General features: G+C 41.4%; 51 protein-coding genes, 1 tRNA gene and 1 pseudogene (1 of these 53 running past the window's edge). 27 read left to right on the top strand and 26 right to left on the bottom strand.

The window, feature by feature from the left end; genetic code table 11:
- A protein-coding gene (locus tag APA_RS08555) for a Tex family protein (protein WP_201321871.1) crosses the window boundary here: on the top strand, nucleotides 1-950 show its 3' portion. It extends 1207 nt beyond the left edge of the window; 950 of the gene's 2157 nt are visible here — the last part of the coding sequence; its start codon lies beyond the left edge, outside the window; it ends in the stop codon at nucleotides 948-950.
- Nucleotides 951-959: 9 nt separating this feature from the next.
- Here the strand turns inward: APA_RS08555 and APA_RS08550 are convergent, their stop codons facing one another.
- On the bottom strand, nucleotides 960-1307 hold the full coding sequence (locus tag APA_RS08550) for a XisI protein (RefSeq protein ID WP_201321870.1): 348 nt from the start codon (nucleotides 1305-1307) through the stop codon (nucleotides 960-962).
- Nucleotides 1283-1711 (bottom strand): XisH family protein, encoded by a 429-nt coding sequence (locus tag APA_RS08545; RefSeq protein ID WP_201321869.1) that lies wholly within the window; start codon nucleotides 1709-1711, stop codon nucleotides 1283-1285. The genes APA_RS08550 and APA_RS08545 overlap by 25 nt, the downstream gene beginning before the upstream one ends.
- A 111-nt stretch (nucleotides 1712-1822) precedes the next feature.
- Here APA_RS08545 and APA_RS25740 point away from each other — a divergent pair.
- Nucleotides 1823-1942, top strand: a pseudogene (locus APA_RS25740) (S1 RNA-binding domain-containing protein); the annotation flags it as partial.
- Between the two features lie 58 nt (nucleotides 1943-2000).
- Here the strand turns inward: APA_RS25740 and APA_RS08535 are convergent.
- The 4 genes from APA_RS08535 to APA_RS08520 form a co-directional block, all read right to left on the bottom strand.
- Nucleotides 2001-2255: a type II toxin-antitoxin system ParD family antitoxin gene (locus tag APA_RS08535; protein WP_201321868.1), complete on the bottom strand. Its 255-nt coding sequence runs from the start codon at nucleotides 2253-2255 to the stop codon at nucleotides 2001-2003.
- Nucleotides 2256-2545: 290 nt separating this feature from the next.
- Nucleotides 2546-3862, bottom strand: coding sequence for a hypothetical protein (locus APA_RS08530; protein ID WP_201321867.1), 1317 nt, complete (start codon nucleotides 3860-3862; stop codon nucleotides 2546-2548).
- A 91-nt stretch (nucleotides 3863-3953) separates the two neighbouring features.
- Nucleotides 3954-4706 (bottom strand): hypothetical protein, encoded by a 753-nt coding sequence (locus APA_RS08525; RefSeq protein ID WP_201321866.1) that lies wholly within the window; start codon nucleotides 4704-4706, stop codon nucleotides 3954-3956.
- Between the two features lie 65 nt (nucleotides 4707-4771).
- Nucleotides 4772-7024 carry an adenylate/guanylate cyclase domain-containing protein gene (locus APA_RS08520; protein ID WP_201321865.1) on the bottom strand — a complete coding sequence of 751 codons (2253 nt, stop codon included), beginning with the start codon at nucleotides 7022-7024 and terminating at the stop codon, nucleotides 4772-4774.
- A gap of 222 nt (nucleotides 7025-7246) precedes the next feature.
- Between APA_RS08520 and APA_RS08515 the strand changes: the two genes are divergently transcribed.
- The gene (locus APA_RS08515) at nucleotides 7247-7819 is read left to right on the top strand and encodes a Uma2 family endonuclease (RefSeq protein WP_201321864.1); all 573 of its coding nucleotides are present in this window, start codon (nucleotides 7247-7249) and stop codon (nucleotides 7817-7819) included.
- Between the two features lie 105 nt (nucleotides 7820-7924).
- On the opposite strand, the gene APA_RS08510 is transcribed toward APA_RS08515, so the two are convergent.
- Complete coding sequence (locus tag APA_RS08510) at nucleotides 7925-8863, bottom strand: MoxR family ATPase (protein WP_201321863.1); 939 nt, start codon at nucleotides 8861-8863, stop codon at nucleotides 7925-7927.
- Nucleotides 8864-9027: 164 nt separating this feature from the next.
- On the opposite strand from APA_RS08510, the gene APA_RS08505 reads away from it, so the two are divergent.
- Complete coding sequence (locus APA_RS08505) at nucleotides 9028-10392, top strand: DUF3084 domain-containing protein (RefSeq protein WP_201321862.1); 1365 nt, start codon at nucleotides 9028-9030, stop codon at nucleotides 10390-10392.
- Nucleotides 10393-10588: 196 nt separating this feature from the next.
- Nucleotides 10589-10879 (top strand): hypothetical protein, encoded by a 291-nt coding sequence (locus APA_RS08500; protein ID WP_201321861.1) that lies wholly within the window; start codon nucleotides 10589-10591, stop codon nucleotides 10877-10879.
- A 72-nt stretch (nucleotides 10880-10951) separates the two neighbouring features.
- On the opposite strand, the gene APA_RS08495 is transcribed toward APA_RS08500, so the two are convergent.
- On the bottom strand, nucleotides 10952-11593 hold the full coding sequence (locus APA_RS08495) for a hypothetical protein (protein WP_201321860.1): 642 nt from the start codon (nucleotides 11591-11593) through the stop codon (nucleotides 10952-10954).
- 135 nt (nucleotides 11594-11728) lie between these two features.
- A complete protein-coding gene (locus APA_RS08490) occupies nucleotides 11729-12793 on the bottom strand; it encodes a hypothetical protein (protein WP_201321859.1) in 1065 nt (354 codons plus the stop codon).
- A 546-nt stretch (nucleotides 12794-13339) separates the two neighbouring features.
- Between APA_RS08490 and APA_RS08485 the strand changes: the two genes are divergently transcribed.
- Nucleotides 13340-14491, top strand: coding sequence for a UDP-sulfoquinovose synthase (locus APA_RS08485; RefSeq protein ID WP_201321858.1), 1152 nt, complete (start codon nucleotides 13340-13342; stop codon nucleotides 14489-14491).
- 239 nt (nucleotides 14492-14730) lie between these two features.
- On the top strand, nucleotides 14731-15108 hold the full coding sequence (locus APA_RS08480) for a response regulator transcription factor (protein WP_201321857.1): 378 nt from the start codon (nucleotides 14731-14733) through the stop codon (nucleotides 15106-15108).
- A 40-nt stretch (nucleotides 15109-15148) separates the two neighbouring features.
- On the opposite strand, the gene APA_RS08475 is transcribed toward APA_RS08480, so the two are convergent.
- Both APA_RS08475 and APA_RS08470 read right to left on the bottom strand, forming a co-directional pair.
- Nucleotides 15149-15769 carry a rhomboid family intramembrane serine protease gene (locus APA_RS08475; protein ID WP_201321856.1) on the bottom strand — a complete coding sequence of 207 codons (621 nt, stop codon included), beginning with the start codon at nucleotides 15767-15769 and terminating at the stop codon, nucleotides 15149-15151.
- A 174-nt stretch (nucleotides 15770-15943) separates the two neighbouring features.
- Nucleotides 15944-16102: a hypothetical protein gene (locus tag APA_RS08470; RefSeq protein WP_201321855.1), complete on the bottom strand. Its 159-nt coding sequence runs from the start codon at nucleotides 16100-16102 to the stop codon at nucleotides 15944-15946.
- 492 nt (nucleotides 16103-16594) lie between these two features.
- On the opposite strand from APA_RS08470, the gene APA_RS08465 reads away from it, so the two are divergent.
- Nucleotides 16595-17113, top strand: a complete 519-nt coding sequence (locus APA_RS08465; protein ID WP_201321854.1) for an RNA-binding protein — start codon at nucleotides 16595-16597, stop codon at nucleotides 17111-17113.
- 91 nt (nucleotides 17114-17204) lie between these two features.
- Here the strand turns inward: APA_RS08465 and APA_RS08460 are convergent, their stop codons facing one another.
- Nucleotides 17205-18524, bottom strand: a complete 1320-nt coding sequence (locus APA_RS08460) for a hypothetical protein (protein WP_201321853.1) — start codon at nucleotides 18522-18524, stop codon at nucleotides 17205-17207.
- A 308-nt stretch (nucleotides 18525-18832) separates the two neighbouring features.
- Here APA_RS08460 and lipA point away from each other — a divergent pair, with 308 nt between their 5' ends.
- Nucleotides 18833-19693, top strand: a complete 861-nt coding sequence (gene lipA, locus APA_RS08455) for a lipoyl synthase (RefSeq protein WP_201321852.1) — start codon at nucleotides 18833-18835, stop codon at nucleotides 19691-19693.
- Between the two features lie 255 nt (nucleotides 19694-19948).
- Here the strand turns inward: lipA and APA_RS08450 are convergent, their stop codons facing one another.
- Both APA_RS08450 and APA_RS08445 read right to left on the bottom strand, forming a co-directional pair.
- Nucleotides 19949-21106 (bottom strand): 5-(carboxyamino)imidazole ribonucleotide synthase, encoded by a 1158-nt coding sequence (locus APA_RS08450; RefSeq protein ID WP_201321851.1) that lies wholly within the window; start codon nucleotides 21104-21106, stop codon nucleotides 19949-19951.
- 250 nt (nucleotides 21107-21356) lie between these two features.
- Nucleotides 21357-21429, bottom strand: a tRNA-Thr gene (locus tag APA_RS08445).
- A 504-nt stretch (nucleotides 21430-21933) separates the two neighbouring features.
- Here APA_RS08445 and APA_RS08440 point away from each other — a divergent pair.
- Entirely contained in the window at nucleotides 21934-22647 is a 714-nt protein-coding gene (locus tag APA_RS08440; RefSeq protein WP_201321850.1) for a J domain-containing protein, read from the top strand.
- Here APA_RS08440 and APA_RS08435 read toward each other — a convergent pair.
- The gene (locus APA_RS08435) at nucleotides 22633-23538 is read right to left on the bottom strand and encodes a TIGR04168 family protein (protein ID WP_201321849.1); all 906 of its coding nucleotides are present in this window, start codon (nucleotides 23536-23538) and stop codon (nucleotides 22633-22635) included. The genes APA_RS08440 and APA_RS08435 overlap by 15 nt on opposite strands.
- Before the next feature lie 180 nt (nucleotides 23539-23718).
- Between APA_RS08435 and APA_RS08430 the strand changes: the two genes are divergently transcribed.
- The 7 genes from APA_RS08430 to APA_RS08400 all read left to right on the top strand — a co-directional run bounded on the left by APA_RS08430 (nucleotide 23719) and on the right by APA_RS08400 (nucleotide 32091).
- Nucleotides 23719-24672 carry an ABC transporter permease subunit gene (locus tag APA_RS08430; RefSeq protein WP_201321848.1) on the top strand — a complete coding sequence of 318 codons (954 nt, stop codon included), beginning with the start codon at nucleotides 23719-23721 and terminating at the stop codon, nucleotides 24670-24672.
- A 76-nt stretch (nucleotides 24673-24748) separates the two neighbouring features.
- Nucleotides 24749-26233, top strand: a complete 1485-nt coding sequence (locus APA_RS08425; RefSeq protein ID WP_201321847.1) for a DASH family cryptochrome — start codon at nucleotides 24749-24751, stop codon at nucleotides 26231-26233.
- 245 nt (nucleotides 26234-26478) lie between these two features.
- Complete coding sequence (locus tag APA_RS08420) at nucleotides 26479-26955, top strand: response regulator transcription factor (protein WP_236579461.1); 477 nt, start codon at nucleotides 26479-26481, stop codon at nucleotides 26953-26955.
- 369 nt (nucleotides 26956-27324) lie between these two features.
- Nucleotides 27325-27834 carry a hypothetical protein gene (locus tag APA_RS08415; protein ID WP_201321845.1) on the top strand — a complete coding sequence of 170 codons (510 nt, stop codon included), beginning with the start codon at nucleotides 27325-27327 and terminating at the stop codon, nucleotides 27832-27834.
- Between the two features lie 168 nt (nucleotides 27835-28002).
- Nucleotides 28003-28479 (top strand): hypothetical protein, encoded by a 477-nt coding sequence (locus tag APA_RS08410; protein WP_236579460.1) that lies wholly within the window; start codon nucleotides 28003-28005, stop codon nucleotides 28477-28479.
- Nucleotides 28480-28539: 60 nt separating this feature from the next.
- Nucleotides 28540-29292, top strand: a complete 753-nt coding sequence (locus tag APA_RS08405; RefSeq protein ID WP_201321843.1) for a fimbria/pilus periplasmic chaperone — start codon at nucleotides 28540-28542, stop codon at nucleotides 29290-29292.
- A 234-nt stretch (nucleotides 29293-29526) separates the two neighbouring features.
- The gene (locus APA_RS08400; protein WP_201321842.1) at nucleotides 29527-32091 is read left to right on the top strand and encodes a fimbria/pilus outer membrane usher protein; all 2565 of its coding nucleotides are present in this window, start codon (nucleotides 29527-29529) and stop codon (nucleotides 32089-32091) included.
- Nucleotides 32092-32236: 145 nt separating this feature from the next.
- Here the strand turns inward: APA_RS08400 and APA_RS08395 are convergent, their stop codons facing one another.
- Nucleotides 32237-32818: a hypothetical protein gene (locus tag APA_RS08395; protein WP_201321841.1), complete on the bottom strand. Its 582-nt coding sequence runs from the start codon at nucleotides 32816-32818 to the stop codon at nucleotides 32237-32239.
- Nucleotides 32819-32883: 65 nt separating this feature from the next.
- Between APA_RS08395 and APA_RS08390 the strand changes: the two genes are divergently transcribed.
- The 10 genes from APA_RS08390 (at nucleotide 32884) to APA_RS08345 (ending at nucleotide 43554) form a co-directional block, all read left to right on the top strand.
- Entirely contained in the window at nucleotides 32884-33120 is a 237-nt protein-coding gene (locus tag APA_RS08390) for a hypothetical protein (RefSeq protein WP_201321840.1), read from the top strand.
- Between the two features lie 149 nt (nucleotides 33121-33269).
- Nucleotides 33270-33593, top strand: a complete 324-nt coding sequence (locus APA_RS08385; RefSeq protein WP_201321839.1) for a co-chaperone YbbN — start codon at nucleotides 33270-33272, stop codon at nucleotides 33591-33593.
- Nucleotides 33594-33813: 220 nt separating this feature from the next.
- On the top strand, nucleotides 33814-37200 hold the full coding sequence (locus APA_RS08380; protein ID WP_201321838.1) for a DEAD/DEAH box helicase: 3387 nt from the start codon (nucleotides 33814-33816) through the stop codon (nucleotides 37198-37200).
- A 74-nt stretch (nucleotides 37201-37274) separates the two neighbouring features.
- On the top strand, nucleotides 37275-37592 hold the full coding sequence (locus tag APA_RS08375) for a hypothetical protein (protein WP_201321837.1): 318 nt from the start codon (nucleotides 37275-37277) through the stop codon (nucleotides 37590-37592).
- Between the two features lie 5 nt (nucleotides 37593-37597).
- Nucleotides 37598-37984, top strand: a complete 387-nt coding sequence (locus tag APA_RS08370) for a DUF6516 family protein (RefSeq protein WP_201321836.1) — start codon at nucleotides 37598-37600, stop codon at nucleotides 37982-37984.
- Nucleotides 37985-38135: 151 nt separating this feature from the next.
- Nucleotides 38136-38534, top strand: a complete 399-nt coding sequence (locus APA_RS08365; RefSeq protein ID WP_201321835.1) for a hypothetical protein — start codon at nucleotides 38136-38138, stop codon at nucleotides 38532-38534.
- Nucleotides 38527-40467, top strand: a complete 1941-nt coding sequence (locus APA_RS08360; protein WP_201321834.1) for an SUMF1/EgtB/PvdO family nonheme iron enzyme — start codon at nucleotides 38527-38529, stop codon at nucleotides 40465-40467. Before APA_RS08365 ends, APA_RS08360 begins: the two co-directional genes overlap by 8 nt.
- 72 nt (nucleotides 40468-40539) lie before the next feature.
- Nucleotides 40540-42198 carry a cyclic nucleotide-binding domain-containing protein gene (locus tag APA_RS08355; RefSeq protein ID WP_201321833.1) on the top strand — a complete coding sequence of 553 codons (1659 nt, stop codon included), beginning with the start codon at nucleotides 40540-40542 and terminating at the stop codon, nucleotides 42196-42198.
- Between the two features lie 68 nt (nucleotides 42199-42266).
- Nucleotides 42267-42686, top strand: coding sequence for a XisI protein (locus tag APA_RS08350; protein ID WP_201321832.1), 420 nt, complete (start codon nucleotides 42267-42269; stop codon nucleotides 42684-42686).
- A 28-nt stretch (nucleotides 42687-42714) separates the two neighbouring features.
- Nucleotides 42715-43554: an SWIM zinc finger family protein gene (locus tag APA_RS08345; protein ID WP_201321831.1), complete on the top strand. Its 840-nt coding sequence runs from the start codon at nucleotides 42715-42717 to the stop codon at nucleotides 43552-43554.
- Between the two features lie 28 nt (nucleotides 43555-43582).
- On the opposite strand, the gene APA_RS08340 is transcribed toward APA_RS08345, so the two are convergent.
- The 10 genes from APA_RS08340 to APA_RS08295 all read right to left on the bottom strand — a co-directional run.
- Nucleotides 43583-45781, bottom strand: a complete 2199-nt coding sequence (locus tag APA_RS08340) for a hypothetical protein (RefSeq protein WP_201321830.1) — start codon at nucleotides 45779-45781, stop codon at nucleotides 43583-43585.
- Between the two features lie 67 nt (nucleotides 45782-45848).
- On the bottom strand, nucleotides 45849-47222 hold the full coding sequence (locus tag APA_RS08335; protein ID WP_201321829.1) for a cache domain-containing protein: 1374 nt from the start codon (nucleotides 47220-47222) through the stop codon (nucleotides 45849-45851).
- Between the two features lie 39 nt (nucleotides 47223-47261).
- Entirely contained in the window at nucleotides 47262-48734 is a 1473-nt protein-coding gene (locus tag APA_RS08330) for a hypothetical protein (RefSeq protein ID WP_201321828.1), read from the bottom strand.
- 96 nt (nucleotides 48735-48830) lie between these two features.
- Complete coding sequence (locus APA_RS08325) at nucleotides 48831-49919, bottom strand: phage tail protein (RefSeq protein ID WP_201321827.1); 1089 nt, start codon at nucleotides 49917-49919, stop codon at nucleotides 48831-48833.
- A 23-nt stretch (nucleotides 49920-49942) separates the two neighbouring features.
- Nucleotides 49943-52156 (bottom strand): putative baseplate assembly protein, encoded by a 2214-nt coding sequence (locus APA_RS08320; protein ID WP_201321826.1) that lies wholly within the window; start codon nucleotides 52154-52156, stop codon nucleotides 49943-49945.
- 159 nt (nucleotides 52157-52315) lie between these two features.
- Nucleotides 52316-52723: a GPW/gp25 family protein gene (locus tag APA_RS08315; protein ID WP_201321825.1), complete on the bottom strand. Its 408-nt coding sequence runs from the start codon at nucleotides 52721-52723 to the stop codon at nucleotides 52316-52318.
- Complete coding sequence (locus APA_RS08310) at nucleotides 52720-53112, bottom strand: DUF4280 domain-containing protein (protein ID WP_201321824.1); 393 nt, start codon at nucleotides 53110-53112, stop codon at nucleotides 52720-52722. Before APA_RS08310 ends, APA_RS08315 begins: the two co-directional genes overlap by 4 nt.
- A 113-nt stretch (nucleotides 53113-53225) precedes the next feature.
- Nucleotides 53226-55151 (bottom strand): VgrG-related protein, encoded by a 1926-nt coding sequence (locus tag APA_RS08305; protein ID WP_201321823.1) that lies wholly within the window; start codon nucleotides 55149-55151, stop codon nucleotides 53226-53228.
- 56 nt (nucleotides 55152-55207) lie between these two features.
- Nucleotides 55208-55645, bottom strand: a complete 438-nt coding sequence (locus APA_RS08300) for a hypothetical protein (protein WP_201321822.1) — start codon at nucleotides 55643-55645, stop codon at nucleotides 55208-55210.
- Between the two features lie 58 nt (nucleotides 55646-55703).
- Nucleotides 55704-57671 (bottom strand): hypothetical protein (locus tag APA_RS08295; protein WP_201321821.1); only part of this gene is annotated, 1968 nt, incomplete at its 5' end.

Below are 57671 nucleotides of genomic sequence, written 5' to 3'. Positions count from 1 at the left end.
TAAAAAACCCACCAATCAAAGTAATGGTTAACGAGTCGGGGGCTTCAATTTATTCCGCTAGTCCTGTTGCGATCGCAGAGTTTCCCGATCTCGACTTAACGGTACGCGGCGCTGTCAGCATCGGCAGACGCTTGCAAGATCCTCTTGCGGAGCTAGTAAAAATCGATCCCAAGTCAATCGGAGTTGGACAATATCAGCATGATGTCGATCAGAAATTATTAAAAAAGAAGCTCGATGAAACCGTAGAAAGCTGCGTTAACTTCGTCGGTGTAGACCTGAACACAGCCTCTAAAGAACTACTCACTTTTGTGTCTGGACTCAGCGCCACCGTTGCCAATAACATCATTACCTATCGCAATCAAAATGGTGCATTTTGCGATCGCCGTCATTTGCTTAAAGTCCCAAAGCTCGGCGCAAAAGCCTTTGAACAAGCAGCAGGATTTTTGCGGATTCGGGGTGGTGCTAATCCTTTAGACAACACGGCTGTGCATCCTGAAAGTTATAGTGTGGTGATTGCGATCGCGCGTGACCTGAATGTACCACTATCAGAAATCTCGCAAGCAGCGGACAAGCTGAAAACAGTTAACCTGAAGCAATATGTAACCGCTGCGATCGGTGAGCCAACCCTGCGCGATATTTTACGAGAGCTAGAGAAAGCAGGACGTGACCCGCGTGCGGAGTTCAAATATGCGACCTTCAGTGATGCAATTCAGAAAATCTCTGATCTGCAAATCGGCATGGAGATAGAAGGGATTATTACCAATGTCGCTAACTTTGGCGCATTTGTGGATATCGGTGTACATCAAGATGGATTAATCCATATTTCGCAATTAGCCGATCGCTTTGTCAGCGATCCAAAGCAGATCGTCAAAGTCGGTCAGGTGGTAAAGGTGCGCGTTTTGGAAGTAAATGAATCTCTAAAACGGATCAGTTTATCAATGCGATCTTAGCATCAGAGCTTATGCCAAAGCATATCCAGTATGCTCTCTCACTTGAGGCGGATGAAAAGCTAAGACAATATGATCCTTGGGAACTCCTGTTGCAACCAGTTCTTCCGTAATCCCATCTTCAATACCATCATAGTGAATCCAAATTTTGTCGTTACGAATTTCGGCATGAACAACACATCCATGTACTCGCCGACTGTTTTCCCATCCCTCGCGCATCAGCATGAAGTGGTTGCGATCGCGGCTAACGACAACGTAAGCACTCACGTCTCCATAGCGATAGGGAAGATCGGCATAGTATTGGAGCAAAGTTTCTAGTGTCTTGCGCCATGAGTCTAGGGTGTTATCTGTGGTTGCCATTGAATTATGTCCTCATGATCTGGGTCAAAAACAATAAGACGAAAATCAGGTTCTTCTAATATAAGCTGTCCAGCCTCTTCTTGAAATATTGTCTCAAAAGTACTGAGACGAATCGCCAAGTACAAACATCGATCTGGCTCTCTTTTTTTGAGCGCTCTGGCATATAAAAAGAATTGTCCCCAAGCATTTTCCAGATCGCGGATGGGAGAAGAACTCAGAAAACTTTTGATTTCAACGGCAATTTTTTGATTGTCTCGTTCGGCGGCGATTAGTTTTTCTGCGCCCAAGTCAATATATACAGAACGTGTTCCTATGCTAAGAACAAGGGGATCATCTGTGATCGTCCAACCGTCTTTGATGAGGGCGTTACAAACGTTATCGTGATAGATGTCTTTAGCTGGCATAAAGATTACGCTGAGATTGCGTTGATGTCATTGTATCGCTCTCAACAGTCTCATTAAATGGCGATCGCTCTACAAAACTTGACGGTTAGTTAAAACAAAACTTTAGCTAATAATCGCTTTGTCAGCGATCCGAAGCAAATCGTTAAGGTTGGTCAGGTGGTGAAGGTGCGTGTTTTGGAAGTAAATGAATCTCTAAAACGGATCAGTTTATCGATGCGATTATCGCATTAAGATTCTGTTAGCTATTGTCAATTAATCTATTCATCCGCAAAGTCTTCAAATATAGTTTTCAGATCGCGATCTGCGCCAGTTTGTCTTGAAACTGCTGAAATACCAATTCGCCATCAACAGCATCGCATCGCCTAATTTGTTCTGTTCCTTCGGCAATCTTTTTCTGTAGTTCGATCAGTTTTTGCTGTTTAATTTCGTATTCTTCTACAAGTTGAAATGCAAAGTTTAATAGATTATCAACATTTTGATATTTTCCATCTTTGAGCTTTTTACGGATAAAGTTTTCCTGTTCTGGTTTTAAGGCGATTTGCATCTTTTTTTCGTCCTAATAAAACTTTGAAATTTATAATCAGTATAACTTAACTGTAATTTGGCTAAAGTTGCTGTGAATGAGATCGCATTTTCTAATGTTGTGATGAATTGTAACTTGCTAATATGTAGAGATGTCATCTACTAAGTCCAAAAAGCTGAAGGGGCTAAGCATTCTCACTAGAATCTATGATTTTCAGATCCCCTAAGTTTGGGAATGCTTTGCCCAAACCTCACAACGCAGGGATAATTTGTCGATGAAAGCGAAGAGGGTTTTTCATTTGACAAGAAAAACTATAGCTTTCTTAATTTGGTAGTGTAGCTGAGAGGTATATCACCTTCACGTTCAGCCAGCCATTCTGGTCGATTTTGATTGCTTAGAGAAATTGTCATTGACTCACCATCGGCGGAAGGCTGGTAAACATAGCGAAGATTTTTGCAAATTACAGAAGAATCTATTCCTGCTATGGTCTGGGGGAATTTACCAGTTTGAGATGCAACTTCGCGTAATTTTAGAATCTTTTGCATTAATTCCATATCAATTTGCCGCTTAGTTAATTTGTATACTTGGAAGTTAGAGGAGGATGATCCGACAAGACCTAGGATATTCCATGAAGAAAGTTTAGGCATATCCTCATAAGAAATTGGCATACAAGGATCTTGATTAAATCCCAGATCAAGATCTCGCATTGCTACTTGCCATGTATCTACAGCAGAAAGTGTATAATATGGCTGAACAAAAGGATGTAAAAAGCGGTTAAAGAGAGACATAGATTTTCCATCTTTCTCGGAACCACCTTTTCTTAATGGAAAGTTTCTGATAAGTCCATAAAGCGCAAAAGTTTCAAACTTTAGAGCAGACCGAAGCATTGACTTACTCGTCTCAAAAGAGACTAATCTTTTTTGCCAAATTGGAGGAACAATAGCTATCTTGCGTAGCCCTTGAATTTGTATGCTATCACAAATATTAGCAACAAGTTGACTTAGAAGAATAGGCTGATTTCTATTAGCTTGATTAAGCCTCCAAGCAACTTCTAGGGAATCAAATGCGATTTGCATCTTTCCGAGGCGATAATTGTTAACTGCATCAGCGATTAATATGCGTTGCCAAGTGAATTCTCCAAGAAAACTTCTTGGTAAACTGTCGAATGTCCCCTTATTTATGAGTATATCCAAATCAAATATCTCTTGAATAGGAATATCACTTTGCAGTACGTAGCTACGAAGCACTGCTAAGTTTTCTGACTTGGTTGCAAGATAGTTTTGTAAAGAATTAGAAGGTGTAATATTAGAGTCTTCGACATATTTCGACAAATCACTGCGGATATCGTCCGACATACTCATAATTGTATTAAATTTTTCCTGTATTTCTTTCCGCCTCAATTGAGAATCATTAGTTGCACTTTGAGGGAATTGACGAACTAGATCGCTTCTTGCGATCAAGACTGGCTGCTCAAGTTGGTATGCAGCAAAGTTACCAATAACAACCCAGATCACCAAAAAGCTGATACTGATAATATTAAACCAATGTAAGATAAAGCGAAATCTGTTTCTTTGGTCTTTATGTAGTTTAGGAGAAAGACTATCAATATTGGCGAGTTTATTAAGCATATGTTTCTTGACTTCATTCAATCAAAGTTTTAACTTATAAATTCAAATTTGTGAACAGCGGTATGTCTCTAGAACCAATCAGGAACAAGATTTAGGGTTGAGATATAGTTGGTAATGGTTTCCCTTCTTCCACCAGTTTACGCATGGCTTCACAATCAGTATTAGGTGTAAAGGTAGCAGTCCGAACAACACCTTTTCTTGTCTCAGATATAGTGCTGATCGTACATTCAGTAGGAGTGCCGTTACTGCCAAACCAAGATTGCCATCCGTTCCAAGCGATTGCTAAACTGATCGAAATAAGAACAGTTGATATTAACCGCTTTCCTTTTTTGAATGTAGGTTCGCTCGATTGATGTTGATGATTAATACTATAACCAATAGGAAGAGACGCAAAATGCTCTAACAAACTCCTATGGACAAAGATGTATCCACCACCAATTCTTTGAAGAAGAACACTATTTACAGAATAGTTTAAAAAATCAGCATAGTTCCAAGGACTCCATCTGCCAATAAAAAGGACTACCCTCAGAACTAAATGTTTTAAGGCTGCTTCTAATGCAAATAAACCAAGCAGTAGTCCCAAACCCATTCCTATTAGGTTTGGCAAACCAAATAGAGAAAATATAGATGAAAGTAAAACTGAACCAATAACCGCCAATATTATACCGTTAGAAATTGACTGCCTTATACCCTGATTTGGAAATGTACTTCGCTCGATCTCTGTTCCAGCAAGTCCAGCAAGTAATCCGCTAATTAAAGATCCAATTAGCTGACCAATAAGTCCGCAGATTAATAAATTAATTAGCATTAAGAATAGTAAGGAGATGATATGGAATAAAGTCATACTTATATAAGTCAGAGAGTTTAATTATGAAAAACGATAGAAACTTTAAAATCAAACAATTGAGGCTATTTAATAGTGTCCATTGGAGACAACAAAGTAAATAAACTTATAAACACCGAAATATCAATCAATGTTATAAGTAATCCTGCAATCAATCCAAATATCAGCCCAATGGATCGCCCAATAGTTAAATTTTCTTTAAAAGATTTCCAAGACCATTTTAAAGTTTCAGTTGGTTTAATTGGTCTTTCTAGTATGTCGAAAATCATGAAACTACTTAGAAAGCCCAACAAAAAAAATAAAAATATCCAGAGTGGACTGCTTATTATATGAGCGATTCCTAGCCCACAAACTATGAATGAACAAGCTATCGAACGGATAAGAATGTCGATTTTACTAATTTTTTTGTTGTTGAATCTAATGGTAAGTCCCCACAATATCGCAACAACAAATCCAATTAGAAGAGAACCACAAAGGACTCCTAAATATAATCGTTCTTTATCTGTAAGTATAAACGTCGCAGCAAATGCGGGAAGTTCACCCCCAAAGCTCCTAAAATATTTATCTGCTTCAGCTAGAGTATTTGACGTTGTTAGTTGAATCAATATTCCGATAGAACTAGGCAAAACGATCAGGGAAATAATCGGAGCTAGAATAATCGCTGTTAAAGTGGCATAAATTGCTCTGGCATTTCCAGTTAACCAACTCGGCTGGATTCTCTCAATCAAAAAAACAGTTTGCGACTCATTCTTTAACTGCCTAGCCAGAAACCCCAACCACCGCTTCACCTTACTTGGCGCATAACTCTTGTCAGGTCTTCGCCTTAGCATACGGTCGATATAAGTATCAAACAAATGCTGCACATGGTTTTCCGATAGACTCATCTTGATCAAATCTGTCACCGACATACCGCGATATGCGATCGCCATAATATTCGCCATCAAAGGAGTCTTCGCCAACTCCAATAACTTCGCATCCGTAGTCAGCATTTCCCGCACACCCTCCAACTCAGCACCAAGGCGATCGAAATATTCAAATACCTGCGATTCCTCTAAGGGCTGAATGAAAATCGCACCCTGAAACTGCAATCGCTGAGCCAAAGCCTCATAGTCCTTCATCCGACTGCATACCACGATTTCCGTCTGTCCATATTCACCATGAAAGCGATTGATTGCCTCCACACAAGCATTGCGGCGATCGCTACTCACCTCATCCAAACCATCCAACATCGCCAGTAACTGCTGTTCGCTCACCCATGATTTCCCAATCTTTTTCGGAACTTGGTACTTTGTGTTCAGTTCCAATACCATCCAGTCAGCTAAGCTCTGCTTGTCTTGCCATGACGAAAGGTTAAACACAATTGGCATCGGTAATTCACTATCTCGCTCTGCTCGGACAATCAATTCTCGCGTCAGTTCCAATAGCGTTGTCGTTTTACCCGCCCCTGGATCGCCCAAAATCAAGAGGGTTCGACCAGTGCCAAGGCGATCAAATTGATTAATTGCTTTTGTACCTGTTGGCAAAGGCTTCCTCGCTTCATCAGAGGTCGCCCATTCTATATGCCACGGATGCGCGATCGCATCTAATCTTATTTGCAAACCCAATTCGATCAGCGCCTTATCATGAATCGATGTCTCTAAAACACCCTCAACCCAAAAGTTTCGTATTTTATTCAGCATGATTTGGCGATCGCGATAGCCTTGTTGAGTTATTTGTCGAGATGATTTGGGCGATTTAGCAGCTATATCTTGGCGATCGCTATGCAAAGAAGGATCTAAAAAAGGAATTAAAACGTTATAAGCGGGAATTGGTTCTTGAATATTTTTTAGTTCTAATTCACCAAGATAAGTAACATCTAGCTCTAGGCGATTTTTAACAACATCATAGACAGTTTGAGAAATACAAATACCGCCAACCTCAGCTTTTGCCTGAAGCCGCGCCGCGATGTTTACTCCATTACCCATTACATCGGTTTCATTAAAGAAGACATCACCCAAATGAATCCCAATCCGATGTGCGAGGACATCATTTTTAGGCAAAATATTCGCAGACTTCGCAAACTCAGTTTGCATCTCGCGAGTACAATCAACGGCTTGGACAGCACTAACAAAATACATTAGTAAACCGTCACCTGTAGTTTTTAGCACCCTGCCAGTAAACTTTTGACATAGTTCAGTCATAAACTGAAAGTCACGTTCCACTAAACTTAGCGTATGTATTTCGTCCTTTCCCATTCGAGCGCTAAATCCAACAATGTCGCTAAAGGCGATCGCCGCTAGTGTTTGCTGTCCTCTTGTCTGGGAAAGGGGGATATCCATAGCACTTGGTGATTTGTACTTATTTCAAAGTATCATATCTTCCTTGTCGTTACACGATGAGATATATCACTTAAAAATGCGATCCGTATCACAATATAAAATCCAAAAATATTGCGGCGAGAGAAGCCCACCGCAATATTTTATCTGGCTCTAACTGTGAAGGTCAGAGCAAAGCGTCAACCTTTGGATATAATTAAATCAAAGTTGGGAGGCTAATAACTCATGGTACTTGCAACAACTAAGCGCTTCACCGTAGATGAATATCTCGAACTAGAAGAAAAAGCCGAGTTTAAAAGTGAATTTGTCAACGGAGATATCATGCCTATGGAAGGAGCAACGGCAACTCATAATATTTTGACTGCTAAATTTTTGGCTCGAATTTTGTTAGCACTAGAAGATTTAGATAACGCTGTCTTTATGAGTGATATGCGTCTATGGATGCCAGATCAGAAGCGTTACGCTTATCCTGACGTGATAGTGGTTGAGGGACAGCCAATTTTTACTGATGAGAAACAGACTGGGATTACTAATCCCTGCTTAATTGTAGAAGTTCTCTCTAATTCAACCGGTGAATATGATCGTGAAAATAAATTTAAGCTTTATCGCTCTATTCCTAGTTTCAAAGAATATATCTTAGTCGAGCAAACTAGCTATGGAGTGGAACAATATGCAAAACAGACTGATGGTAAATGGATCTTAGCTGACTATGTAGGTGAAGATGCAGTTCTAAAACTAGAGTCAGTGAATTTTGAAATTAGTCTAATGGATCTGTACAAGCGAGTGTCTTTTAAGTAGTGATCTAGAGGTAATAAATAAAAGTGATTTATATGGAAATGATTTGGAAGCGATCGCACTGTAGATTTAGGGAAATGCGATCGCTTCCAAATCTCAAGTCATAAATTAAGGAACAGGTACAACATCTAGTAATCGCTGAACGATCTTCTTCGGAGATCGCCTTCCTGCTGCCATAATTCGATGACCTAAAACATAGGGGGCAAGAAACTTCACATCATCAGGTAGGACATAATCAGACTTGCGATCGAGATCGAGCATTTGTCGAATAAAGGCATAACTCTGAGCCGATCGCAACAACGCTGTTGTACCTCTAGGACTCACGCCAAGGGTAATTTCTTCATCATTACGAGTAGCACGGACAATATTCACAATGTACTGGCTAGTCGCATCACTAACAGGGACTTGAGTGCAGAGTTGACGAATCTCTAGTACTTCTTCAGGGGTGATACATGCTTCTAATTGAGCTGAACCAATTTTCCCAATTTGCATCCTTTTCAGCATTTCTAGCTCTTCCGCTTCATTGGGATAGCCAATACTAAAGGACAGGGCAAAGCGATCAAGTTGTGCCTCTGGCAATGGGAAAGTGCCTTGATATTCGATGGGGTTTTGAGTGGCGATCGCAAAAAATGGTGAGGGAACTTTACGTGATATACCATCAACGGTGACTTGACTCTCTTCCATTACCTCTAACAATGCTGACTGGGTGCGTGGGGTCGCCCGATTGATTTCATCAGCCAGCAAAACATTTGCAAATACTGGTCCTGGCAAAAACTGAAACTCACCTTTTTGGGGATTCCAGATATTTGTCCCCGTAATGTCAGTGGGCAATAGATCGGGAGTACATTGCACACGCTGAAATTTTCCAGATATAGAAGCAGCCAGTGATTTGGCGAGTAAAGTCTTGCCGACCCCAGGCACATCTTCTAGTAAGGCATGACCGCCAGAAAATAGTGCCACCAAGACCAGTTGAATGGCTTCATCTTTGCCAACGATCGCCTTCGCCAGATTGTCAACTAATTGTTGTACTTTGAGTTGCTTTTCCATGTTCCCCATCAAGCTTGTGAAGATCGAATTTTGCAATACTTGTCATACTAGCCTATTGCGGCTCGCTTGCCCACGAAAGCAGTAGAGGCAATTCATGAATTGCCTCTACTGCTTTCGTGGGCGTGGATCTGCTAAAATCAACAGTGTGAGGACTTAGGAGTTACATGGCTGGATATACGCTGATTTTAGCGATTTTGATCTTAGGAGGCATGATCGCAACTTTAGGCGATCGCATTGGCACTAAGGTTGGAAAAGCGCGGCTTAGTATATTCAAATTGAGACCGCGTGACACCGCCACAGTCGTCACGATCGCCACAGGCGGAATGATCTCTGCCTCAACCTTAGGAATTTTATTGCTACTAAACGGACAGCTCAGGGATGGATTGTTTCGCCTTGAGAGTATTCGCTCGGAGCTATCTAGTAGCCAAGAACAAAAGCAAAAAATCGAAACTGAGCTAAATGCCGCGAAAACTGAACAGGAAAAAGCGCAACAACGGTTAGGGGAAATTAACAAGTCGTTAGTCCAAGCTCTGCGGAAACAGTCAGAGACGCAGGCTTTGTTACAGTCAGTGGAAAGCAAATTTGAAAAAGCTGACGAGCAATTGCAAAAAGCCTCGCAGCAGGAAGCCGACCTGCGCGATCGCATCAAGAGTTTGAGTGCCGAGCAAGAAAATCTCCAAGCCGAAAGTAAGCAGCTTCGGGATGAAAAAGAGCGAATTTCCACAGAGCTAGCCAGTATTTCTCGGGATCGCGAAACGCTCAAACAAAGAGTCGATGAATCAGAACAGCGCTTAGTGGAAATCGAAAAACAACGGGTAGCTCTTGGCTCAGAAGTTGCCTCTCTAGAATCCGCCCGTGAGCAATTGCTGATTAGTCTTGAAGCCTTACGTAAGGGTAACGTCGCTATTTTTGCCGATCAAATTTTATCGATAGGGGTTGTGCGTCCAAATCTTAGCCAAGCTGAGTTACGTCAAGCCAGTACCCAACTACTACTCCAAGCCGAGCGGAATGCCCGAGAACTATTAGATTTCCTCCCCGATCAAGCTCCCCAAGAACCAGTCATTAAAATTACAGAGGCGCAGATCGAAGGACTGCTCAATCGGATCAAAGACGGAAAAAGCTATGTGATTCGGATTCTTTCTGCTGGTAATTTTCTAAAACGCGAGACCAGAGTTGCGATCGCTGCTGATGTGACCCTAAACCGCCAAATATTTGCCGCAGGTGCTGAAATTGCCTCCTTACAATTTACCACTGACCTATCGCCACAGGCTCTTGCGTCGAGAATTGAGCAACTATTTTTGTTAGTTAGTTTTCGCGCTCGTCGTGAGGGAGTCCTAGCTAATCCACTTACAGGCAAAGTCGGCAATTTTCCTCCTGACGCATTGACCGAGCTTTTTAAAGTAGTGAGCGAACTTAAGTCTCCCTACGAAATTAGGGCTGTAGCTAAGGAAGCTATTTTCCCTGCTAGCTCACTGATTTTAGAGCTAGTAATTCGTCAAAATGGTATTGAAATTGCTCGATTTAGTTAACCCAAATCAAAACCCAAAAAGCTTGAGACTGCGCGAAGCGCCGCCTCAAGCTTTTTGGGTTTTACAGCAGTTATCGATCAAACCCACCACAAAAAGGGTCGCAGGGCGTAGCCCCGCAATGGGTTTTATTGTGGCGGATTTGAAAGCAAATTGCTGTATATGCTAACAAGACTGGCGAAAGCGATAAAATACATCTATGGCAAAAATATCTCTGTGCGATCGCTGTAATTTTTACTCTCACAGCCAACTTTTGGTCTGTGCAGTACATCCTTACGGGCCAGAGTGGGGACATTGCTCAGATTTTGTCTCAGCGGAATTGTGGGAACCTGACGATCCCCATAGTTATGATCCCGCCATGGAAACAGAATGTGGCTGGCATCCCATCTTTACAGGTAAATGTCCAGAATGCCGCACAGCCTTTTCCCGAATGCGGATTCCACCTGAACAATGGCGCTGTAATTGCTGTGGCTGGGAAGATGATCTCTAACCCAAACCCGTAAGGTTGCTCCCCGCAGGGGAGCAACCTTACGGGTTTGGGTTTATTCTTCGCAAATTTTGATTACTCTTTGAGATGGATACCGTACACATCACGACCTTTAACATTGTTAATCGTATTCAACACCGCCTCCGAAGCTGCCATAATATCTCGCTCTTCGCCACCGAGATATAAACGCCCAAAGCTACCTACGGCGACAATTTCCAGAATATTAATCGAGGCAGCTTTTTCAGCTTCATTAGCCGCAAGAGCCGCATAGGCAGCGGGTTCCACTTCCATGATGTACAGGGTTTGCCCAGACAGCAACATCTGCCCTCGCCGAAAGCGATTAATTAACTGGGTTTGATGTGCGTCAATATTGCGAATAATTTGACTAGATAACAATCTTGGCTTAATCCGATCTTCTTCGGTCACGCCCAGCATCTCTAAAATAGCCCGACCTGCGGCTTGGGTTTCCCCTTGACTTGCCGAATGAATTTCTAGTAGTCCATACAAACGCTCAACAATTTGCACACCTGGACGTACTGAAGTTGATTTTAGAGCAACGTCAGTAATGCGGTTAATTTCAACACCTGGGGAAATTTCGATCCAGAGGGAGGTGTCACCTGGTAAGGGTAAAAATCCTTGTGCGATCGTTCCTAAGTAAGCAGCATGTTGTTTTTGAAGATTGTCTAAGTAGACATAGCTGCGTAAATCGATACCCAAAAAATTTTTCTCCCACGAGGCTTTTACTGGGTTTTTCTAGCTGTCTGAATCAAGAAATTAGTTAGCTACCCAATATGTAATTTTATAGCAATAGCAACAAAAAAGAGAGAGGGCGCTTTGCGCCCTCTCTCTTTTTTATAAACCTGCTTGAGCTTTAGCCACAACTTGACCATCTTTAAACTCAATGATCGCATTACTACCCTGAGGATTTTTCCAAGAATAAACCTGTCCGATGCTGTTGCTTGAATTATTCTCAGCAATAACTTTGCCAGATGTACCAAAAACTTTTTCCACCTGCTCAATAGTCATTCCTTTTTGAATGCGATTAAACTTTTCCAAGGTTATAACTTGTTCCTGTTCATTTGGATTCGCGATCGGGGCAACTGAAGAAGGATTAGCTTTAGGTGTAGTTTGAGTAGTTGCGGCAGATGGTTGGATAGTCTGACTAGGAGTGCTTTTTGTTGTAGTTGTTGTATTTTTTGTTTCTTGATTCTCAACTGATGGGGTTGCTAATGATGAGGAAGAACTTGACTCAATAGCGGTTTTTGATGTAATTGCTCTGACTGATGCACCAATTCCCAATCCTAGTGCGACAATCGATAATCCTACAAACAACAACTGCCAATAATTACTATCAGATGACTGAAGCTGCGATCTATTAGCTTTGGCAAGATCAGTTGATTTAATTGTTAAGCCATTCGCAAGAGCTTGCTGATCTAAATCAGCAGCTAGAAGATGTTTTTGAGCTTGAGAATTTGTTGGGGCAATTTTCTTGATCGCATTCTGTAAGACAGAATGCTTAGAAAGTTGCGGCTCTGGCGATCGCGTTTCTGGTCGCTTACTATTCACATCTGGATCTATGTCTGGAAATGGAGTCAGTGATGATTTTGGAAGATCTAGCATAAATTGCTCCGTCCATAGCAGGCGCTGTTTGTGCGTTTCTTCATCATTGCGCCAACAGTGAATCCTAAATTTAGCTAATGATTCTATATGCAAATTTTGAAGTTTGCTATGTACTAATGTCAGCAGTTTTTCTTTGTCAATGGCAGAATCTGTCCGAATTTGTAGCTCTAAACTACTATCGACAATATCTACGGCAACATAAAGCTGCTCGATGTCAAGGGGCTGTAACTCCTGACGAATAATTTCGGCGATCGCCTTTGGATCTCGTTTATGGGCAAGTTCGGCAATCGAAAGCATACTTGACTAATCGTCCTAGGCTAACTAGTGAATAGCTTTATAACTACTCTTGGCTATCTTAATTTCAATACATTACACTTGCCGACTTAAAGCTGCGATCGGCTAAATTGCGTGATTGTACCAAACATACATTATATAGATTACTCTCGAAAAGTCGAGAGTAATCTATATAAACCCAGCAATTCTCATTATAAAAATCGGTTTTTTGAAAGTCTGCCTACGGCGAGCTTTCAAAAAACCGATTTTGGTATTTCCAGCACCTTTGGCGCTGGAAATACCAAAATCGGTTCCATAATGAAAATTGCTGATACAAACCAAACATTCCATGTATTTCTCGACACATAAGGTAGATGAGCATAATTAATTACAAACCCAAATTTGTAAGGTTGCGCCCCGCAGTGACGCAACCTTACAAATTTGGGTAATTTATTTTGGAAAAGTACTTACAACTTAAAAAATTTCAGTCTTGTACATCACAAACGAGATAAATCCTGATAGGGTTAATTTGGAAACTGTAACTCAAATTTTTTGTAACCCACAGAATTCATGAAAGTACTGGTAATTGGTGGCGACGGTTATTGCGGATGGGCGACAGCTTTACATCTTGCAAATAAAGGATATGAAGTTGGTGTGCTAGATAGCTTAATTCGTCGGCATTGGGACAATGAGTTAGGTGTTGCGACGCTCACACCGATCGCCTCTATTCAAGAGCGAATATACAAGTGGCAAGCTGTTTCAGGTCAAAAAATTGACTTGTTTATTGGTGACATCACTAACTATGAATTTTTACAGAATACATTCCGTAGTTTTGAACCTGACGCGCTCGTTCATTTTGGAGAACAGCGTTCGGCACCATTCTCCATGATCGATCGCGAACATGCTGTACTTACCCAAGTCAACAATGTAGTTGGAACGCTCAATTTACTTTATGCGATTAAAGAGCATAATCCCGACTGTCACCTAGTTAAGCTGGGTACGATGGGCGAGTATGGCACTCCAAATATCGATATCGAAGAAGGCTACATCACCATTGAGCATAACGGACGCAAGGACACGCTTCCTTATCCTAAGCAACCTGGAAGTTTTTACCACCTTAGCAAGGTTCACGATAGCCATAATATTCAATTTGCTTGTCGAACATGGGGCTTGCGGGCGACCGATCTCAACCAAGGCGTAGTCTATGGAGTACTGACGGAAGAAACTGGCACTGACGAGCTACTGATTAATCGTCTCGATTACGACGGCGTATTTGGTACAGCTCTTAACCGTTTTTGCATCCAAGCTGCAATTGGACATCCTCTGACTGTGTATGGTACGGGCGGACAAACCCGCAGTTTTCTGGATATTCGGGACACGGTGCGCTGCATTGAACTAGCGATCGCTACGCCTGCGGAGGCTGGCAAAATGCGTGTATTCAACCAATTTACGGAGCTTTTCTCGATCCGCGATCTTGCTTTTATGGTACAGAAAGCTGGGCAAACTCTTGGAATCAAAGTCGAAGTCCAAAATATCGACAATCCACGAGTCGAGCTAGAGGAGCATTATTTCAATGCCAAAAATACCAATCTCCTCGATCTTGGCTTACAACCGCATTTTCTATCCGATGCCTTAATCGACTCATTGCTTAACTTTGCAGTCAAATATCGCGATCGCATCGACCAAAAGCAAATCTTGCCAAAAGTTAAATGGCGCAACTAAGCATCTGTTAGTGGGTATAGTGGGTAAAAAAAGTATGCCGATGGCATACTTTTTTTTACCCGCTAACACATAAATAGGATTCCAATTGCTAAAAAAACAAAAGAATTGGCTAAGATTCTCACCTCCTATGCTTTTGGGCTTTGATGTTTAGTCCCTGCGATAGAAGATTTAAATAAAAAAAAGAAGTATCTTAAATTACATAACAGAGTTATTGTCAAGCCCTTCTTACCGAACCTACCATGACAGCTTCTACAAAAACCTTGCGCGTTTTGGTGGTGGATGACCACGAACTAACCCGATGCACTTTACAGCTCGCACTTTCAATGCAATCCTGCATTGGCGATGTAGAAGTTGCAACTAATGGCAAAGAAGCGATCGCCAAAGTGCATAAACGAGAACCAGATGTTGTAGTCATGGATTTGCATATGCCAGTGATGGATGGATGGACAGCATCCAACGCCATCAAAACTGAATACCCTCATATTAAGATTGTTGCTTACTCAGCCGCCGATGGTGGAAAAGATCGAGCTTTATCCAATGGCGCAAACATTGACGCTTTTTGTGACAAAGGAGCATGTACTCGTAGTTTGCTAGAAGCAATCAGAAGCGTTGCTTAGTTTGAATAAAAAAGAGTCGGCGTAAAACGCCGACTCTTTTTTATTGGGCAGTTTTGCTTGGCGACAATAGTTTTGCCGCAATAACGCCCCCAATAAAACCAAATAAATGCCCCTCCCATGAAATATAAGATCTGGTAGGTAATACACCCCAAATCATTCCTCCATAACCAATCGCGATCGCAATTGAAATAGCGATCGCCACGAAGCTTTTTTCAAAATATCCACGAAATAGTAAATAGCCAAAATAGCCAAAAATCACGCCACTCGCGCCAACATGGACAGAACAAGGTCTCCCAACTAACCAAGTTCCTAAACCACCCACCAGTGCGGACATTACCGACACAAAATAAAAATCTTTCATGTTTCGCAACATCACAAACCATCCCAAAACAACAAACGGGACGGTATTTGCCAAAACGTGATAGAAGCCTCCATGCAGAAATGGAGCAAACAAAATGCCTCGCAAACCAATAAAGCTATGTGGCACAATGCCTAGAGCGTTAAGCCCCCGACGCAAGCCGCAACCAGTGGAAATTACTAAGATATTCTCAAGAAGTACTTCATTTAAGATGACGATAATCCAAAAAGTTGCTACCAAACCCGCCAAGATTTTAACTTGAGTTTTTAGCTCTCCACTAATGGCTTGCAGATTTTGCTTCACGATTTTTACCCCACGAAAGTGATTGCATCTCTAACAGACTAGACTATAAATAATCTTACCTAACGTCTTTAGTAAATAATTAGTGGTGAGCCGCTTTGCGGCTCACCACTAATTATTAGGATGTGTTATAGCTATAGCCTAACGCATCCTACGGGTGGGGCAAAATCTATAAGCCTAGAGTTTCTCAATAATTCGCACATTTATGTATTGATCGTTTTTCAGCTTTTCTTTGATCCGCTTTTCCACATCCTGTTCTTGCTTCTTTTGGGCATCATTAAGTGCCTGACCAATCCATAAACAGTAACCAAGAATAAAAATCCCAAAAAATTCCATGTAAATCCCATGTAAATTTATGGAGATGGATACTACACAGTTAAACTTTATTCGTCAAGTAATTAACCATAAAAAACATCAAAACTTAATATTTAAATCATAGCTGTCTAATCTTCAAAAGAAACAAGAGAGAGCTGCGGCGCTAAGCGCCGCAGCTCTCTCTTGTTTCTAATTGTGCCCTAAGTTCTAAATTACAAAACCAAAATTGGTTTTGTTGATGACCAAGCTAATCGATCGCTATACATTTGTTTTTTTGACATCGATCGGATTTTGATACTTTCATTACATTTTATTTTTAAGACAAGCGTTTTGTATGTTATGTTGTTACATGTCACAAGAGTGTCGTATCAAGTTGATTAATCGCAGGTAGCACGTAATCAATAGCTCCAATTTAAGCTAACAAGTAGCAAACAAGTTTTTTAAACAAGTTTTTTGTAGCGGCTGCTCTAGTCACCTGCTGAAGATTTTATAGCGTAGAGGTTTTCTATTATCATGTCCATTCGCCTTTATGTTGGCAATTTGCCAGCAGAATTAGATCGCCAAGCTCTAGAAAAAATTTTCAATGAATCAGGTGATTCAGTATCATTGAAAGTTATAACTGATCGCAAAACAGGCAAATGCCGTGGTTTTGGTTTTGTGACCGTCGGCTCTGATGAAGTTGCTGACGTAGTCATTGAAAAATTCAATGGTTATGATTTTAATGGTGCTGTATTAAAGCTAGAAAAAGCTTTGCCTCGTACAAAAGGTAAAGCCGAAGATGGTTCTGATTTGGAAGATGGTTCTACTGATGACGCTCCCCAGTCAGAGAGTGAATCTCCTGTAACCAGTAACGTTGCAGCGCCAGTTAAAGCCGCAGCAAAACGCAAAAAGCGTAGCAATAACAATAAGAAAACTACTGGAAGTGTATCTAGTTCCAGTGGCTCCTCTGAAGCTCACCAACCTGACCCGCGTTGGGCATCTGATCTTGAGCGCTTAAAACAGCTTCTAGAAGCTCAGGGCGCAGCTAAGTAACAAATAAAAAAGCCTCGCTAAGCGAGGCTTTTTTATTTAACCCAAAAGAGAGTTGCGGCGCAAAGCGCCGCAGCTCTTTTTTGGGTTTTATTTAGACTTGCTGCTTTGGATAGTAAGGACGGTCATCTGTTAACGGGGGACGCAACCAAAATCTAAGGGTGTAAAATACTAATTCTTTAATCTCTGTCCATACTCGTTCAGATTTTACAAAAGCTTCAGCGTTAAAAAGAAAATATTGTGGCTTGAGTCTGAACTGCTTACCAATTGGCCAAGGACATTGCTCACCAAGGTTACTGTGGCTATCAGAGGGATAGCTAGCAGTTGTCAGCGAAGCATTAAGATCTTGGTTTCTAAAAGACAAAAAAGCACGAGTTGCCTCGATGGGAGAAGTGATCAGCAAGATCCTTCTACTGTTGCGGGGATCTTCAGCAATTAGCTTGTTTTTTTCTAGGGATTTGATCAGCTTGCTAATTTCATCGCCACTACTTCTTACCGTCATGCCAGATGGCTCAATAATTACAAAAGAACGAATTGAAGAGATATTTGGGAAACTAGTCAAAGCACCACACATTTGATCGGCTTCAGTTAGGTCAACTAGAGGAATACCGTCGCTGGGAACGGCTCGATTGGTAAAGTAGCCCTCATAGCGCGGGTCATATCGCAATCCTCCATCGGGTATTCCAGCTCGACTGGCGATCGCATCTCTAACATTTTCTTTGGTGCGCGTTGGCGGAGATTCTGGTGCGGTAAGACAGGCATATCCTTTTGTCGAGGGGTAAGATGTTCGTCTACCCCCACTTAAGATGATGTATGGTTTTTTTGAGATTTCAGCCTCGTTCCATAATCTGATTGCTTCTTGGAGGCGTGGCTCATAGGGAGGATTTTCGGCAAGGACGACAATGAGATCGTAAACTCCGCGCTTAAAATCTAATAATTCTTTTTCGGTCAAATCGCGGACTGGGCGGCGATAAGATTGCTCGATCGCATTTGATCCTTGCTGTTCTAAGTAACAGGTAAATAGTTCTGAGGTGGCGTTGTTAGTGGCGATCGCAAAGATCAGTAAAACTATTAATATTTCCTTTCTAACTGTGGCAACTTTCTCTGAAGCACCTTTATTGTCGACCTTTTCCCCACTTTTAATGTTGAGATTTTTGAGTCTCAGCCAGTAGTTAAAAAATAGCAATAGCAGCAAAAACCCAACTAGCGTAAATGGAAACGTGAGAAATTCAACAACAGTTTTGGGGATCGGCTCTTCCACAAATCTGAAGTTAGCAAAAATGATCGCAATTAACGCTGTAAATATTACTAATCCAAAAAGACGAAACCAGTCCTTGGGAATAGCCCTAAACAGAATTACAAAAATTGGGATTGCAATAATCCAAATCAGAATATTGGTTAATAGATCAAACACTACCCCTCCAAAATTCTTTACTGTTGCTTGTTAAGTAAAAAACAAGAGAGAATAGGGCGCGACGCGCCCTATTCTCTCTTGTTTTTTACTTGTGTTCCATGCATCATGATGGCGATTAAAATGTGTCAGTGCAATATGCTAGTCAATAGGGTTACATCTGTAAAGGGTTTTAATCAGGTTTTATGAGACTTTTTCTGACAAACCGATAAATTACAGGTGGGACAAAGCGTTGCCTCTAAATTTATAAGTTTTAAATAGGTTTTAATAGGAGAGGCACGAAGTGCCTCTCCTATTTTTTATATAACGATATGCCCGCCAAAGAAGAGTTACGTTTACCCAGTTGGTTGCGACCACAAATCGGCAAAGCTAGTGAAATTTCTGAAGTTCAGCAAATTATTAAGCAGCGAGGGATTCATACTATTTGTGAAGAGGGGCGCTGTCCGAATCGAGCGGAATGCTATGCCCAAAAGACGGCAACTTTTTTGTTGATGGGGCCAATTTGCACTCGGGCTTGTGGGTTTTGCCAAGTTGATAAGGGACATCAGCCGTTGCCACTCGATCCTGATGAGGCGAAAAAAGTTGCCGAGGCAGTAAATTTATTGGGCTTAGATTATGTGGTGCTGACTTCGGTAGCAAGGGATGATTTAGCAGATCAGGGGGCTAGCTGTTTTGTAGATACGATGCAGGAGATTAGGAGATCGCGCCCAAATGTCAAAATCGAAGTACTAACTCCTGACTTTCGGGGCGATCGCCTTTGCATTGAGACGGTAGCTTTGGCTGAGCCTATTTGCTATAACCATAATATTGAGACAGTACGACGTTTGCAGGGTAAAGTGCGGCGTGGCGCAAAGTACGAGCGATCGCTGTCGGTTTTGGCAATGGTGAAGGAGATCGATCCGCGCATTATTACCAAGTCAGGGCTGATGGTGGGGCATGGTGAGACCTTAGAGGAGCTAACAGAGACCATGCAAGATTTGCATAAGATCGGTTGCAGTTCCCTGACAATTGGGCAATATTTACGTCCTTCCCTTGAACATTTGCCCGTACAGAAATATTGGACTCCTGAAGAGTTTGACGAGCTAGGGGCGATCGCAAAGCAAATTGGTTTTGCCCATGTGAGATCGGGGGCTTTGGTGCGAAGTTCCTATCATGCCAGCCAAACTGTATAAAAGGTGGTGCAAAGCACCACCTTTTATACGAAATTACGCAAAAAAAAGCGGGTAAATGGCAACGTCAGTAAATCCATTTCCCGCTGACTCTTGTTCAATGAAACAATTGAGACGCATATATAACTTCCCACGAAGCGAAAAGGGTTTTCATCAGCTAAAGCGCTTATTTGAAACGCTTTCTATATAAGCATTTTGGCTTGATTCACCAAATCAAGTACCCAAATAAGTGAGGTTGTGCCCCTGCGGGGCACAACCTCACTTATACCAAATACTTTCGATGCGATCGCTGATATCTATAGCAATATCGTGGGTTTCCGCCAAGATTGTCACATGCCCCAGTTTTCGCCCAACAGAGGATATCTTTTTGTTATACCAATGAATATACGTGTTCGGAAAACTGGCGATCTCAGCGCGTTTTTCTAAATAATCAGCGTCTACACCAGAGACATTCTCAAAACCTAGCAAATTGACCATTACCGCCACAGGTGCAACCATCGACACTTTACCTAAAGGCTTGCCACTAACGACGCGAAGTAACTGCTCAAATTGCGAAGTTTGACAGCCTTCGATCGTGTAATGTCCTGAATTGTGCGTGCGTGGCGCAATTTCGTTAACGCTGACTTCTCCCTTGGTGGTCAAAAAGAATTCGATCCCAAATACACCGATCGCATCAAGGGTGGTCACAATTTGCTTAGCAATGATTTCCACTTTTTCGCTAACTTTGGGATCGACACGAGCAGGTGAGATCGTGCGGTGGCAAACTTGATTAGTTTGCAAGGTTTCGACAACGGGATAAATTACGATCTCACCTGATTCCGATCGCGCAACAATGATGGCAAGTTCGCGCTCAAAGGGAATGAAAGCTTCTGCGATCGCAGGAGCTTTATGCATACTTTCCCAAGCCGATCGCAGTTCTATTTCATTGGCAATAACCCAAGTTCCTTTGCCGTCATAGCCATGTCGTCGTGCTTTGAGAACTAAGGGATAGCCGAGATGATCGGCAGATGCTAAAAGCTCTAATTCTGTATCGACACTATAAAATTCGGGTGTGGGAATCTGATGATCGCGAAAATGTTGGCGTTGATTTAGCTTATCGACGGAGATCGCCAAAGTTTCTAGTTTTGGCAAAAACAACAAGCCGCGATCGCCAGCCCGATCAACTAGCTCTTGAAGCGCAACGAGATCGACAAATTCATTCTCAAAGGTAATTACTTGGCAATTTTCAGCAAGCTTGGCTGTTGCGCTAGCATCAGCAACTTCTCCATAAATTACGCGATCGGCAATATTTACGGCTGTGTCATCGGGACTTGCGGCTTGCACAGCTAACTCAAGGCCAATAAGCTTGGCTGCGATCGCCATCATCCACGCAAGTTGTCCGCCGCCAATCACCCCGATTTTTTGCCGAGTAACCACTACAAAATTCCTGAATCAATACTTCTGTAAATTAACAAATAGCCATTTATTATAGGTCTCAATACTCAGAAACTAGAGATTTCTAAGCTATGAATGCCATATGCGAGTGACCTTACCTGAGAACGGCGGCTATAACGGGCTAGATGATCGCAAATATTATTTTGACAAAGCTCGCGGTATCTTTGCCTAACAACAAAGTAAAAGACAGTGCTAAGCACTGTCTTTTACTTTGTTGTTATTAAGTTGATTAAGCTGGTGACCAGACTCGAACTCGTGACCTGCTGATTACAAATCAGCTGCTCTACCAACTGAGCTACACCAGCAAATTTAATGCTATGGAATCATAACAGACATACGATCGCTTTAGCAACATTTATCTTAAATATCCAACAATTCTAATTATGAAACCAATTTTTAGTCACTCTAGTTATGTACTTGTGCAAAATAAATTACCCAAACCCTTAAAGTTGCGCCCCTGCGGGGCGCAACTTTAAGGGTTTGGGTTTGTAAATTATGTACATCTACTTAAGACATAAAAACGAAAAGATGGTTACAGCGCTTCGCGCTGTAACCATCTTTTCGTTTTTGTTTTTGGTCTGACTTATCTAGCTATAGCTATAAAATATCTCAAAAACAGAATCGGCAATAATTGCAGACTCTATTTTTTTATTTGTCAAGCGGTTGACGCTGACTGAATATCCCTACAAAATGCTTAATAGAAAAGTTTTGCTCTGCTTAAAAATAATGTTTCGAGAATCTCGAAATCCCGAAAAATTCAGCATGAAAAACATAAAAAATTACCGCAAACGTAGATTAATCACAAGGACATGGCTAGGACAAGCGATCGCATCCAACAAGCAAATCACTACAAGACTCTGAGAATTAGCTACACCGCTGCTCATGCCGAGGTCAAAACTGCCTATCGTGGTCTAGTAAAAGAATTTCATCCTGACTGCAATCATCATCTCGATAATCACGATGATATTGCCTCCATCAACCTCGCTTACGAGGTTCTTAGTAATCCCCAATCTCGCGCCCACTACGATCGCAGTCTTGGCATTAAACATACTCCTAATGGAGCATCATCTCATAAGGGATTCAAGCGATCGCCTTCTAATCGAGAAACCCATCTCAATGAAGATCAGAAACTTGATCGCTGGTTTAAACAAGTTTACGAACCGATCTCGGAAATGCTCGAAGTAATTCTCGATAGTCTAGACGAGAAGATCGACGATCTCTCTGCCGATCCCTACGATGATGGACTGATGGAAGATTTTGAGGACTATATTGATGAATGTCGTGGTTCCTATGCCAAGGCGCAGATTTTCTTCCGTGCGTTTCCCAATCCAGCCTCTGCCGCAGGGATTGCTAGCTATCTTTATCACTGTCTCAATGCGATCAGTGATGGGATTGAAGAATTAAATTACTTTACTCTAAATTTTGACGATCGCCATTTGCATACTGGACAAGAACTTTGGCGCAGAGCTGACGAAATGCGTTATTGCGCCCAAATGGCAATGGAAAATTTACAAACGGTATAGAGTATTCTCACTAACTATTTGATAGTGAGAATTTAGCCATACGAGGGATATTTGGGAAATCCGTCCAGATTCTAAGCTGACAATGGAGAAGTTACGGTATTCTCCGTCATTATTTTTGACGATTCTCGGAGCACAGGCAGCATTCAGAAAAATCGTCCCCATGTCGTTAGTCGCGATCGCTTCACGAGTACGATGAGGATTGAGCCGCAAATGGTGATGCATATGCCCAAATGTAGCTAAGGGAACTATTTTTTGCATTTGATAGGATTGAGAAAGCGCTTCTGCAAAATCGGGATCGCCATAGTCACCGCCGCCAACTTTCCAATCTTTGCCACAAATTGAATGCTCCTCACTACCTAGTCCACAGGGACCATTATGACCTAAAAAGATTATGTTTTCATAGGCAGCTTTGGCAACAGATTCGGTAATGCGTTGAGTTGATTCCACAAAATTTTTAATATTGTAGCGATCGCGATAAAAAGCTTCTTTTTTCCATTTAGAGCTTCCCCAACTAAATGGACGTGCGCCGACCACTGAGAGCTCTAATTCAGGAAAGTCTAGCCAACTGTAGCCAACATGCATCTCTCCTAAAATATCTAATTGCTGCTGCACCCGATCTTCCTTAATGCGATCGTAGGGGCATTCGTTTTTATTGGATTTTTTGCCATCATCTAAAGTACTGTACCAAGCGTCATGATTACCTAAAATAACCGCTTTCGGCATATCGAGACTGGCGATCGCCCTTACAACTTCTACTGACTCATTGCCAAAGTCACCAACAAATAGAACTAAATCAACTCCCAAAGACTGAAGAGCTAAGCGATCTTCAACGGGCTGCCACAAATCATGAACATCTCCAACTACAGCTATTTTGACCGATGATTTGGACATAATTATAAATTGATGCGGGGATACAAGTAGCTAAGCAAAATTAAATACAAAACCCAAAAAACCTGTACTGCCCGCGCAGCTGGCGGTACAGGTTTTGGCTCTGTTTTTTCAATTATACTGAGTTACTTACTGCAACTATACTAAACTTAATTTCAGACCATATTGGGAGCGATTCGAGCAATGTCTGCAAGTAATAAGAAGTTCGCGACAAGTTGGCAAAATAATTTAAAGACAAATTTCTGGAATTGGCGCACGATCGCCCAATTAATTTTTTTAGCGATCGTGATTACTTGCAGCATTTTGGCATGGAATACCCTCGCTCGAAATATGCGAAATTCAGGGCTAGCGATTAGTTTTGACTTTCTCGGCGATCCTGCTTCTTTTGATATTGCCGATTCGCCCTTTCCTTACAAGGCTTCGGATAGTTACACCGTTGCTTTGCAGGTCGGATTGCTGAATTCTCTGAAGGCGATCGCAGTTAGCATTATTTCCGCCACAGTTGTCGGTGTAACAGTTGGAGTTTCGCGATTATCAAATAATTGGCTAGTCAAGCAACTTGCACGGGTTTATGTGGAAATCCTCCGTAATACACCACTACTATTACAACTATTTTTCTGGTACTCAGCTATCTTTTTGGCGCTTCCATCCGCTAGCGATCGCATATCGTTGGGATTTGCCACCCTTGCTAAAGATGGCATCACGATTGCCGCTTTAAAAATGACTTTGAGTTCGGAATTTTGCGCTCTAGTCTTAGGCTTAACTATGTTTTCCAGTGCCTTCATTGCTGAAATTGTGCGTGGTGGGATTCTCTCAGTTCCTAGAGGTCAAACGGAAGCTGCGAAAGCTTTGGGATTAAGTAACTTCCAAACGATGCAAAAAATTGTTTTGCCGCAAGCATTGCGAGTTATCATTCCATCGCTGACTAGTCAATATGTGAACATTGCTAAAAATTCCAGTCTGGCGATCGCGATCGGTTATACCGATATTTATCGCATTGCATCGACGACAATTAATCAAACAGGAAGACCTGTAAACGTAATTCTGATTATCATGGGAGTATATCTCGCCATGAGTTTGACCATTTCCGCAAGTATGAATTTACTAAATCGCCAGTTCCAGATTGTTGAACGCTAATCTAATAAATCTCAACCATTTTGGGTAGGGGCAATTCATTAATTGCCCCTACCCAAAAATCAAATAGAATTTTGATATGAATAATCAAAATATTTTAGTTTGGTTCCGTAATGACTTGCGATCGCATGATTGCGAAACCTTATATCGGGCGTTTCAAGATGCGGCTCAGCCGGGCGCACAGATATTTCCTGTGTATTGCTTTGATCGCGCCCATTTTGATAAGACATACTTTGGCTTTGAGAAAACAGCAGCATTTCGCGCCAAATTTCTGATCGAGAGTGTCGCAAATTTGCGGGAAAGCTTGCGATCGCTTAATTCTGATTTGATTGTTCGCGTTGGCAATCCCGATCAAGTTTTGCCTAAATTAGCTGAGCAACTAGAAATTGGTGCAATTTACTATCATGCAGAAGTCACCACTGAGGAGAAAATCCTAGAAAAAAAGCTAGATTCTATTCTCAAAAAACAGAATGTTAGTTTCAAGAGCTTTTGGGGAAGCACGTTAATTCATCTTGATGACTTGCCCTTTGAGGAGATCGCCAATCTTCCTGAACTCTTCACCCACTTTCGCAAGCAAGTTGAAGCCAATCTTACAGTTCGTGAAGTTTTCCCCACACCCGATCTCCTTCCTGCCTTACCCGAAGGTATTGATATCGGCGAAATCCCTAACTTAGCAAGGCTCGGACTTAAAGAACCCGCACTATGCGATCGCGCTGTATTACAGTTCCAAGGCGGTGAAACCAAAGCGCTACAAAGATTAGAGCATTACTTTTGGGATAGCGATCGCATACAAGTTTATAAGCAAACTCGGAATGGAATGCTCCATGCTGATGACTCTTCTAAGGTCTCCCCTTGGTTAGCATTAGGTTGTATTAGCCCACGCTATATATATGCTCAAGTAAAAAAATATGAATGCGATCGGCTAGCCAATGACTCGACGTACTGGCTAATTTTTGAACTGCTGTGGCGCGACTATTTTCGTTTTGTGGCGGCGAAACATGGTGATAAATTATTCTATCGCACAGGTTTACGTGGTGCGGATATACCTTGGGAACAAGATTGGGAACGTTTTGAGCTTTGGCAAACAGGAAATACGGGGTTCCCTTTAGTTGACGCAAATATGCGGGAACTTGCAGCTACAGGCTTTATGTCCAATCGTGGTCGTCAGAATGTGGCAAGCTTTCTCACCAAAAATCTTGGTATCGATTGGCGAATGGGTGCTGAATGGTTTGAATCTCTACTAATTGATTACGATCCTTGTAGTAATTGGGGCAATTGGAACTATACCGCAGGAATTGGGAATGATGCTAGAGGGTTCAGATTTTTTAATATCAATAAGCAAGCTCAGGATTACGATTCTCAAGGGGAATATGTCAAGCATTGGCTTCCAGAACTTACAGATCTCCCGGCTAGTAAAGTCCATCAACCATGGCAGCTTTTAGCGGTTGAGCAGAAGCGTTTTAATGTTCGTCTTGGTGTTGACTATCCCTACGCTGTTGTCGATTTGTTTGCCTCAGCAACAGCAAATGAAGTAATTTATGATAATTCAGTCCATCGGTTATAGATTTATAGATGTCTCAACTCTTCCAAAGATTTATAGCGCTATTAATACCAATTTCCAAAATGACGTTGCTATTTTGAGAATTGCTATAAGGTAGATGAAGGCAATCTGAATTTCTGGAATAAACATAAGTGATCGCCTTAATATCTCCTTGTTTCAAGCGCAATTCAGACTTATAATACCTACATTATTTCAGGCGATTTTATGGTTTACATCAGGATTATCTCTAAGCAATCATGAATCAATCTATGCCTGAAAAACAAATTTCTGAAATAAATAATTCTGAGAAACTAAGATTAACAAGTCGTCAACGTCGAATTTTACAAGTAGTCAACCAAAGTAAACCCTTAAATGATTTGGCTTATGAGCTTGGGACTAGTCGCGATGCAGCTAAGCTTTTGGAAGATATTGCCGTCAGGCTAAATCATCGCCTCAATTTAAATCACCAACAAGAAAAACAACAAGATCAGCAGCAACCTAAACAGCCACAAACAAAAGAAGCCCATAATTCTATTGATAATGAACTCTTAACTCCTCGTCAATGTGAAGTCTTGCGCTTAGTCGCGAATGGATTGACGACCAAAGAAATTGCAAAATCTTTATTTATAAGTGTTAAAACGGTTGAGACTCATCGTGGTCAGGTAATGCAGCGGCTAAATATTCACGATCTGGCTGGACTAATTCGTTATGCTCTACGGGTGGGGCTGATTAGTTTAGACGATTAGATCTGAAAGGTGACGTTTTTTCATCTTTTGGACGAGTTATTAATGCCTCGGCGTAATTAAGCCCCAGATTCAAAACCTATGTCGATCGCGCAGCGATCGGCATAGGTTTTGAATCTGGGGTTGGGTTTTAATTCCTGACAGTGTAGTTACACTGTCGGGAATTGGTATAAATTAAATATCAGGGTATTCCCTGATATACATCAAGTGGGAATGACGATAGATTAGATACATGGAAAACGGGGGAGAAAAAGATACAACTGGGGAAGAGAAAATCTAAAACTCTGTATCGATTCTCAAAATTATTTAGACAGAACTCATTTACGGATAGACAAATCTATCCATTTACATAGAAAAAAAGAGGACAAATACATGCTATCTACTTCACTTCGCCGCGTTTTGGTTGCTTCTGGTCTTGTTATTGCTTCATCTTTTGCGGCATCCGCAGCTTTTGCAGGTACGACTGGCTCTATTCCCTTAAGCGGTACAGTTACTACCACCCTCGAGATGGTTGCAACACCAACTGCTAATACTGGTATGAACCTTACAACTCCTAGTGTCCAACGTGTTAAGGTTGGTGATATTACGATGGGGACGAATAACGCTACAGGTTTGAATCTAGCTCTAGATTCAGCAGTCACCTTTACCAACTTAAACGCTAAAACTCCTATCACAGTCGGTGTGGCAGTCCTTGCTGGTGCATCGCCCACAACTCCAACTACAGGTTACACAACAATTGCAGGCTCACTTATAGCACCCACAGCAGCACAAGCAGTTTCAACTCCTTACAGCCTGTTCGTTGAGTATACTCCTGCGGCTCTTCAAGATCCTATAGCCTATAGTGCAACTGTTAGCCTGACCGTGACAGATAACGCAGACTAATGCTGACAGTGGTTAACTTTCAAATCTAAAGTAATAAGTTAACAAGAAGAAATCAAGAGCATATGCGGTAAACAAATAAAATCTGCATATGCTTTTAATTTTTCAATGGAGATACGTCAAATCTTTACTTTGCTTTCTTACTTTAGATTGTTATTTTATTGCTAAATCATGAAGAATAAGCAAATGAAGCCAGCACTCTGGGGCATAGGACTATTAACCTGTATAGCTTTGATGGGAATACAGCCAGCTTTTGCTGAATCTTCCGTTTCGGTAAACGTGATGTCATCAGCTAGCAGTCTACCTCTTGATGGTGAAGGTAGCGCAACAACACGAGTTGTCAAAGTTTCTAACCTGACACTAGTTACAGACAGTAACAAAGGTTTTACGATAACTATTAGTTCTGGTAACTTAACAAAAGCAAGTCAAAATACTCCCATTTCTTACCAAGTAATGACAGTAGTATCTGGAGATAATCCACCAAGTTCTGGTGATTTTACGGTTGCTTCTGGCAATAACTATACATTTCTAACCAATCAAGCAGGTTCCCAAAACCGCGATCTCTACATTCTCTATACTTCTGCTAGTTTGCAAGATCCAGGAACATATATCGCCAATATTACGATCTTGATCGCAGACAACCCTTAAATTATTTACACTGCATAAAATCATCCATAGTTTTTATTCGTATTCTATGAAATTAAAACAATGAAATTCACATTCTCCAGTTTTGGGCTAGCACTTTTTCTGTTATTAGCAAATATCGAACCTAGTTGGGCTTTCAAAATTGAACCGATTTCGCGTACTTTTACACCCTCAGGATCAAATGCAACCCAGTCCTATGAACTAATAAGTGATAAGTCAGAGCCAGAGGCTGTTGAGATGTCAGTAGTCAAGCGGGCAATAGACTTAGATGGCAAGGAAAGCTATGAGCCAGCAGATGATGATTTTTTGATCTATCCGCCACAAATAATTCTCAAACCGAATACAAGACAAACTGTGCGGGTGACATGGTTGGGAGACCCAAACCCTCAACAAGAAATTGCCTATCGATTGGTATCGAGACAGGTTCCGATCAATCTCAAAAAGCCTGAGATCGGTAAACCTAATCGCCCAACAGGTAAAGTAGACCTCCTTTTAACTTATATGGGTTCGCTGTATGTCCGTCCTACGGATGTGCAGTCTAAGGTGGTTGTCGATAGTGTGATTGTGCAAAAGAATGATAAGGGTAAGCCAACGATCGCTTTGATTTTAGAGAATCAAGGATCAGCACGAGCTAGTCTTAAAAACTTTAGCCTAAATCTTACTAGTGACGGTAAAACCATTGTCCTAAAACCCGATCAACTTCAAGAAATTAGTTCCAAAGTGATTTTGGCAAAAAATAAACGCCGTTTTGTTTTCCCCTACCCAACTGATTTACCACAGGGCAATGTCACCGCTACATTTGACTACACACCTTAATGAATCAGCCCTAAATCATTTGTAGATTTTTGAGTTTGTGTGTGAGTGAATCAAACGAACCAATAATTTTTTAAAAGTGTTGCTTCGCAACACTTTTAAAAAATTATTGGTTCGGCCTTGAGCGCAAAGCTTTCTAGGATGGCTTAGAAAGTGTTTTTTGATGATAATGATTAATTTGGTAAGCTTGTAAAACACTATAAAATTTTTTGAGATTTAGAGATCGCGTTAGAGTTTATGAACGTTGCAAAAAATATTCTCTTCGCGATCGCCAGTCTGGTTTTAATCTCTCCAACAAGTGCTTTAGCTCAGACAGATTCAGTAAAGCAATCACCTCCAACCCCAGTCAAACCTAATACTGAAGCTACCCCCAAGATTGAATCTGATCCACCTGAAGATGCACTGTTTGAGCAAGTATTTAAGCGATCGCGCATAACTCAGGGAGTACAGCGACTGATTGTGCCTTGGTCGATTGATAATCAATCTAAAGGACAGATTTTTGTTCTCTTTTTGCCTAGTAGCGCATCAGGCATCAAAATTCAGTCTGCACCCCTTTTGACAAATCTTGCCGAAATTGTCCGCCCTGAGATTCTCGAAAAACTGCAAGCTTCTGTTGATACTGAGAGAACTATCTCCATTGATACGCTGCGTCAAAATGGACTAGAAGCAATTTTTGACGAGCGGCGACTGGAATTATTTATTCAAATACCTGCTGCTCGGCGCAAGATTAATGTTTATAACCCACAATCTCAAGATCTCAGCTTAGCCAACGTCATTTTACCGAGTCAATTTAGCGGTTATTTGACCATACGTGGTGGTGAACAATTTGTCTCGTCAAATTTTACTAGTTCGGAACCATTTCGGCGACCACTCAACCTGAACTTTGATACGGCAATTAATCTAAATAATTGGGTTTTAGAAGGAAACTTCTCATTTATAGAACGAGCAAAACCAGAATGGACTCGCGGAGATTTTCGGATTGTTCGCGATGATTTAGATAACGCTTTGCGCTATGTAGCAGGAGATCTTGCTGTCCCAGTGGTGGGCTATCAGACGAGTAGACCGCTTTTCGGATTCACAGTTGCGCGCAATTATGGTTTGCAGCCTTATCTAATCACTCGCCCAGTCAGTCAGTACGAGTTCTTTTTAGAAAATCCGTCTAGGGTGGAAGTATTTAGCAACAGTCGTCTAGTTCAAACCTTACGATTACCCGCAGGTCAGCAAGATATTCGCAATCTGTCCCTCGGTTCGGGCATTAATGATGTTCAGCTTGTGATTACAGATGATGTCGGACGGATACAACGCCTAGATTTTGCCAATGCGATCGCTGCCAATCTCCTTGGACAAGGTATTCAACAATTTGCCTATAGCTTTGGGTTTCCTAGTCTTGTCACAAATGGTACTCAAAACTATGACTTGTCGGCCCCAACTCTTGTAGCATCGCATCGTTTAGGAGTTAGCAATGTTTTGACCATAGGCGGTTATCTACAAGCGGATCGTAACCAACAATTAGTTGGGTTTGAAGGAGTTTTAGCAACTACATTAGGGAATTTTGCATGGGATACCGCTTTAAGCAACGACAATCAGTTGGGGACAGGGCTTGCAGCTCGATTGCGGTATGACTTCCTCAAAACAGGCATAAGTAATCCTTTAGAACAGACTTTTGGCTTTACTGTTGAACATCGTGGAGTGAACTTTCTAGCAGCTAGCAATGGAATCAATAATTTTATTCGTGCTCCTTCAGTATTAGACTTGACTGCTTATTATCAACAAAAAATATTTTGGGATGTCACTGGAGGTCTAAATTTTCGCTACCAATTTGGTCGCGATCGCCCTAATTCCTACCAAGTAGGATTAAATCTAGGTAAATCCTTTGATAATGGATTAGGAATGACTATCAATCTTAGTGAATCTGGAGATGGAGTCAGTCCAAAAGAGCAACGAGCATTTGTGAGCCTAGTCTGGGTTTTGCCTCAACAGCGACAAGTTATCCAAACTTCGGCTGAATTGAACAGTAAAAGTAGCCAAACTTTGCGGACAAGTTGGAGCGCCAGTTCGCCTAATTCTTTAGAAGGAATTAACGTTTCACTAGCAACAGCTCTGTCTCCTACTGCCGATGACTTTACGGGTAGACTTTCCTATAACGGCTATCGTGGCAATTTAGAACTTTCGCAGGATGCACTATTTAGCCGCAATGGTCAGATTACAAATACAACCCGACTCGACTTTGGCGCATCACTGGTATTTGCGGATGGGTACTTTGGCATCTCACGTCCTGTAAATGGCAGCTTTGTTTTAGCAGTGCCTCACCCGACATTACAAGGCAGAGTAATTGGGATTAATCCCAATGGCATTGGTGGCTATGCTGCTCAAATTGACTGGGCGGGAGTGGCTGTGCTGCCAGACTTATCGGCTTATCAAGTTTCTAAATTGCGTATTGATGCACCTAGTTTGCCTCTGGGATACGATTTAGGTACGACCAGTTATACTGTTTTGCCAACATATAAAAGTGGCACAGCGATCAGAATCGGTACTGATGCCACTATCTTTTTACGCGGTACATTACGCAATGCTAAAGATGAACCTCTATCTTTACTAACAGGTGAAGTCGTTTCTTTGTCTAATCCAGATTTGCCGCCTCTACAACTATTTACCAACAGAGCAGGAAAATTTGCTTTAACAGGTATTAAGCCCGGACGTTACGAGTTGCGAATGTATAGCGATCCACCTATAGTTTTCTCAATAGATATACCCGAAGGCAAGACGGGACTTTATGACTTAGGCGTAGTGCGATCGCAATGATCTTATTGCCTCTCTATTTGTACCAATCCTCAAAATGGCGTTGCCATTTTGAGGGATTAAAACCCAAAAAGTAAATAGCGGCGCTTTGCGCCGCTATTTACTTTTTGGGTTTTAATTTGCCTAAACTGTAACAGTTATAGGATTTCTATCTAATTTGATTGGAGTCAACTTCTGGTGTTGTAGAAGGTAAAGCTGCATCGCGATCGCTTTTTTCTACAGATGCAATCGGTTTGGATTGATAAAATGACATCGCTCCTACGATAGGAATGGTTGAGGGGCAGCCCTCAGTCTTAAACCAAACCCTTTTGCCTGAATATAAATCTTCAGTAGCAAGACCTTCAGAAACTATACAATGTCTGCGAATATCATGAAGCGCAAAAGCACCCATGTTTTCAGGCAACCCTTTACTTACTATGTCTATATAGCGATTGTTGACATGCAGATCGCGATAGATTCCCTGAGTCACGTTGCGATTGTAGAGATTAGCTGAAGTGCCTACTTTGAGGTTGTATTTGTCAAACATCCAATTAGGAACATAGTAATTGTGTGATTCTCCCGTAGCATTTTTGAACGTGACAATATTGCCAGCAATCTTTTCGACTACTTGGGGAGTTGTCTCATCTAAGTACTCACCCATAGTTTGAGCCTTGACTGATGTGACTGATGTGGTGGAGGCGATCGCGATCGAAAACGCTGTAAAAAGGAAGCTTAGGATAAGTTTTTGCATAGTCTGAAATCTCCAAGGAGTATCTTGTCTTCGATTAGTTTCTACTTCTCTACGATTACAGAATCATGTTTGAGCTAATGCGTGAATTGATTGACTACAGAACAAAACTTATCTATTCAGGAATTAAGCCTAAAATAGTTATCTCCATTTTCGCAAAGCCCCCCAAAGATGAAGGGCGACGCTCCGCGTCACCCTTCATCTTTGGGATTGATGTTAATCAAGCTGTCGATAGCAATATATCGGTGTATGATGTCACGGTTGTTAGAACTTGTGTAGTATTCCTGCTATCAATTACAGACTAATTTACGTCAGTTCAAAGCTACAAATGATTGCGATCGCTGATCGATCGCAATCATTTGTAGTCATTAGTGTCGCGCTTTGCACAATGCTAATGGCTATATCGAACTCAAATTAAACTTAATTTCCACTTAAAAACAGTAAAAAAACAAATATGAGTACAGCAATTTTTATTCAAGACCAAGCAGAATTTGAAACCCTACGCAAACAGACATCTTTACTCGTCGTTGACTGCACCGCAACTTGGTGTGGTCCCTGTAAGGTAATTGCTCCATTTATCGATCAATTGGCGGAAAATTATAGCGATCGCGCTTCAGTGATGAAATTAGACATTGATGGGAATAAACCCTTAGCCAAGGAATTTGGATTAAAGAGTATTCCTGCGGTTCTATTCTTTAAGTCAGGAGAATTAGTAGAAACAATGATCGGAGTCAAGACCTACGCAGAATTTAGTACAACTCTTGAGAAATATCTATAACATCCCTAAATAGTTTATGAGAGTATGACCCAGAGGGTCACACTCTCATAAACTATTTAAGTAGATAGGCATAATTAAAACCCCCAAGTCAAAACCTGTAGCGCACGCTGCGCGTGCACTACAGGTTTTGCGGTTTTATATTTAATTGCACCTAGCTACTTAATCTCATATCGGTATATATTTGACTGGATAGTTTGCATCAGCCGAACCGAGAAATTTTATGAAAATCCTGCATGGTACTTGGATTCCCGATCATAGCAGTGACTTTATCCAAACTGGCAATTTTTATGTTTGGGTAGAGACAACCGAAGCAAAGGCGATCGCCAAACCTAAACGCAAATCGTCCAAAGCCGCAAAAGCATCTGAGGATTTATCCACAAAACATCCTCCTAGTATGGCTGAGCTAGAATTAAAGTCATTTCTCTATAACGATCTTGCCATTAAAGATGATCTTCTACAGGAATCAGCTAATCAGAGATCCAGCAAGGAGCAGATTGTCTTCCCGAAATATTTTTTATTGCCCACAATTGAGAAGCAGCCATTGCCCTCTCTAGAATCAGCAAGATATTTAGAAATTGAGAGTCCTGAAAGTTTTGAGCTAGAGTACTGGCAAATTGACTGTTATCAAGTTACTACGCCTGTCAAAAGCAATGGTTTTAATAATTATCGCAGAGCAATTAACGTTGTCAAATTGCTGAATGACTTACATTTTATTGCGATTAACAATCTTGCTGAGGTGCAATTAGGTTCAGATTTACTGTTTTGGTATCACTACACCCAAGCCTTTAAACAAATTATTCTCAAGGATCAATATATTCCTGCCTTTAAATATCGAGAACTTGAGGTTAAAGCGACAAAATCCACGAAAACCACTGCAAAAACTGCGGCAAAAACTTCTGCGAAACCTAAAAAAGAAACCAATCAAGCGCCAAAATTTGAGATTTATCCAGCTTGGGAGATTGTTTTTGAGAAATATGAAGAAGAGTTACAGCAGTATGTGGAGTATATGTCGCTAGCCTGTGTTTCAGGATTTAGTGAACCTGCGGGACAACTATTATTTAGCGATCGCCGCACCTTGTTACAGCATTTCTCAGAATCATTGCTGCATAATATTATTACCCACACACCATCCACTGCCCAATTTGATAAGCAAGTATTTGATTCTTTACTGCACAAAGGTTTGGATTTTTCTGATGATCGCTTTGGCGATCCAATGATTGCTAATGATGCAGCATTGGAAGAGTACCAACAATGGCAAGCATGGCGACAAAAAATTATTCGCACCCAATCGGATTCTGCTTTTTATCTTTGTTTTCAACTCCAAGCACCTGTAGAAGAGCAAGAACCTTGGCAACTGCTATTTCAAGTTGCTCCTAAACAAGATCCATCGCTGAAATTGCCACTAGCCGATTATTGGACAATGACGGCAGCCAAAAAGAAAGCGATGGAAAAACAATTTGGCAAAGAGTTTGAGCAGAATCTCTTATTAAATCTTGGCTATGCCGCCAGAATTTATAATCCAGTTTGGCAAGGGTTAGAAACCGATCGCCCGATTGGGTTAAGTCTCGATCTTGACCAAGCCTTTGAATTTCTGAAGGAATCAGCTTGGGTTTTAGAAGATGCTGGCTACAAAGTGGTTGTCCCTGCTTTGTGGACTCCTGCGGGACGACGCAGGGCAAAAATAAAACTGAAAGGTTCTAGCAAAAGTGCAGCAAGTTCTAAAACTCAAGCTAAGAGCTACTTTGGTTTCGATCAGCTTGTGGAATATCAGTACGAATTAGCGATCGGTGATGAAAGCATCTCGACTCAGGAATGGGAACAGCTAGTTAATGCGAAAACACCGTTAGTCAAATTTCGCGGCGAATGGATTGAACTTGATCTCGACAAAATGCAGGAGATGCTCACCTTCTGGCAAAAGCAGGGACAAGGCACATCGGCAATGAGTCTGATTGACCTGATGAAGTTAACTGCCACCGATCCTGATTGGGAAGTCGATCGCAACAGCACCCTTGCAGAAATGCTATCAAAGTTACAGGATAAGCAACAATTTGAACCAATTGAGAATCCACCTCAACTAAAGGGAACTCTGCGCGAATATCAAAAACGCGGCGTGGCATGGTTGCAATATTTAGAAAGTCTGGGCTTAAATGGTTGTCTAGCCGATGACATGGGTTTGGGTAAGACTGTTCAGATTATTGCCAGATTGGTGAATGAGCGAGCCGCAATTGGTGAAGATACCGAGCCGACTAAAGCCAAAAAATCAACAAAAACGGCGAAATCCAAGAAAGCTCTTCCTGCCTTTGAAGCGGTGAATGAGATCCCGCCCACGTTACTGATTGCCCCCACTTCCGTTGTCGGTAACTGGCAAAAGGAAATCGAGAAGTTTGCGCCGCACTTACGAGCGATTGTCCATCACGGTAGCGATCGCCTACAAGATGCTTCTGCTTTTCAAGATGTCTATCAAACCCATGATTTGATTATTACTTCCTTCACTCTTATTCGCAAAGATGAAGCTCTATTTAGTGGCATAAACTGGCATCGGATTGTGATTGATGAAGCCCAAAACATCAAAAATCCCAAAGCTGCTCAAACCAAAGCAATCCTTAAACTCGAAGCCAAGCACCGCCTTGCCCTCACAGGTACACCCGTTGAGAATCGTCTGTTAGATTTATGGTCAATTTTTAACTTCCTAAATCCCAACTACTTGGGTAAAGAAGCGCAGTTTAAAAAATCTTTTGAAACACCAATTCAAAAAAATAACGATCAAATTCAAGCAGGTGTATTAAAGAAACTGGTCGAGCCATTTATTCTCAGGCGAATCAAAACCGATCAATCGATCATTAAAGACCTGCCCGATAAAATCGAACAAAAGCTCTATACCAACCTCACCAAGGAACAAGCCTCGCTTTATGAAGTAGTTGTGAGGGATGTGGAAAAACAACTCAATGAAGTTGAAGGAATTCAACGTAAGGGTTTAATTCTTTCGACATTGCTGAAACTTAAGCAAATTTGTAATCATCCGCGTCAATTTTTACAAGATGGTTGTGACTTCACAACCGAGCGATCGCATAAGCTTAGCCGTTTATCCGAGATGATGGAGGAAGTAATTTCCGAAGGAGAAAGCCTGTTAATCTTTACACAATTTACCGAGATTGGTGATGCTCTAGAAAAGTACGTTCGTCAAAAGCTGCATTACAACACCTACTACATTCACGGCGGCACAAATCGCGATAAACGCGAACGTATGATTACCGAGTTCCAAGATCCTGAAACCGAGCCTTCGGTATTTATTCTTTCGCTCAAGGCTGGCGGTGTCGGCATCACCCTCACTAAAGCAAATCACGTCTTCCACTTCGATCGCTGGTGGAATCCCGCCGTTGAAGACCAAGCCACCGATCGCGCCTTTCGGATCGGTCAAAAGAAAAATGTTTTTGTCCATAAATTCATCACCATCGGTTCCCTAGAGGAGCGTATCGATCAAATGATTGAGGACAAAAAGAAACTCGCGGGTGCGATCGTCGGAGCCGATGAGTCTTGGCTCACGGAGCTAGACAACGACAAGTTCAAGCAGCTTATTGCTTTAAATAAGAGTGCGATTATGGATTAAGGAATTAAAAAGGTTTTTATGCGAAAATAAATCAGACTTGCACGACTAAACCAACAATTCACGAGATAGAACTTATGATTGTCCAAATTTCTGAACCCTTGCAAATTCTTGATTCTCTCTATTTAAAAGGCTATCGTAGTAGCTTAATTGATCGCGCTCTTACCAAAATCATCGAGCTAGAAAGAGCAAATACTCTCAAGCAAGCTTCTGAACTTCAATCAAAATTACAGGCTTATGAACTTCAATATCAAATACCTTCAGAGATTTTCTATCAAAGATTTAGTGAGGGTAGTTTAGGTGATGAGATGGATTATTTTGAATGGGGTGTTATTTATGAGCTTTGGCAATCTGTTCAAGAGCGTTTGCAGGTGTTACAGCCAAAAAGACAATAATCATTATGGAAGCTAGTCAATATCTTGAAAATATTAAATCTAGGCTGATTGCCAGCAATGCTATCGCTGCTTTTACAATTATTGAAGAACTAGATTTTGGCGATCGCGGTTATTTTCGAGCAAGGGTTACGCTCAGTAATGATGATTTTTTGGAAATTGCTGAGTATTTTAAAATTACGGAGAATGTTGTTTCAACGACTAGATATCGCTATCAGTGGATGGACTGCGATCGCGCTATCTTACGCAAACGTTGGGATAATGTGCCGCATTTCCCCAATTTGCCTAACTTTCCGCATCATATTCATGTTGAGTCCGAGGAAAATGTTGTTTCAGGTAATTCGTTAAACATTCATGAGCTTTTAGATATTCTCGAACAAGAGATTGAGTTTTGATCGCTTGAGTAAAACTGAAATTTGAAGCCATTGATAATTTTTGATGGCATTGCGATCGCTGCCTCAGTAGCAAATTTTGAGTTTTATCAACCTTTAGGATTAGATTTTAGCTTATAGTTGTTTTTAGCAAATTATCTTTGGAGCTTTTATCGTGAGCGAGTCTTTAGTTGAGGTTACTTTTGCGCTAGATGATCTCAGTTTGGATGAGTATGAACGACAAGAGTTTGCTAAGAAATTGCTGAAGCAGCTACGGGAGCAAGGCGATGCTGAAACTGTAGAGCGTACTGACGATCTAAGCTCTGAAGTAGGCACTAAAGGTGGTATCGATAAACTGGTTGGGGCATTGACGGCTGAGATTAAGTTCGACAAAGTAATTGGCTTTTTTAATTTTGTCGGTGAGAAGTTTGGGGAAAAGCCGATCGAAGTCCATGTGAAGATCGGCGATCGCGAAGTGACGATTAAAGGCAGTGGCGAAAAGGCGATCGCCCAAGCCAAACAAGCGGCTATTGATTTGCAAGCTGCTTTGCGTGGAGATGTTGCCAATGGCTAAGAAGGCTCTACTGATTGGCGTAAGTCAGTATGAGGCGGGTTTGCCACCCCTTGCGGCTGCACCAAAGGATGTGGCGGCGATGTTGCGCGTGTTGCAAAGTCCTGAGCTTGGTGCTTTTGATGATGTCAAGACGCTGATAGATCCTGATTTGGAGGCAATGCAAACGGCGATTGATTTGTTATTTCAAAGCTGTCAAAAGGGCGATTTGGGTTTGCTCTATTTTTCAGGGCATGGGATTACTGACGATAGCGATCGCCTATATCTAGCAACGCGCCGCACGAGTAAGGATACTTTTAAGGCGAATTCCGTTCCCGCTAGTTTTATTCAGGGCATCATGCGCGACCATCACTATCAACGTCAGCAGGTTTTGATTTTGGACTGTTGCTATAGTGGGGCGTTTGCGGAGGGTTGGCTGGCTAAGAGTGTGGATATCAATCTGAAGCCACAGCTTGAGGTGGAGGGGAGTGTGGTGTTGACTTCTTCGACTGCGACGCAAAAATCCTATGAGGATAAGGAGGGGGAACTGTCGCTCTATACAAATTACATTGTGCAGGGGATTGAGTCGGGGGCGGCGGAATCTGATGGGGATGGGATGATCTCGGCGGATGAGTTGCATGAGTATGCTAAGCGTCATGTGCAGTCGGCTAAGCCTGCGATGAAGCCAGAGATTTATGGGATTAGGCAGGGGATTAAGATTCTTTTGTCTAGGGCAAGGGTTGACATGAAACTTGAGTATCGACTTTTAGTGGAAAAATATGTTGAAAATGGGGATGTTTCCATTGTAGGGCAGGAGATTTTAAAGCTGAGGCGAGATCAATGGAGGTTAACTGATGAGATAGCAATTTCCATAGAGAATGAAGTCTTGGAGCCAGATCGCAACCGTCTAAGAAACCTAGAACGCTATCGGAAAGCTCTAAAAAGAGCCGTTCAACAACAGTTCCCATTACCAGAAAAAACTAACCGAGATCTTAAGGATTTGCAAGAAATATTGGGCTTACGAGATGAGGATATTATTGATATTCAAGATGCAGTTACCTATCCTTATGCAGAATTAAAAGAAGGGTTTATTATCGATCAAACAGTTACTAATCCAGATGAAGTACATTTAGATAATGGTGAATTTTTTGCCAACAATGTTTACTCCACTAAAAATTTTAGTTATGAAGTCATTGAAGTTAATCTTAAGGGATTAAAGATTAGTCAGCAACGCAAATATGCTGAGTATTATAGAGAGAAATTAGATGAGAAAACATACTTAGATATGGTGCTTATTCGTTCTACATCGCACGATGTGGGGGATTTATCGCAAAATCAAGGCAATAAATATCATCAAAACAATACCCTGATTCCATCTTTTTGGATGAGTAAGTATCTAGTAACACAATCTCAATGGAAATCTGTAGCAAAATTACCTAAAATCAAATATGAATTAGAACTAGAACCTGCCCGTTTCAAAGGCGGAAGTTTTCCTGTAGAAAGAATCTCTTGGTTAGAGGCAGAAGAGTTTTGCGAAAGAATCTCTAAAAAGACTGGCAAGAAATACCGCCTACCAAGTGAATTTGAGTGGGAATATGCCTGCCGTGCTGGCACAAAAACGCCATATCATTTTGGAGAAACTATTACGCCTGACATAGCTAATTATAGAGATAAAAAGAAAAATTCTCCTGAGCAGACTACACTAGTTGGTTGTTATCGTGTAGCTAATGCTTTTGGTCTCTTCGATATGCACGGCAATGTATGGGAATGGTGTAAAGATATTTGGAATGTTAATCAAGAGTTTAGAAATCTAACTGGAGAAAGTTGTTACCGAGTTATTTGTGGGGGGTCTTGGTTTGATGACAAACACAATTGTCGCTCATCATCTCGTAGACAAGCCGAGCAGGAAAATAAACATGATACTTTAGGATTTAGAGTGGTTATGGACACAAGTTAATTTTTGATGTTGTTTATGACATAAAAACTTTTAAAATGGTTAATTGAAGGGACTAGATTTAGGAATTATCTAATGGCGACCAAAAAAAATGGAAATGGACAAGGACAAACAAATAATGATGATAAAGATGAAGGTATTTTTGCGGTACTAGGTATGGATATTGTCGCTTTTTCGACTCTTAAAAGTAGCGATCAGATGATTCAAGTCATAGACCAACTTCATGAATGGATTGTTGCGGCATTAGATTCTAAGCGTATTCCTAGGCACGAAATTACGTGGAGTCCTGCTGGTGATGGAGGCTATTTAACATTCCAGAAGCCTCACCATTGTAGCTTAGCATTTGAAGTTGCTTTTTTCATTTGTGAAGAAGCAAAAAAAAATCCCAAAAATGGGATGAAGATTCAACTCCGATTTGGCTTACATTCTGGACGAATTAAAAAGAATAAAGATTTTAGCGGTATTGATAACGTTTGGGGAGACGGAATTAATATAACTTCGAGAATACTAGCAATTTCTGCACCATCTCAATTATTAGCATCAAATCAATATATTGAAAACTGCATCAAGAATACTGAAGCTGAAAATGGAGGGCTTATAGTAGGAGATTCTTTTTATCGTACTATGAAACATGGTCAAGAAATTTTAGTCTCGAATCTTCATCGAGGAGACACTTGTTTAAATAAAGATGATGCATCTGCTCTAAGATGGCAATGTATTGGTGGCTTATGGAAAAAAATGAGCCAAGAATACGCTTTTCTAATTCAGGATTCTATAAAATCTAATGATTTCATAGCTGCACTCGCGGCAGGTAAATTGCTTTTGGATTTCGGGTATAAAGATGGGACTTACCTTTTAGATAGCCAGAAAGATCCTGTTAAGGATCTCTGCAACAGGGTTAGCCAGTATGGGAAAAATCGCCCCAAAAATGCCCCTTCTGATGGACTCTTTAGTAAGATGTCTCCTGAAGTACTTAAAAATGTACTCAAGTTTTCATCCCCATTGCTCTTTAAAGCTGGAGATGTGATTTGTGAAGAGAATGATGATTCCGATAGTTGTTTTTTTCCTGTATCTGGAACTATTTATGTTCATCTTCAAGGAGGTAAAAAAATCAGAATTGAAGAAGGGCAAATCATTGGTGAGTTTAGTCTTTGGATACCTGAAATTAAAAGGACTGCAACATTAAAAGCTCATGACGAAGGTTTGTGTCTGAAAATAAATACCGAACAATTTAGAAAACTCTTACCACCAGAGGGAAGCAACTTTACCACAGAAGTATATTCAATAATTAAAAATAGGATCATTAATAATATCCTTGACTCCAAAAGATTCTTCAATAATGCTGATGGTATAAGACATCTGCTTGAGTGCGAAAAATACTATACTGGCACTCAGCTTGATTTGGATAAAAAAACATATATTATTTTTCATGGGAAAGTTGAGATTAAGCCTTGTTCTACTACTTTTGCTGCTATAACAGGCAAAATTGATAAACTAGAAATTTCTGTGGAAGGGCATTTTGGCTCTGAACAAGTAGTTGGAATTGTCGCTGGAACTGACAGAATAGATGGGAAATTTGCGACAGTCTTAACAGAAACAGTTGCAGTTTCAATTTCTCAGGATAAATTAATAGCATTACAAGAAGATTCTAAACAAGAAGATTCTAAATCTTTAAAAAAAATCTGGCAAAATCTATTTACTAGTCGTCTTACAGAGATTTATTTTCCACGGTAACAAGTAGATAATTACAATTTTCAAGTTAAGCTGCTTGTTTACAATACAGAAAAAGAGGAAATAGAACAATGGATCGAGTAGAACGTTATCGCCAAATCGTGCGTACCTTTCTGAAAGAATATGCCCAAGAAAGTGTATCACCTAATGAAAACGTCACTGCTGAATTAGTATTTGACGAAAAACGCGATCGCTACTTATTAGTTCATGTTGGTTGGCAAGGCGCTCGGCGAATTTACGGCTGTCCCATGCAGATTGATATCATTGATAACAAAGTTTGGTTACAACATAACTCTACTGAAATTTTTGTCGATCAAGAACTCATTGCTAAAGGCATACCCGAAAACGACATGGTGCTAGGACTACAATCACCTCGTATCCGTGAACTAGTCGCCGCAAAGAAGAAGAGCAATTCAACATCTCAGCAACCACAAAATGAATATACAAACTTACTGATTGATAAATATCGCAAACAAGGGCTAGAGCTATAATTCACATTAATCATCAAAAAGTAAAACAATGGCAAAACATAGTCGGACATGGTGGGGGCAAAAATTTATTAGCGCCCTCGAATCTTTCACCGATTCAGGTAGACTCCAGCGCGGTCGCGCTTATTCTGGCGATAGTCGTATTCTCCTATTTGATATTACCAAAGGAATTGCCACAGCCACGATTCGCGGTAATGTCAATCCTTATTTTGGAGTCTATAAAGAACCAACGTATGAGACTGAAATTAAAATGACTGCGATCGCCGCTAAAGACTGGACGAAAATCATTGCCAATATGTCCTCAAAGGCAAGCGTGGTCGCCAGATTATTGCTGAATGAAGTTCCTGAAAATATTGAAGATAGTTTTACCGCTGTGGGCAAACAACTACTGCCCTATAGTCGCAAAGATTTTCATACAGAATGCTCCTGTCCAGACTATTCCAATCCTTGTAAACATATTGCTGGGCTATGTTACCGACTGGCTGGTGAGATGGATCAAGATCCGTTTTTGTTATTTGAGATGCGTGGGATATCGAAGGAAGCACTGCAAGCCGAGTTAGCTAAATCGCCTCTCGGTAAAGCTCTTGCTTCAGAACTAGGCGATCGCAATCTTGAACCAGAATCTGCAACCTCTTACTTCACTAGACCACAAAACATCGCTATCGAAGAAGTCCCAACCCTAAAACAATTTTGGCAAGGACAAAAGCGATTGCCACAGTCGATTCCCTTTGCTACTCCTGCAAGTGTGTCTGCGATCGCCATCAAAAAACAAGGCGATAACCCTCCTTTCTGGCAAAAGGACAGTTCATTTATCGAAACGATGGAAATACTTTACGATCGCGTAAAAAACAAAAACGCAGCACTGTTATAGAAACTAGTGCGGCGAGCAGCCCGCAGCACTAGTTTTGGGCTTTATTAGTATCACAGCCTAGATTAAAAAGCCGATCTGACTGTTGACCAACTACGCGACCGATCGCAGTACCAGTTATAGTCAGAACATCCTTGGCAGTTAGATGAATATCAACAGCATTAACATTAGACGGGCTAATCTCTATAGTCTTACCATTAATAAAACTAGAGACGCGCTTGCCATTACCAGTGAGCATCCATAGCTTGACTTCCTTGTCATCTCCACCGCTCGCTAAGTAGCAGCCTTCATCGCTAAACGCTACCGATCGCACGGGCTTGCCATGATGAGCATTTTCCCATCCATCCAGCATTTCACATGGGCGATCGCTTTGTAAGCAAGTCTTCAAATCCCAAATAGCAATATAACCTTGATTATCTCCAGTCGCGAGCAGACTTCTTTTGCGATCGGTAGCTGAAATGCTCTGAATATAATCATCCTGTCCACCCTTTTCTTCCTGTTTACCTAATTTAGGATAGGGAATTACTTTTACGGTATCTTTAACCCAATTCCATAGTACAAGTTGGTTATAGCGACCTGCGATCGCCAATGTACTATCGTCTTTACCGACTAAAGCGATCGAAGTAACCGCAAAATCAAATTTTTTGATTTGACTAGGCTGAGTTGGTGGGTTGGTGAACAAGTTTTGGAGATCCCAGCGCAAGATGGCTCCACTTCCATGACCGCTAAAAAGTGTTCGGGAATCAAGCGTATAAGCTAAGTCAAAAACTCGATCGTCTGACTGATTGCTAAATGTGGCTAAAGGACTCTTACCTATATTGTGAGCATCCCAAATTTGAATTTCACCATTTTCCAATCCTGCCGCCACAAGATCGTTATTAACTGGACGGAAACGAGCTACTCGAATTGCTTTTTGGGCTTCGCCAATAGCTCCCAGATCTTGATTGACCCATGGCAAATAAAAACCTTCTACATCCCATTTACGCATTGTCCGATCATTAGAACTACTAATTCCATATGTACCAGTGCCATCAAACTGTACTGAAGTAACCGCACTTTTATGAGGAGGGAATGGATTGTTAGGATTGAGCCATGATAGCCACCAAGTAGGAATTAGCATCAGCACCATCAAGATCACAGCCAAAATAGTCGGAATTACTGGTTTAATAACCACTTCAATTGCTTGAACTTCGTCAACTGTATTAACTCTAGGGTCTTGCCAGTTAGCTTTGGCAAATAAAATCAATTTCTGGACTTTCATAAACCAAGATCGAGATTTATTGACTTGCAGGCTTAGTTCTGTCTTGCTGAATGGTTCAACTATGGCTTCATTAGGGGAAATCTCAAAGGAAAAATCTGTATAATCACTCGTCTGAACATTTTCGATTTCAAAATCAATTTTTTGTGGCAGATTACTAGCATTATCAGCAATTAAAGTAAATATAGCAGGTGATGATTGCCAAAATTTCCACCACAATTTCCAAGAACGATTGGCGGGAATAGTTTGTTTTTTGGGCGAACAGACAAATTCTAGAGAACCTTTGGGCAATACCTCTAAACTACATTGTGATTCAGAAGACGAGCCATTAGTATGGGAAACAGCTACGGTAAAGGTATAAAGCTGGGAGATCGCGCCACGATCAAAGGGAACTCTACATAAAAATGTGGTTTTAAATTTTGCGCCTGGTTTTAGTGGAAATTGCTGGATACTTCCTTTGGGCATCCATGATTCAGGCAGATCAAGGCAGGTTAAGGTGACATTAGTATTCTGTTTACTAGGATTCCCAATCAAAATCGGAATTTCTATATCTTCAAGGGGAGTAGCTTGGATCTTGTAAAAAGGTGCATCTAAATCCAAGTGCGATCGCCCTGCGCCTTCTTCCAAGATGATTCGCATTACAGCTCGATTTTCTTCGCGCAGTTCAATCGAAAAGGCTTTTACTGTAATATTCATAATGCCAGTGAAACCGGGGATCGGAGTTTCAATAATAGAAACCACAAATTCAACCAAGTCTCCTGGTGGAATCTTCACACTCACATCAGGAGAAACTGTAAACCACTCATAGTCAATAGCTTGAGTATCTGCTCCTGCGGCAACTATATCAATTTGAAAACTGGCAAATTGATTACTATCATTAATGACAACTACTGGGAAAGAATTTTTTTTAGAACCAATTTTAAAATTTAGTTCTTTTTGAGGCATCTCTAAGCCAATTTGATTTGCTGACATCGCCGTGTTTTCCTTGTTTTCTCTTATTAGTATTGCTTGGAATGTGAGTTGCCCAGCACCTCACATTCTACTTATTACGGGCAGCTCTCGAACGACTCAGAATTGATTGCAATGAATTCCCCTGTCCCATTTGGGAAGCGATCGCCATCTTTTTGGCTTCATCCTTTTCTTCCCGAAGTTGACGAAGTTGACTCTTCATACCATTTTGACGTTCAGCAATGGTACTTCCCATTTCTTGAAACACTCTCGCCATTTGACCCAATTCATCTTTGCGCTGAGCAACTGATGTTAATTCCTCAGGATCAAAAGATTCTTCTTCAATTTCCTTGGCAGCCTTCATCAAATCTTTGATTGGACGTAAAAGCCATGACGAAATTGCTAAACCAATCAAAATAGTAGCACCTAGCATAATCACAATAATAACTAGGGTGACTCGGTTATTGGCATCAATCTCTTGCATAAATATCGACTTTGGCACAATAATTCCGACCGACCAATCTAGTTGTAAATCTTTATTCAATTTATGTGTACTAACAATATATTTTTCGCCATTAAACTCAAACTCAACTACTTGAGAATCTTGAAGATTTTGGAATCCACCAAACTGTTTTTGAATGGCAAGCCCAGCATCCTGTAATCGGATATCTTTACTTTGCGAAACTTCAAAACGCTTAGTTATATCACCATTTTTCTCAAAGATTGGCGTTTCAGTCGTAGCTGCTACCAGACTGCCATCACCCTCAGCTAAAAAAACATGCCATTGCTCCGAAGGGCGGGTTTGCAGCATAAACTGCTTAATTTGTTTCAACGAGACGTTGATACCCACTACACCCTGAAGACCGCCACTAGGATTATAGATTGGGGTAGCTTTGGTGGTAGTTAATTCACCGTCAGTAGTACTCACAAAAATCGAACTCCAGATCGCCTTGCCAGACTGTTTAGCCGCAACATACCAAGGGCGGGTTCGATGATCATAGTTTATTTCGGTTTTGACTAGTTTACCTCGTACCCCGTTATTACTGAGTTCATAAGTCGGACGATTAGGACTGACGTTGTCTTCCCGAATTCGCAATAAAAAGCTGGAGTCACCGTTGCGTTCAATACCAACCATGGTTCCACTTTCATTGCCATAAAACAAGATATTTTGCGTATTCAGTTCTCTTAATTTATTAAATATATCTTTCTGAACTTGACTAATATCGTTCGGGTTAACACTGCCGTTGCTAAGGGCAATCGTCATCGCTTGATTAACTCGCACCGACTCTTCTAGATAGGAAGTAATTTGTTGTTCAACGCGAAAATTTAAATTCTCACAAAGTTGACGGGTTAGCTTTTGGACAGCGCGTTCACTACTATTAAATGAAATCCAGCCCGTGAGACCTACTGCCACAGTAATTTGAATGCTAAGGACAATAGGAAGAACTTGTCGAATCGAAGACATAGATAAATAACCTTGGATAATTGTGAATATTTAGCGGCTCTATGCGGTTTTGTCAACCATATTAGTGATACGGCGCTGATCGGTTGCAGATTGAGGATCAAGTTGATTTTGGGGTTGAGGATTTACTAGCATTGCTTTATGCATCTCATATTGCTGAGTAGCGTAGTTAAGAATATTAATACCTAATTCTTGACAATTCCGAATGATTTCCCTAGTCAGAGATTGCTCTGACTGACCACTCCAGATTGATAATAGTTCGCCTAATACGACAATTACACCGCCATTTGTCAGTATTTGAATTGGTTGCTCTGCGATCGCTGCTAAGCTCGGAAAGAGAAATGGCTGGCTACGGAGAGGATGCGTATGCTCTAAATCAGAGAAAGATCGCATTGGTATTTCCATGGGAATGCTACTATGCAAGGAATTAAGTAAATCTTCAGTAGAGGAACTTACTTCGATCGCGATCGCATCTAACTCAGCTTGTAGTTCTGCTTGAAGGCTAGATTGGTCAACCATATTTACATTTGGCTGACCATTAACAAATTGAGTTTGCATGGTTTTTCGCAATTTATTCTTAGCAGCTTCTAATTCATTCTGAATTTCCAATAGATTGGCTAGCTGACTATTCCGAATCGCCGCCTCAATTACAATCACGCCACCGATCGCAGTGTATTCTCGTAAAGCTAATTGTGTAGATTCATTTATAGATATGGCTTGAGCATGGGTTAGATAAACAAGATGGTAAGCGCTAAGATGATTTAGCGTTAGTTCGGCATTAATATCGAGATTACCAATTGGCTCGATTAGGCTCAGGCTAGGGGCAAGACTTGGTAGAGATTGTCCAAGGGAACGGAAATGTTCTGGGATGGTAATCTGTTGATTTTTCTGATTTTGATTTTTCTGATTATAAAAACAGGCGATCCGAATCGAGTGTTGTGGACGAATACGGGCTTGCAATCGGAAGCGCATATCTAGTTGAGATTGGCTAGGTGAAAATACATCCACAGGTTTTTGGACTGTTAATTGTCCTTCCTCGATCGCAAGGCGACAGATCTCAATATCTGTATCAAGGGGTAAGTCAGTCTTCTCATTTACTCGAAAGGTTTCTACCAGTACTTCATTGGCACTAGCTCGCTTGAGTTTAGCGGGATCAACATAACTAAGGACTAGATAAATGGTCTCAATTTCATTATTGTAGGCAGTCGTGGAAATCCGAAAATCAAGAGGCGTTGGCACAATAATAAAATTACCTTGCAGATCGATCGCCATCCCTGGTTGGATCTGCACCCATCGCCCATCGCGAAACTTGGCTGGCAAATCCTCAGGTGCTGCGATCGGGGCAACTCCTAAACCACAGATAATTCCTGGCAAAAATAGGGACTGATACTGTACATTTTGGCGATGCTGGTGATATTCGTGAGCGAGTCGCCATCGTTCGCTATTAATCATCAAGCCATCAGATACCTGTAGCCGTTCAAAGGACTGAATTTCGGGATAAGGGAAGTCGTTCATATAATTTTTTTGTGAAGTTTTTAGCAATTAGCTTTTGGCTTTTGAGGGATAAACTAAGGTTGTCCGCTAAAAGCTAACGGCTAAGTGCTTTTAAGCTTAAATAATCTCTAGATCGTAAGTACAAAAAACAGGTTTCTCACGTTCGATAATCCTATGAATCAAAGGTAAATCAAGGCTATTTTGCAAATTGTTATGAATCCTCACTACAAAATGAAAAGGTCTACCACCGCCCGTCGAGGCATTGTTACCAAGAATGGCTTCACCAATTACAAAGCCTCTACCTGTAATTTCAAAAATGCTAATGTGCTTTTCTGCTTCAGTCAAATGTTCATCAAGGGGCAAGCCAGTAAATAAATGGATATAAAAGCGTAGTCCTCTCCGAGTTCCCCGCCAACGATAGATCTGCATTGCTTGCTTGATCAAATAGCGCTGTCGCTCAACCCCAAGAGTCGGTGCTGTGTCCCAGCCCACCCAATGAGCAAGAAACGGCAACATAGTTTCAGGAGCTAACATCGGATCAAGATAAGCCCAGAGTGTATCCAAAATTTGGACATCAGGTTCGAGCGTTTCTTCAAAGATTTTCAGCATCCTGCCGACAAAGTCAACTTCGCGGTAAGTATCAGGTAAGAAGTCCAGATACAGACTAGACGGACGGATATAAAGATGAAATGTCTCAATCGCAAATAGTTCTAACCTCGGAGAAAATCCAGGATCTGAGTTAGAACTAGCATAACCACCATAAATCTGTAACTGTCCCTGATAGTTAATCGTAAGTGGCTGACCATGGACGATCGCTTCTTGATCCTCAAAAAAGTCTACAGGAACTTGGAAATAGAGAACTGCTTCCATCTCTGCATAGGGCGGCAACTCATTGCCTTCCATACCAATTTGTAGCCAATGGGTTGGGAAGTTCCCTTCTACGCGCAAGTTAGTCAGTAATGTTCGATTACTGGAGTTTCTGAGCTTAACTACTATTTCGCTCGGCTCATTAGGATTAACTAGCAGGTTGCACTTAGATTGCGATCGCCAATTATTAATCCCATTGTCAACACTATTCGACTGTAACAAATTGCTCTGTGAACTACCCAAATTATCAGCACTCGCCAATGTGTCCTGATTAGCATCAGGAGACTTCATCGAAATTAGTTGAATGCTTAGTGCTTGGAGCTTACTTTTTTGAGTCATAGGAGGTGGTGTTTAGATGCTGTCTAACTGACAATATTAATCACATGACTAGAGCGTAACCTTGGACTGCGCCAAGAACAAATCAAGCCCAATGGACCTGGATCAATCATCGGTTGCGGCGCGAGTCTCCTCATCCATTCGCCATTTGCGTAGCGCAACTCAAATAGTTGTACTGTACCTAAAAAGCGCACACCTTGAAAATTTTGTAATAGTTTGACAATATCAGACGGATAAACTGGACGACCAAATTCCCAACCCTGACCACTAACTCCACCTGTAATCGGATTAAGAAAGCGATAGAGCATCACCTTGAGTTGTTGAACAATATCTTGTTGTACCTTTGGATTGCTGTAGGAAGATTCTAGGGCAATCTCAGTTTGGACACATACGCCCACATATTCAGGTTGCTCTAGTTGAATTTGTACACCTAGCATCTTCCGCTCATCGAGATAGGCTAATACTCGATCGCATAATGGCGCGCTCAAGATGAACTGATCTGGAGTCATCCCTTGACCTAAATCAATACTTTCAGTACGGACTCTTGGGACAGTCAGTAATCTAACAATTCCAGCATCTTCTTTACTCTTAGCTGGCGCACAGATCACACGAGCCACAGCACCATCACCTGCGATCAGCGTCAGATATTCAAAATCCGTCTGGGTGATAGCGCGATCGCGAGTTCGGAGCATCTTGGGTACGCGGACTGCTACATCATCAAGGGACTCAGCATCCACGCCATTAGTCGCAGAAATATGGTTGGTTAAGCTTGCTACATAGGGAATGGCACTCTTAGATATTCGCAAACTGCCGCGTTGCACATTGCCTCGAAACCCACCACCCGTGCGATATTTCATCATTTGGATAATCGAACCTCTAGGCGGCACAGCTCCATATTGAGTACCACTGGTTTTTGTATTCATCGCGATCGCTTTAGTTTCATCGGCGACAACCCTTTGCATCGGTTCGCCCTGAATGCGTAGACGCTGCAATGTATGTTGGCTCTGATAATTGGGCGTTTGCACAAAGGGACCAAATTGAATGTTTCCAGAAGTGGAATCAATAATGTAGTGCAGATCGCTTTCTGTGGATTCTGAGAAATCGGCAACTTCATGCCATATTTGCGGCAGTCCTACTGGTGGGGTGACTAGCAAATATTCATCAGATTTGCGCGGTAATACTGGCTGATGCAGTAATTGAAAGACTTGCCCTGATTTACCATTACTCTCACCCACCACTTCATTCGTTATTGCATTACATTGAGTTGCTTTGACCGTCCCACCGATCGCCCTTGCGCTCATGCCAATAATGTGTGGCGCTCGACTATAACCTGCTTGATTAGGGGTTGGCTCGACGTAGCTACAGCGCAGCCACCGTCCCCGATAGGTAGAAAACTGGGTCACATCCCAAGTCAGTGGCAAATGAAAAATCACCTCAGCTCCCTGCAAAGGATTTGTGCCTTCATCAGCTAATTCGCTAAAGCTAAATCCCCTCGTGCGATCGTCACTTTCTTTTTGGAGTACAGGTTGCCATGCATTGCCATTCCATGCTTCCCAAAACCGAGGCGGGTTATTGGGGCTAATCCCTGTAGTTGTGGCTGACTCTCCCTTGAACTTCAGGGCTATCACATTGCCATTAATCGGTTGCTCTCCATCAAAGACCACATAAAAGCAATTATTCGGTTGTGGCGGATCGCTAAACAGAGCTATTTCCTGTCCTGACCACCCTTCCTCGCGATCCTCTGTCCATACATCTAAAAGCAGATCGCGTAGGAATTCAGGATTCTCTTCGGATCTAGGTGCAGCTAATAGGTTCAAAATTCTTGGATTGCCAATCACCAATGGCTGATCGGTACTGAATATGATTGCATCTTCAGTTTCTGTCCGCAGCGTAGCGACCTCAATCCCCGCAGGAATTGTATAGGGTTCAGGTAAAGAAGCGCTCAGATAAAAAGTTACTTCAGTTTGGGCGGGGGCAGGTGGCTGTAAGTGAATACCAAGTAATTCTAAAAAAGCAACATAGTTGCGGCGCGGCACTTGGTTAAACCGCATCAACATCTGATCGGTTAGCCATGCAAATAGCTCGATCAGAGTTACACCTGGATCGCTAGGATTGTAATTTGTCCATTCTGGACAGTAGCGTGGAATCCTGAGCAGACACTCATTCACCAATTCTTCAAAGGTGCGATCGTCAAGATCAGATTTTGGCAAATTGGGAAGAAAATCAAACTCTTTCGTCATTACACAGTGCTCTTAGGTGAATTTGGCGATTAGGCGATTATTCAAATTTTACTAGCTATCTTTACCCTTCGCTATGAAATATCAAATTATTTTAAGTAGCTAATCATAAAACCAAAATCTGTACCGCCTGCGCAGCGGGCGGTACAGATTTTGGTTTTATTAATTACTATCTGGTGGCAGTAAATAAAACGGATAAACCATGTTGCGACGATCATTGTTCTCCTTGATCTGATACTGGATCTTGAGATCTAACCGTCCTTTAATCGGATCAGGCTCCGCATAGACCCCCGTAACCTTGATTCGAGGCTCCCACCTATTTAATGCTTCCTCAACATAAATTCTGGCTAGCAAAATCGTCTGTGGATTCATCGGCGCAAAAGTGAGATCCGATAGGCGACAACCAAAATTTGGACGATATACGCGCTCTCCCAATTTCGTATTCAAAATCGTGGAGATTGACTCCTCTAAATTGCGATCGCCGCTATCAGTTTTTAGTTCACCCTGAATATTAATCCGCAAGGGAAATGAAATCCCTCTACCAAGATAATCGCGATCTAAACTACTCATGGAATTTGTCCCGTTACTTGTCCAGCAAAATTAATTGAAATCACCCCACCCCAAGCACACATACATTTTGAAGAGTTATTAAGAGCAGGAAAGTTATTGATTAGCACAGTTGGACAACCTGGAACCCAAGGCGCTACGGTTACAGGGATACAAGGCATAGGGGTAAGCACTCCTAAAGCTGCTGCTGTAGCGGCGATCACCATCGGATTAGCAGGTGAGCTACACATACCAAATGGGGGGATATTTGCGATCGGCGCAAAATCCATAATTGACGCGGCAAGAGGACCTCCCGTCATGACAGGCATCCCTTTAGGAATCACAATCAATGAACTTGGTGCAACTCCAAAACTACATTGAAGCATTGCGCCCATAACAACTTGTTGTCCCATACCTTATCTCCTCTAATTTTTAATATTACAGCGCCTTGCGATGGAGGAAACTCTAATTCTTGAATAATTGTGATGAGCGGCTTTGCCACTCACCACAATTATTCAGTGGGCAATTAATTAATCTTAACTAAACTACCTTTAATAACAGCTATCCCACTTGCATCCACATTAACTAACCCGCCTTTAATTGTATTAGCCCCAGTCGCCTCAACATTGATCACGGGCGCTTCCATTTTTGCTGACCCCGTACCTTTTATCTGTACTTGCACTCCTTCAATCACTATGCCAGTGGCAGAAAGCACTATTTTGCTACTACCCACTTTAAGGGTAATGTTGGTTGTTGCCGTTAAGGTCATATTAGCCGCATCAATCGTTAGATCTTTAGTAGTACCACTTGTTCCAGTTTTAACTGTAATATCTCCTGTAGAAGTTAGGCTAATTACCTTACTGCTATCATCAGCCCGAAATTTGTGCCCACCAGTTGTTTCTAGCTCAGCAAACTGATCGCTGTCATTTAATCGCAGATTATGACCACCGATTGTGTTTAGGTACACACCTTTTTTGGTACCTTTATCTTCTTCAACAAATTGTAATTGATGCCCAACACGAGTTTTAAACGTACGCAAGCGTACTTTACCTTCGGCTACGCTGTCAGTGACCAAGGCTGGGGGAGCATCAGTACCATTCCAGACACCACCAATCACATAGGGTCGATGGATATCACCATGCTCAAAGGCGACTAAAACTTCATCATTGACTTCCGGCAAACAGTCAAAGCCTCTACTCGCACCTGCACCTACACCAACGACCCTAGCCCAATTGCTCTCATGCGCTTCTGTGAGCGTAGGAAACTTGACTCTGACTCGTCCCCATTTTTTGGGATCGCTGTTATTACTCACTATCCCCACCAACATCGTTTGCCCTGGTTGCAGATGAGTCTTTGATGACAACATGGAGTACAAATCTCCGCCGCGTAGACCTCGGACGCTGAAATGTGTGGTGTATTTCTGATTCTGGAATAAGTGATGCGTTTCGGTAACATAATAACTACCGCTATAGTCACCCATATCAGTTAGATTTACTACCTTACCTGCCCTGATCAGAGGGTTACCAGTGCCTTTCGCGTCAGCATTGACAAATTCGCCACCTAATTCATCACATAGAGATTGGGCGATCTTGTCAGCTTCACTAGTGCTAAAAACTGGCTGATCGACAACAATCATTTTGGGGCTACCACTAAATTTAGTACTAGATGCACTACCTTTGCCGCTAGCATTAGTGGTAATTGCTGTTTCAGTTGATGCTGTAGAGACAATGGCTGTTTTGGTCGTATAGTTCCAACCTCTAACTTCAACAGAGCTAACTTGTTCGGAACCAGTAACACGAACTCGAAAACTATAAAGATCTTTTAACCACTTAAGCGATAATTCCAGCCCTTTTGTGGATTTACGAAAATTCAACTTTCCATCTTGCACATATAACTCAAAGCCATTGCGAGCAGCCCGTTCTTGCAAAAACTCCATATTAGTCTGGTTTTCTTGAAAAACATATTCATGGACGACAGTAGTCGCAGTTACAGTCCCTGCCGTAATACCAGCTTCACCAATTATTTGGGTTACTAGATCGCTATCTGTCACGTTTTGAAAAGAACGATTGTAACGTCCTTTATGTAAGCGATGAGAAATGTCGTAGCCACGAATGGTGATCGGAGCTTTGGATTCTTCAGTAAAATCAGCTTCTATCGCGGTAATTTCTCCTTCTAAGACATATGCATTCGATGCTTCGTCAAAATCGGGATCTTCTGTGGTACTGGAGGTAAATCCAATTTTGATTTTTTTCCCGATCGCAAATTTACTCATATGCGTCCAAGGTGCAGCGGCGTTACCAGCGAAGTAATTATTGCTAATGATCAGGGTAAACATGCCTAGTTGATGCAGGCTTTCTTCAGCAGATACTTGCAAAATATCGGCAATCAAATCTTCGGAAGCGGGAGTTCCATCAATTGCAAGGGAAAACTGGGATCTATATGTTGCTGGCATCGGTAATTCTGGTTAGTAATAAAAAATGTCGTTGGAAATATTTCAAATGTCATTAACTAAATGTCATCAACTTCTTGAAGATCGATGCTTACCTTTGCTCTGACAGGTGTACCATCGGCAAGAAACATTGTAAGCTCATAGCTAATACTGGTGACAACACATTTCATATAATTTTCTCCCCAAGCAAATATATATACGGGTGGTCGTTTTAATGCTCCTGCAATTTCTGTGGATTTAATGATCGGCGAAATTAGGGTGAGAACACTTGTCTTGGTTGCGTATTCGTAAGTATCAAACCATAAATTTGATAATTTCAAAGTTTCCGCACCTCGATTGGAGTAAGAAACTTTTGGGAAACCTGCTGTGGTATATGCACCTGCTTCTACTGTCCAATTAACTGTTCGCGCAAACGTCAGGCTGTCGGGGTTAAATTGAAAATTGATGGCTACTGCACCTGCGTCGGTGGTGGTGAGCATTGCTTTAACGAGTGTCATAATCTGTTTTCCTAAAAGTTTCTAAAAAAGTATCAAGAGGCTTGATTAAAGCTTTGAATTACCAAGGTAATCTTCCTTGATATCTAGCTCCTTGTCGTTCTTTTTCTATTTCTAAACGTTGCTTTAACAAAATATATATTTCTTGAGCAAGGGTTTCAAGATTTTTGTCGAAGTTTTCTGCGCCCTGATTTGGCTGATCTTGTCGAGTTTCAACAGAGACGGTTGCTTCTGGGAATGTGTCATAGGTGAGTTCACGTTGAACTGTATTAGATTGAGTTTTGGTGATTTTGTTTGGGTTTCCTTTCTGTAGTCCTTTTGGTGTGATGTATAGGTCTTGATCGTTAGCGTTATCTGTATAGTTGGGATCTGGCGATCGCTGAATGGTTGCAGGTTTAGTTGCAAGAGAACTGCGATCGCTAGTTTTTTGGCTGTTCAGTGAACTTGCAGATGAATTATTAGAACTTGGAGGCGGTGGCAAGTTAGCCAGTAACTCCGCTATATTTGCCCAACCTGAAGAATCAGTTTGATTGCTATCAGGATTTTGTTCTTGTTTGGGCTGAATTATTTTGGATAAGTTATTGGATAAGTCGTTTTGGCTAGGGCGATCAGTTTGGGCTAAATTAATTGGTAATTGGTAATTGGTAATTGATTCAGGGCGATCAGCTTGTGATCGCTGTACGGTTTGCGGTGGTGTCAGCGCCGAAAAATTGCCCAAGTATTCTGTCTGAGCAATATTTTCAATGACTTTGGGTAATTTTAGATCGGCGGTATTACTAGGATCTGTCATCATTTGAATAACTGTTTGATTCTCAGTTTTGCCTACAGGATTTTCATGATTGCTCGAATCAACTTTTCTCTGAATCAATTGGCTGCGATCGCTATTTACAAACTCACTATTATTTAAAGTATCACCTTGTAAAAGATTACTATTTACAATTTGTCTCTGTATCTCACTTTGAGGAGCTTGTGTAATATTGTCAGCTTCTATTTGTGTGTCACTATCCAAAACAGGCAAATCAGAAAACTTTTGAATTTGTTGAGTGAGATCGCCTTGCAAAATATCACTAACAACCGAAACGTCAGATTGTCTCTGTATCTCACTTTGAGAAGATTGTGTAATGTTGTCAGATTCTCGTTGGATATTGCGATCGCCTTGGACAACATTAGAAATATCAGCTTGAGGAGATTCTAACTCTGTTAAAGATTCTCTTTGAACATTACGATCGCCTTGCGAAACATTAGAAATATCAGCTTGTCTCTGTATATCAGTTTGAGAAGATTCTAACTCTGTTAAAGATTCTCGCTGAATATTGAGATCGCCCTGTGAAACATTAGAAATATCAGCTTGAGGAGATTCTACATTAGTTAAAATTTCGCGCTGAATATTGAGATCGCCCCGCGAAACATTAGAAATATCAGCTTGTCTCTGTATATCAATTTGAGGAGATTCTAGATCAGTTAAAGTTTCTCTTTGAATATTGCGATCGCCTTGCGAAACATTAGAAATATCAGCTTGTCTCTGTATATCAGTTTGAGGAGATTCTAGATCAGTTAAAGTTTCTCTTTGAATATTGCGATCACCTTGCACAACATTAGGAATATCAGCTTGCCTCTGTATATCAGCTTGAGGCGATTGTGAAATATCTACATCGGTTAAAGATTCGCTTTGAATATTGCGATCGCCTTGGACAACATTAGAAATATCAGCTTGAGGAGATTCTACATCGGTTAAAGATTCGCTTTGAATATTGCGATCGCCTTGCGAAAAATTAGAAATATCAGCTTGTCTCTGTATATCAGTTTCAGTCGATTGTGTAATATCTACATCGGTTAAAGATTCGCGCTGAATATTGCGATCGCCTTCTGAAATATTGTCTGCAACTGAAATATCAGATGGTCTCTGGATATCACTTTGAGGAGATTGTGTAATGTTGTCAGATTCTCTCTGGATATTGCGCTCGCTTTGCACAACATTAGGCATATCAGCTTGAGGCGATTGTGAAATATCTACATCGGTTAAAGATTC

This window comes from Pseudanabaena sp. lw0831, from assembly GCF_016584665.1.
Taxonomy (GTDB): domain Bacteria; phylum Cyanobacteriota; class Cyanobacteriia; order Pseudanabaenales; family Pseudanabaenaceae; genus Pseudanabaena.
This window is presented reverse-complemented; position numbering and strand designations above follow the sequence as displayed.

What these genes read in the sequence shown, in the direction of transcription:
- APA_RS08550 (WP_201321870.1), bottom strand. Translation starts at nt 1,307, where the DNA reads ATGGCAACCACAGATAACACCCTAGACTCATGGCGCAAGACACTAGAA.
- APA_RS08545 (WP_201321869.1), bottom strand. Translation starts at nt 1,711, where the DNA reads ATGCCAGCTAAAGACATCTATCACGATAACGTTTGTAACGCCCTCATC.
- APA_RS08535 (WP_201321868.1), bottom strand. Translation starts at nt 2,255, where the DNA reads ATGCAAATCGCCTTAAAACCAGAACAGGAAAACTTTATCCGTAAAAAG.
- APA_RS08530 (WP_201321867.1), bottom strand. Translation starts at nt 3,862, where the DNA reads ATGCTTAATAAACTCGCCAATATTGATAGTCTTTCTCCTAAACTACAT.
- APA_RS08525 (WP_201321866.1), bottom strand. Translation starts at nt 4,706, where the DNA reads ATGACTTTATTCCATATCATCTCCTTACTATTCTTAATGCTAATTAAT.
- APA_RS08520 (WP_201321865.1), bottom strand. Translation starts at nt 7,024, where the DNA reads ATGGATATCCCCCTTTCCCAGACAAGAGGACAGCAAACACTAGCGGCG.
- APA_RS08515 (WP_201321864.1), top strand. Translation starts at nt 7,247, where the DNA reads ATGGTACTTGCAACAACTAAGCGCTTCACCGTAGATGAATATCTCGAA.
- APA_RS08510 (WP_201321863.1), bottom strand. Translation starts at nt 8,863, where the DNA reads ATGGAAAAGCAACTCAAAGTACAACAATTAGTTGACAATCTGGCGAAG.
- APA_RS08505 (WP_201321862.1), top strand. Translation starts at nt 9,028, where the DNA reads ATGGCTGGATATACGCTGATTTTAGCGATTTTGATCTTAGGAGGCATG.
- APA_RS08500 (WP_201321861.1), top strand. Translation starts at nt 10,589, where the DNA reads ATGGCAAAAATATCTCTGTGCGATCGCTGTAATTTTTACTCTCACAGC.
- APA_RS08490 (WP_201321859.1), bottom strand. Translation starts at nt 12,793, where the DNA reads ATGCTTTCGATTGCCGAACTTGCCCATAAACGAGATCCAAAGGCGATC.
- APA_RS08485 (WP_201321858.1), top strand. Translation starts at nt 13,340, where the DNA reads ATGAAAGTACTGGTAATTGGTGGCGACGGTTATTGCGGATGGGCGACA.
- APA_RS08480 (WP_201321857.1), top strand. Translation starts at nt 14,731, where the DNA reads ATGACAGCTTCTACAAAAACCTTGCGCGTTTTGGTGGTGGATGACCAC.
- APA_RS08470 (WP_201321855.1), bottom strand. Translation starts at nt 16,102, where the DNA reads ATGGAATTTTTTGGGATTTTTATTCTTGGTTACTGTTTATGGATTGGT.
- APA_RS08465 (WP_201321854.1), top strand. Translation starts at nt 16,595, where the DNA reads ATGTCCATTCGCCTTTATGTTGGCAATTTGCCAGCAGAATTAGATCGC.
- lipA (WP_201321852.1), top strand. Translation starts at nt 18,833, where the DNA reads ATGCCCGCCAAAGAAGAGTTACGTTTACCCAGTTGGTTGCGACCACAA.
- APA_RS08440 (WP_201321850.1), top strand. Translation starts at nt 21,934, where the DNA reads ATGGCTAGGACAAGCGATCGCATCCAACAAGCAAATCACTACAAGACT.
- APA_RS08435 (WP_201321849.1), bottom strand. Translation starts at nt 23,538, where the DNA reads ATGTCCAAATCATCGGTCAAAATAGCTGTAGTTGGAGATGTTCATGAT.
- APA_RS08430 (WP_201321848.1), top strand. Translation starts at nt 23,719, where the DNA reads ATGTCTGCAAGTAATAAGAAGTTCGCGACAAGTTGGCAAAATAATTTA.
- APA_RS08425 (WP_201321847.1), top strand. Translation starts at nt 24,749, where the DNA reads ATGAATAATCAAAATATTTTAGTTTGGTTCCGTAATGACTTGCGATCG.
- APA_RS08420 (WP_236579461.1), top strand. Translation starts at nt 26,479, where the DNA reads ATGCCTGAAAAACAAATTTCTGAAATAAATAATTCTGAGAAACTAAGA.
- APA_RS08415 (WP_201321845.1), top strand. Translation starts at nt 27,325, where the DNA reads ATGCTATCTACTTCACTTCGCCGCGTTTTGGTTGCTTCTGGTCTTGTT.
- APA_RS08410 (WP_236579460.1), top strand. Translation starts at nt 28,003, where the DNA reads ATGAAGAATAAGCAAATGAAGCCAGCACTCTGGGGCATAGGACTATTA.
- APA_RS08405 (WP_201321843.1), top strand. Translation starts at nt 28,540, where the DNA reads ATGAAATTCACATTCTCCAGTTTTGGGCTAGCACTTTTTCTGTTATTA.
- APA_RS08400 (WP_201321842.1), top strand. Translation starts at nt 29,527, where the DNA reads ATGAACGTTGCAAAAAATATTCTCTTCGCGATCGCCAGTCTGGTTTTA.
- APA_RS08395 (WP_201321841.1), bottom strand. Translation starts at nt 32,818, where the DNA reads ATGCAAAAACTTATCCTAAGCTTCCTTTTTACAGCGTTTTCGATCGCG.
- APA_RS08390 (WP_201321840.1), top strand. Translation starts at nt 32,884, where the DNA reads ATGTTTGAGCTAATGCGTGAATTGATTGACTACAGAACAAAACTTATC.
- APA_RS08385 (WP_201321839.1), top strand. Translation starts at nt 33,270, where the DNA reads ATGAGTACAGCAATTTTTATTCAAGACCAAGCAGAATTTGAAACCCTA.
- APA_RS08380 (WP_201321838.1), top strand. Translation starts at nt 33,814, where the DNA reads ATGAAAATCCTGCATGGTACTTGGATTCCCGATCATAGCAGTGACTTT.
- APA_RS08375 (WP_201321837.1), top strand. Translation starts at nt 37,275, where the DNA reads ATGATTGTCCAAATTTCTGAACCCTTGCAAATTCTTGATTCTCTCTAT.
- APA_RS08370 (WP_201321836.1), top strand. Translation starts at nt 37,598, where the DNA reads ATGGAAGCTAGTCAATATCTTGAAAATATTAAATCTAGGCTGATTGCC.
- APA_RS08360 (WP_201321834.1), top strand. Translation starts at nt 38,527, where the DNA reads ATGGCTAAGAAGGCTCTACTGATTGGCGTAAGTCAGTATGAGGCGGGT.
- APA_RS08355 (WP_201321833.1), top strand. Translation starts at nt 40,540, where the DNA reads ATGGCGACCAAAAAAAATGGAAATGGACAAGGACAAACAAATAATGAT.
- APA_RS08350 (WP_201321832.1), top strand. Translation starts at nt 42,267, where the DNA reads ATGGATCGAGTAGAACGTTATCGCCAAATCGTGCGTACCTTTCTGAAA.
- APA_RS08345 (WP_201321831.1), top strand. Translation starts at nt 42,715, where the DNA reads ATGGCAAAACATAGTCGGACATGGTGGGGGCAAAAATTTATTAGCGCC.
- APA_RS08340 (WP_201321830.1), bottom strand. Translation starts at nt 45,781, where the DNA reads ATGTCAGCAAATCAAATTGGCTTAGAGATGCCTCAAAAAGAACTAAAT.
- APA_RS08335 (WP_201321829.1), bottom strand. Translation starts at nt 47,222, where the DNA reads ATGTCTTCGATTCGACAAGTTCTTCCTATTGTCCTTAGCATTCAAATT.
- APA_RS08330 (WP_201321828.1), bottom strand. Translation starts at nt 48,734, where the DNA reads ATGAACGACTTCCCTTATCCCGAAATTCAGTCCTTTGAACGGCTACAG.
- APA_RS08325 (WP_201321827.1), bottom strand. Translation starts at nt 49,919, where the DNA reads ATGACTCAAAAAAGTAAGCTCCAAGCACTAAGCATTCAACTAATTTCG.
- APA_RS08320 (WP_201321826.1), bottom strand. Translation starts at nt 52,156, where the DNA reads ATGACGAAAGAGTTTGATTTTCTTCCCAATTTGCCAAAATCTGATCTT.
- APA_RS08315 (WP_201321825.1), bottom strand. Translation starts at nt 52,723, where the DNA reads ATGAGTAGTTTAGATCGCGATTATCTTGGTAGAGGGATTTCATTTCCC.
- APA_RS08310 (WP_201321824.1), bottom strand. Translation starts at nt 53,112, where the DNA reads ATGGGACAACAAGTTGTTATGGGCGCAATGCTTCAATGTAGTTTTGGA.
- APA_RS08305 (WP_201321823.1), bottom strand. Translation starts at nt 55,151, where the DNA reads ATGCCAGCAACATATAGATCCCAGTTTTCCCTTGCAATTGATGGAACT.
- APA_RS08300 (WP_201321822.1), bottom strand. Translation starts at nt 55,645, where the DNA reads ATGACACTCGTTAAAGCAATGCTCACCACCACCGACGCAGGTGCAGTA.